General features: G+C 39.4%; 49 protein-coding genes (2 of these 49 running past the window's edge). 24 read left to right on the top strand and 25 right to left on the bottom strand.

Annotated features, from left to right (window positions below):
- The 4 genes from D0T08_RS03845 to D0T08_RS03820 all read left to right on the top strand — a co-directional run.
- A protein-coding gene (locus D0T08_RS03845) for an alpha/beta fold hydrolase (RefSeq protein WP_116981251.1) crosses the window boundary here: on the top strand, positions 1 to 722 show its 3' portion. The gene continues 43 nt to the left of window position 1, outside the view; only the last 722 of its 765 coding nucleotides appear in the window; its start codon lies off the left edge, out of view; its stop codon occupies positions 720 to 722.
- 34 nt (positions 723 to 756) lie between these two features.
- On the top strand, positions 757 to 1,269 hold the full coding sequence (locus D0T08_RS03840; protein ID WP_116981250.1) for a hypothetical protein: 513 nt from the start codon (positions 757 to 759) through the stop codon (positions 1,267 to 1,269).
- Positions 1,270 to 1,811: 542 nt separating this feature from the next.
- Entirely contained in the window at positions 1,812 to 2,171 is a 360-nt protein-coding gene (locus tag D0T08_RS03830) for a hypothetical protein (RefSeq protein ID WP_116981248.1), read from the top strand.
- 299 nt (positions 2,172 to 2,470) lie between these two features.
- Positions 2,471 to 3,019 carry a hypothetical protein gene (locus D0T08_RS03820; RefSeq protein WP_116981247.1) on the top strand — a complete coding sequence of 183 codons (549 nt, stop codon included), beginning with the start codon at positions 2,471 to 2,473 and terminating at the stop codon, positions 3,017 to 3,019.
- Here the strand turns inward: D0T08_RS03820 and crtD are convergent.
- Entirely contained in the window at positions 3,016 to 4,491 is a 1,476-nt protein-coding gene (gene crtD, locus D0T08_RS03815; RefSeq protein WP_116981246.1) for a 1-hydroxycarotenoid 3,4-desaturase CrtD, read from the bottom strand. The genes D0T08_RS03820 and crtD overlap by 4 nt on opposite strands.
- A 211-nt stretch (positions 4,492 to 4,702) precedes the next feature.
- Between crtD and D0T08_RS03810 the strand changes: the two genes are divergently transcribed.
- The 3 genes from D0T08_RS03810 (at position 4,703) to lpdA (ending at position 9,082) form a co-directional block, all read left to right on the top strand.
- Complete coding sequence (locus D0T08_RS03810) at positions 4,703 to 5,866, top strand: sigma-54 dependent transcriptional regulator (RefSeq protein WP_116981245.1); 1,164 nt, start codon at positions 4,703 to 4,705, stop codon at positions 5,864 to 5,866.
- Positions 5,867 to 5,960: 94 nt separating this feature from the next.
- Positions 5,961 to 7,646 (top strand): hypothetical protein, encoded by a 1,686-nt coding sequence (locus D0T08_RS03805; RefSeq protein ID WP_116981244.1) that lies wholly within the window; start codon positions 5,961 to 5,963, stop codon positions 7,644 to 7,646.
- A 35-nt stretch (positions 7,647 to 7,681) separates the two neighbouring features.
- Positions 7,682 to 9,082 (top strand): dihydrolipoyl dehydrogenase, encoded by a 1,401-nt coding sequence (gene lpdA / locus D0T08_RS03800; protein WP_116981243.1) that lies wholly within the window; start codon positions 7,682 to 7,684, stop codon positions 9,080 to 9,082.
- Between the two features lie 186 nt (positions 9,083 to 9,268).
- Here the strand turns inward: lpdA and D0T08_RS03795 are convergent, their stop codons facing one another.
- Both D0T08_RS03795 and D0T08_RS03790 read right to left on the bottom strand, forming a co-directional pair.
- Positions 9,269 to 9,985, bottom strand: a complete 717-nt coding sequence (locus D0T08_RS03795; protein ID WP_116981242.1) for a hypothetical protein — start codon at positions 9,983 to 9,985, stop codon at positions 9,269 to 9,271.
- Between the two features lie 57 nt (positions 9,986 to 10,042).
- The gene (locus D0T08_RS03790; RefSeq protein ID WP_116981241.1) at positions 10,043 to 11,770 is read right to left on the bottom strand and encodes an IlvD/Edd family dehydratase; all 1,728 of its coding nucleotides are present in this window, start codon (positions 11,768 to 11,770) and stop codon (positions 10,043 to 10,045) included.
- Between the two features lie 119 nt (positions 11,771 to 11,889).
- Here D0T08_RS03790 and D0T08_RS03785 point away from each other — a divergent pair, with 119 nt between their 5' ends.
- A complete protein-coding gene (locus D0T08_RS03785) occupies positions 11,890 to 13,203 on the top strand; it encodes a DUF937 domain-containing protein (protein ID WP_116981240.1) in 1,314 nt (437 codons plus the stop codon).
- Between the two features lie 74 nt (positions 13,204 to 13,277).
- Here the strand turns inward: D0T08_RS03785 and ffh are convergent, their stop codons facing one another.
- Positions 13,278 to 14,594, bottom strand: a complete 1,317-nt coding sequence (ffh, locus tag D0T08_RS03780; RefSeq protein WP_116981239.1) for a signal recognition particle protein — start codon at positions 14,592 to 14,594, stop codon at positions 13,278 to 13,280.
- Between the two features lie 425 nt (positions 14,595 to 15,019).
- Here ffh and D0T08_RS03775 point away from each other — a divergent pair, with 425 nt between their 5' ends.
- A complete protein-coding gene (locus D0T08_RS03775; RefSeq protein ID WP_116981238.1) occupies positions 15,020 to 15,589 on the top strand; it encodes an adenylate kinase in 570 nt (189 codons plus the stop codon).
- Here the strand turns inward: D0T08_RS03775 and D0T08_RS03770 are convergent.
- Entirely contained in the window at positions 15,540 to 15,914 is a 375-nt protein-coding gene (locus tag D0T08_RS03770; RefSeq protein WP_199538108.1) for a helix-turn-helix domain-containing protein, read from the bottom strand. The two genes, D0T08_RS03775 and D0T08_RS03770, sit on opposite strands and share 50 nt — an antisense overlap.
- 295 nt (positions 15,915 to 16,209) lie before the next feature.
- Here D0T08_RS03770 and D0T08_RS03765 point away from each other — a divergent pair, with 295 nt between their 5' ends.
- The gene (locus D0T08_RS03765) at positions 16,210 to 16,563 is read left to right on the top strand and encodes a DoxX family protein (RefSeq protein WP_116981237.1); all 354 of its coding nucleotides are present in this window, start codon (positions 16,210 to 16,212) and stop codon (positions 16,561 to 16,563) included.
- Between the two features lie 79 nt (positions 16,564 to 16,642).
- Here D0T08_RS03765 and D0T08_RS03760 read toward each other — a convergent pair whose 3' ends face one another.
- The 8 genes from D0T08_RS03760 to D0T08_RS03720 form a co-directional block, all read right to left on the bottom strand.
- Entirely contained in the window at positions 16,643 to 18,328 is a 1,686-nt protein-coding gene (locus D0T08_RS03760) for a RagB/SusD family nutrient uptake outer membrane protein (RefSeq protein ID WP_116981236.1), read from the bottom strand.
- A gap of 12 nt (positions 18,329 to 18,340) precedes the next feature.
- On the bottom strand, positions 18,341 to 21,394 hold the full coding sequence (locus tag D0T08_RS03755; protein ID WP_116981235.1) for a TonB-dependent receptor: 3,054 nt from the start codon (positions 21,392 to 21,394) through the stop codon (positions 18,341 to 18,343).
- Between the two features lie 948 nt (positions 21,395 to 22,342).
- Positions 22,343 to 24,673, bottom strand: coding sequence for a penicillin-binding protein 1A (locus D0T08_RS03745; protein WP_116981233.1), 2,331 nt, complete (start codon positions 24,671 to 24,673; stop codon positions 22,343 to 22,345).
- A gap of 335 nt (positions 24,674 to 25,008) precedes the next feature.
- Positions 25,009 to 26,307 carry a M20/M25/M40 family metallo-hydrolase gene (locus D0T08_RS03740; protein WP_116981232.1) on the bottom strand — a complete coding sequence of 433 codons (1,299 nt, stop codon included), beginning with the start codon at positions 26,305 to 26,307 and terminating at the stop codon, positions 25,009 to 25,011.
- 22 nt (positions 26,308 to 26,329) lie between these two features.
- Positions 26,330 to 27,295 (bottom strand): glycosyltransferase family 2 protein, encoded by a 966-nt coding sequence (locus tag D0T08_RS03735; RefSeq protein ID WP_116981231.1) that lies wholly within the window; start codon positions 27,293 to 27,295, stop codon positions 26,330 to 26,332.
- A 13-nt stretch (positions 27,296 to 27,308) separates the two neighbouring features.
- On the bottom strand, positions 27,309 to 27,974 hold the full coding sequence (locus D0T08_RS03730) for a tRNA1(Val) (adenine(37)-N6)-methyltransferase (RefSeq protein ID WP_116981230.1): 666 nt from the start codon (positions 27,972 to 27,974) through the stop codon (positions 27,309 to 27,311).
- Positions 27,975 to 28,076: 102 nt separating this feature from the next.
- Entirely contained in the window at positions 28,077 to 29,498 is a 1,422-nt protein-coding gene (locus tag D0T08_RS03725) for a pyridoxal-dependent decarboxylase (protein WP_116981229.1), read from the bottom strand.
- 22 nt (positions 29,499 to 29,520) lie between these two features.
- The gene (locus D0T08_RS03720) at positions 29,521 to 30,006 is read right to left on the bottom strand and encodes a GNAT family N-acetyltransferase (RefSeq protein WP_116981228.1); all 486 of its coding nucleotides are present in this window, start codon (positions 30,004 to 30,006) and stop codon (positions 29,521 to 29,523) included.
- Positions 30,007 to 30,123: 117 nt separating this feature from the next.
- Here D0T08_RS03720 and D0T08_RS03715 point away from each other — a divergent pair, with 117 nt between their 5' ends.
- Complete coding sequence (locus D0T08_RS03715) at positions 30,124 to 31,017, top strand: LysR family transcriptional regulator (protein WP_116981227.1); 894 nt, start codon at positions 30,124 to 30,126, stop codon at positions 31,015 to 31,017.
- Between the two features lie 79 nt (positions 31,018 to 31,096).
- The gene (locus D0T08_RS03710; protein ID WP_116981226.1) at positions 31,097 to 31,342 is read left to right on the top strand and encodes a hypothetical protein; all 246 of its coding nucleotides are present in this window, start codon (positions 31,097 to 31,099) and stop codon (positions 31,340 to 31,342) included.
- A 199-nt stretch (positions 31,343 to 31,541) separates the two neighbouring features.
- On the opposite strand, the gene D0T08_RS03705 is transcribed toward D0T08_RS03710, so the two are convergent.
- Positions 31,542 to 32,171 carry a hypothetical protein gene (locus D0T08_RS03705; RefSeq protein WP_116981225.1) on the bottom strand — a complete coding sequence of 210 codons (630 nt, stop codon included), beginning with the start codon at positions 32,169 to 32,171 and terminating at the stop codon, positions 31,542 to 31,544.
- A 224-nt stretch (positions 32,172 to 32,395) separates the two neighbouring features.
- On the opposite strand from D0T08_RS03705, the gene aspS reads away from it, so the two are divergent.
- The gene (gene aspS / locus D0T08_RS03700) at positions 32,396 to 34,147 is read left to right on the top strand and encodes an aspartate--tRNA ligase (protein WP_116981224.1); all 1,752 of its coding nucleotides are present in this window, start codon (positions 32,396 to 32,398) and stop codon (positions 34,145 to 34,147) included.
- 267 nt (positions 34,148 to 34,414) lie between these two features.
- Here aspS and D0T08_RS03695 read toward each other — a convergent pair whose 3' ends face one another.
- The 3 genes from D0T08_RS03695 to D0T08_RS27415 all read right to left on the bottom strand — a co-directional run bounded on the left by D0T08_RS03695 (position 34,415) and on the right by D0T08_RS27415 (position 37,655).
- Positions 34,415 to 35,962: a hypothetical protein gene (locus tag D0T08_RS03695; RefSeq protein ID WP_116981223.1), complete on the bottom strand. Its 1,548-nt coding sequence runs from the start codon at positions 35,960 to 35,962 to the stop codon at positions 34,415 to 34,417.
- Positions 35,963 to 36,088: 126 nt separating this feature from the next.
- Positions 36,089 to 37,225, bottom strand: coding sequence for a hypothetical protein (locus D0T08_RS03690; protein ID WP_116981222.1), 1,137 nt, complete (start codon positions 37,223 to 37,225; stop codon positions 36,089 to 36,091).
- Between the two features lie 187 nt (positions 37,226 to 37,412).
- On the bottom strand, positions 37,413 to 37,655 hold the full coding sequence (locus D0T08_RS27415) for a hypothetical protein (protein ID WP_147322697.1): 243 nt from the start codon (positions 37,653 to 37,655) through the stop codon (positions 37,413 to 37,415).
- Between the two features lie 275 nt (positions 37,656 to 37,930).
- Here D0T08_RS27415 and D0T08_RS03685 point away from each other — a divergent pair, with 275 nt between their 5' ends.
- Positions 37,931 to 38,476 carry a hypothetical protein gene (locus D0T08_RS03685; RefSeq protein ID WP_116981221.1) on the top strand — a complete coding sequence of 182 codons (546 nt, stop codon included), beginning with the start codon at positions 37,931 to 37,933 and terminating at the stop codon, positions 38,474 to 38,476.
- A 55-nt stretch (positions 38,477 to 38,531) separates the two neighbouring features.
- Here the strand turns inward: D0T08_RS03685 and D0T08_RS03680 are convergent, their stop codons facing one another.
- From D0T08_RS03680 to D0T08_RS03670, 3 genes are all read right to left on the bottom strand, one after another.
- Positions 38,532 to 39,575 carry an MlaD family protein gene (locus D0T08_RS03680; RefSeq protein ID WP_116981220.1) on the bottom strand — a complete coding sequence of 348 codons (1,044 nt, stop codon included), beginning with the start codon at positions 39,573 to 39,575 and terminating at the stop codon, positions 38,532 to 38,534.
- A gap of 4 nt (positions 39,576 to 39,579) precedes the next feature.
- The gene (locus tag D0T08_RS03675; protein WP_116981219.1) at positions 39,580 to 40,335 is read right to left on the bottom strand and encodes an ABC transporter ATP-binding protein; all 756 of its coding nucleotides are present in this window, start codon (positions 40,333 to 40,335) and stop codon (positions 39,580 to 39,582) included.
- Between the two features lie 116 nt (positions 40,336 to 40,451).
- Positions 40,452 to 41,237, bottom strand: a complete 786-nt coding sequence (locus D0T08_RS03670) for an ABC transporter permease (protein ID WP_116981493.1) — start codon at positions 41,235 to 41,237, stop codon at positions 40,452 to 40,454.
- A 252-nt stretch (positions 41,238 to 41,489) separates the two neighbouring features.
- On the opposite strand from D0T08_RS03670, the gene D0T08_RS03665 reads away from it, so the two are divergent.
- The 4 genes from D0T08_RS03665 to D0T08_RS03650 all read left to right on the top strand — a co-directional run bounded on the left by D0T08_RS03665 (position 41,490) and on the right by D0T08_RS03650 (position 46,661).
- Positions 41,490 to 41,954, top strand: coding sequence for a (2Fe-2S)-binding protein (locus D0T08_RS03665; RefSeq protein WP_116981218.1), 465 nt, complete (start codon positions 41,490 to 41,492; stop codon positions 41,952 to 41,954).
- Position 41,955: 1 nt separating this feature from the next.
- Entirely contained in the window at positions 41,956 to 44,109 is a 2,154-nt protein-coding gene (locus tag D0T08_RS03660) for a xanthine dehydrogenase family protein molybdopterin-binding subunit (RefSeq protein WP_116981217.1), read from the top strand.
- 554 nt (positions 44,110 to 44,663) lie between these two features.
- Entirely contained in the window at positions 44,664 to 45,725 is a 1,062-nt protein-coding gene (locus D0T08_RS03655) for a saccharopine dehydrogenase C-terminal domain-containing protein (protein WP_116981216.1), read from the top strand.
- A gap of 6 nt (positions 45,726 to 45,731) precedes the next feature.
- Positions 45,732 to 46,661, top strand: a complete 930-nt coding sequence (locus D0T08_RS03650) for a DUF1338 domain-containing protein (protein ID WP_116981215.1) — start codon at positions 45,732 to 45,734, stop codon at positions 46,659 to 46,661.
- Between the two features lie 195 nt (positions 46,662 to 46,856).
- Here D0T08_RS03650 and D0T08_RS03645 read toward each other — a convergent pair whose 3' ends face one another.
- The 4 genes from D0T08_RS03645 to D0T08_RS03630 form a co-directional block, all read right to left on the bottom strand.
- Entirely contained in the window at positions 46,857 to 47,858 is a 1,002-nt protein-coding gene (locus tag D0T08_RS03645) for a zinc dependent phospholipase C family protein (protein ID WP_116981214.1), read from the bottom strand.
- A gap of 9 nt (positions 47,859 to 47,867) precedes the next feature.
- A complete protein-coding gene (locus tag D0T08_RS03640) occupies positions 47,868 to 48,752 on the bottom strand; it encodes a Ppx/GppA phosphatase family protein (protein WP_116981213.1) in 885 nt (294 codons plus the stop codon).
- A gap of 62 nt (positions 48,753 to 48,814) precedes the next feature.
- Positions 48,815 to 49,510, bottom strand: a complete 696-nt coding sequence (locus D0T08_RS03635) for a LytTR family DNA-binding domain-containing protein (protein WP_116981212.1) — start codon at positions 49,508 to 49,510, stop codon at positions 48,815 to 48,817.
- Positions 49,497 to 50,558: a sensor histidine kinase gene (locus tag D0T08_RS03630; protein WP_116981211.1), complete on the bottom strand. Its 1,062-nt coding sequence runs from the start codon at positions 50,556 to 50,558 to the stop codon at positions 49,497 to 49,499. The genes D0T08_RS03635 and D0T08_RS03630 overlap by 14 nt, the downstream gene beginning before the upstream one ends.
- A 228-nt stretch (positions 50,559 to 50,786) precedes the next feature.
- Between D0T08_RS03630 and D0T08_RS03625 the strand changes: the two genes are divergently transcribed.
- The 3 genes from D0T08_RS03625 (at position 50,787) to msrA (ending at position 53,343) form a co-directional block, all read left to right on the top strand.
- Positions 50,787 to 51,755, top strand: a complete 969-nt coding sequence (locus D0T08_RS03625) for a PD40 domain-containing protein (protein WP_116981210.1) — start codon at positions 50,787 to 50,789, stop codon at positions 51,753 to 51,755.
- A gap of 29 nt (positions 51,756 to 51,784) precedes the next feature.
- The gene (locus D0T08_RS03620; protein ID WP_116981209.1) at positions 51,785 to 52,567 is read left to right on the top strand and encodes a hypothetical protein; all 783 of its coding nucleotides are present in this window, start codon (positions 51,785 to 51,787) and stop codon (positions 52,565 to 52,567) included.
- Between the two features lie 110 nt (positions 52,568 to 52,677).
- Positions 52,678 to 53,343 (top strand): peptide-methionine (S)-S-oxide reductase MsrA, encoded by a 666-nt coding sequence (gene msrA, locus D0T08_RS03615; protein ID WP_116981208.1) that lies wholly within the window; start codon positions 52,678 to 52,680, stop codon positions 53,341 to 53,343.
- Between the two features lie 77 nt (positions 53,344 to 53,420).
- On the opposite strand, the gene D0T08_RS03610 is transcribed toward msrA, so the two are convergent.
- Positions 53,421 to 55,043, bottom strand: a complete 1,623-nt coding sequence (locus D0T08_RS03610) for a sodium:solute symporter family transporter (RefSeq protein ID WP_116981207.1) — start codon at positions 55,041 to 55,043, stop codon at positions 53,421 to 53,423.
- A 219-nt stretch (positions 55,044 to 55,262) separates the two neighbouring features.
- Here D0T08_RS03610 and D0T08_RS03605 point away from each other — a divergent pair, with 219 nt between their 5' ends.
- The 3 genes from D0T08_RS03605 to D0T08_RS03595 form a co-directional block, all read left to right on the top strand.
- Positions 55,263 to 56,513 (top strand): sensor histidine kinase KdpD, encoded by a 1,251-nt coding sequence (locus D0T08_RS03605; RefSeq protein ID WP_229238888.1) that lies wholly within the window; start codon positions 55,263 to 55,265, stop codon positions 56,511 to 56,513.
- A gap of 37 nt (positions 56,514 to 56,550) precedes the next feature.
- Positions 56,551 to 57,234 (top strand): response regulator transcription factor, encoded by a 684-nt coding sequence (locus D0T08_RS03600; RefSeq protein ID WP_116981205.1) that lies wholly within the window; start codon positions 56,551 to 56,553, stop codon positions 57,232 to 57,234.
- Between the two features lie 126 nt (positions 57,235 to 57,360).
- Positions 57,361 to 57,671, top strand: partial view of a hypothetical protein gene (locus D0T08_RS03595; RefSeq protein WP_116981204.1) — the 5' portion only. 259 nt of this gene lie beyond the right edge of the window; only the first 311 of its 570 coding nucleotides appear in the window; the start codon lies at positions 57,361 to 57,363; its stop codon lies off the right edge, out of view.

The raw sequence follows: 57,671 nt of genomic DNA, 5'->3' as shown, positions 1-57,671 counted from the left end.
TAATTCTTCATGGCGTTTTTGGCTCTTCCGACAACTGGTTTACGATTAGTAAAATGATAGCCGACAAGGGCTTTGCTGTCTATGCTTTAGATGCCCGTAATCATGGACAGTCGCCGCGCAGTGAAGAATTCAGTTATGAACTCATGGCCGAAGATTTGAGCGAATTTATTGACGAACACCAACTGGATAAACCGATTATTATTGGTCATTCGATGGGAGGAAAGACGGTGATGCACTTTGCCATGAAACATGAAGGGAAGTTCAGTAAGTTAATAATTGTTGATATTGCTCCTAAATATTATCCATCCCACCACGGACACATCATTCAAGGATTGAACTCTATTGATTTAGATAAACTAACCAATAGAAAAGAAGCCGAACTGCAATTAGACCGCTACGTAACGAGCGTAGGCGAGCGTCAGTTTTTGTTAAAAAACCTCTATCGTAATGAATTAGGCAAATTCGATTGGCGAATAAATCTGCCAGTTCTAAGCCGGGAAATATATCAGATTGGAGGTGATTTTACTGATACCCGTGAAATATCAGAGCCTGTTTTGTTTCTAAGAGGCAGTGAGTCGGGTTATATTTATGATGAGGATATTCCAGCTATTAAAAAAATCTTCCCAAATGCTACTGTCGAAACCATTGAGGGGGCAGGGCATTGGATTCAGGCTGATAAACCTAATGAGTTTGTGGAGGTGGTGCTTGGGTTTATTGAGTGAAGGTTTGTGAAAGGACTAAAAGTAAATCAAGGAAATGGATAAACACAGGCCATTTGAGATTGCAAAAACACTAAATAGTTTTTCAAATGAGTATTTCGTCGAAATACTATTTGACGATAAAAGGAAAGAAAACTTAGGTCATGTTTTAACCATGACCAGTGTTATAGATATTGAAATGCTTTACAGCAAAATTTTTGCTTTTAAAGAAAGCGCCAATAAAATAGATTTTGCCAATAAACACTTTAATGGTTATTGGGAAGATCATCCTTTCCCTAATCCGATTGTTTTATATTGGGGTGGCATGGACACAACAAAAAACAATTTGGGAGTCTTGGTAAATTTAATTGCTTATGAATTTGGTCCTACTATCGTATATAGTATTACTTTAGATAAGGTATTTGTTGTAGAAGAGTTATGGCATATTATAAGTGAGATTAACAGAATACCAGAAATATTTGAAATGACATTGGATGAGCTTATTGAAATTCTGCAATGGTGGGCTAAGATTGTAGAAGAATTAAAAAATACTCCTGATATGTTGCTATAGGAATAGTATTCTATGTTCCATTTGTGTCACCTGACATTAGGAAGGGACACTAATGGCAAGAGTCTTAGTGATGGGGTATGCCTAAATCCTAGCCATCAGAGTCCCCTTGCTAAACTTTGGGCTTTCACACACGGGAGACTCTGATGGAACATAAAATGCTACTGTTGAAACCATTAATGGTGCGGGCCACTGGATTCAGACTGATAAGCCTAATGAGTTTGTGGAGGTTGTGGTTGGGTTTATTGGGTGAAATCTTAAAACGTATATCATTAAATGAGTTTAATTAGTTTTGAAATCACACCTTTATTTGGGCTTTTACTGATTTTTATAATATTGTTTATAGTAATTAGAATCATAAAAAGGAAGAATAATAAATGATTCTCGTTCTCCAAACTATATTTATCGTTAGCCGTTTTTAAAACGGCTGACGATATGACTGAATGAAATTCAACCAAACAGGGAAAACATAAAATCAAATTCAATTTTAGGAAATATAAAGCCTTAGCCATCTTTCTCTAATGTTTTAAGCAATAATATAAACGATGGAATTTGAGTTGAAAAAAGAAAATTATATTCTACATACTGGTAGAATAGATATTGTAAAGTATATAGAAACATTTACTCCAAATGAAAGAATTGGAGAAATCTTGACTACTTTTAATCGAATAGGATTAGAAGAAGACTTAGCTGATTTAGAAAAAGTTATTAATAACAAATTAAAACAATTCCAATGGTGGGGGTCAGAATTGCATTTTATTGTAACCGAAGATAAAATAACAAAACTGTACTTTGATATCCTTCTTAATCAATTTGATATGAAAGAATACATAGAAATACCAACTAGTGAAATATATCCGATAGTAAAAGCATATGTCGCGTTTTTACAAGAAGATGTGAATTGATTTCTGAAAGATACGATATTTGAAGTTCCATCAGTGTCTCCTGACGATAGGAGGGGACACTGATGGCAAGAGTCTTAGTGATGGGATAGCCTAAATTCTAGCCATCAGAGTCCCCTTGCTAAACTTTGGGCTTTCACACACGGGAGACTCTGATGGAACATAAAATGCTACGGTCGAAACTATTGAGGGGGCTGGGCATTGGATTCAGGCTGATAAGCCTAATGAGTTTGTTGAGGCTGTGGTTGGGTTTATTGGGTGATTATTTCGACTATAATATTTTATAGCTAAATTGAGAAATCATGAAAGAGTATACGCGAGATTACCAAATCGAAATGGATATTGATTGGTGTTTTTTGGGAGAAAATAGAACTATAGCTCAGTTTACTTCCGCGGGAGGAATATTGCCTGATATGATTGCAAGTAATGCGGAAGACAATATTATACTCAATGATTTTATTGATAATCTTGAGCCATTTACAGAGGCTATCATAAGCCCTCATCTGGCAAAATACTTTAAATTATCAAGTATTTCCTCTCTTGTTGGCTATAGTTCTTATGCTAAGAAGGGAATTTTAATTTTTGATAAGACATTTGCATGCCCAGGTGATTTTGATATAACCTATCATTTAATTGCTAGACCTGCCGAATTTCTAAACTTCGAAATGCTACCAGACAAGATTAAAGGCATTTTGTTAAAAACACAGCAAAAAATTAGATTTGATGATTTCGAAAAATTAGATGCTGGATATACTCCTTGGGCATCATTATTTACTGACTACTATGTTCCAACCTTATATGAAGAACCTAAGAAGAGTAAAAAATCATGGTTTAATAGTTTATTTCACTAAACCATCCCCCCAACAATCTTAGCAGAAGAAAGCGCTAAAGGTATTCCACCGCCCGGATGCACACTTCCCCCAACAAAATACAAATTCCTGATTCTTGATGAGAAATTTGCGTGGCGGAGAAATGCCGCAAACTTATTATTCGAGCTATTACCATATAAAGCTCCTTGAACTGAGGAAGTTTTCATTTCTATACTTCTTGGGTCAAGAATGCTTTCTGATTCTATTAAGGTAGCAATATCGGTTTTCAGATTTCTATTGAGTTTATCAATTACATTTTGTCGGGCTTCTGCAATGAGTTTGTCCCAATCCTGTCCGTCATTGGCAGGCGCATTCAGTAAGATAAACCAGTTTTCGCAGTCAGCCGGAGCATCATCTTTTTTGTATTTCGAAGTGATATTCAGATAAATCGTTGGGTCATTATAAATGGACTTCTTCTGAAACTGATGTTCAAATTCTACTTTATAATTGTCCGAAAAGAAAATATTGTGTAAGCCCAACTCTGGGAACTCTTTTTTGATTCCCCAATAAAAAATCAAACCTGAGCCGCTTTTGGGTTGATTGAGTAGCTTTTCAGGGTGTTTGGCATTTGGCAAGAGTTTTCTGTAAGTAGGGGTAATATCCATATTACTCACTACTATATCAAACGCCCGAAAATCTTCGGTTTTATCCTCTTCTGCCTTTGCAATTTTTAAACCCTTTACCTTTTTATTCTCCACAACTATTTCTTTCACCCGGGTATTGAAATGAAACTTCACTCCTAAATCCTTTGCCAATTCTACCAGGCTTTCAGTAATGCCAAACATACCATTTTTCGGAAAAAATGCCCCGATATTGTATTCCAGATGAGGGATGATATTCATGGTAGCCGGTGTCTGATAGGGGTCAGATCCGTTATATGTCGCATAACGGTTGAATAGTTGCACGGCTTTGGGCGTAGAAAAAAACTGTTCGTTAGCTGCATTCATAGTATTAAAAATACCTAATCTATGCAGATTCATGTATCCTTTCAATGCTTTGGCAGAAGTCCAGGTGGATAGTTTATGAAGGGAGTCTTCAAGAAATAGCCCGCTTAATATTTCATACTTAAAAGCGCTATCTTTTAGCATTTTCGTGGTTTTTTCAGCAGGCTCGCCCAATTGTTTTTCAGCTTCCTGCGCAAATTCTTGCGTATTGGCAGATACATTTAGCCTTGTACCGTCTTCCCAGAAGTATCGGCATATTTCTGGTAGTCTGATATATTCAAAATAATCGTTGACTAATTTGCCTGATAATTCAAACAGTTCTTCTACCAGCTGTGGCATGGTAAATAAAGAGGGCCCAGCATCGAAACGATAACTGCCCTGCTCGAAACTGCTTAGTTTCCCTCCCGGATAATTATTGGCTTCAAAAACTTCTACTTCATAACCTTTGTTGCGTAAGCGAATCGCCGTGGCAATGCCACCAATACCTGCACCAATAATTCCTGCATTCATAAAGTCCGGGTTCTTATCAAAATTGTCTGCAAACTATTAACAATATACGGGCCTCATTTGTTAATAGAAAGAGAACTGATTAAACGGCGTTAAGATAGAGTAAAATCTATTTTAAAAGAATTTTGTCAAGGTTTTTGTTATTTTTTCATTACTTTGCGTCTAAATAGACGAACCTTATTTACTTAATTATACACTCTCCTTAATAACCCAGATGGCTAAATTACTAATAGTTGATGATGAAAAAAGTATTCGGGATGCTTTGCGAGACATCTTAGAATATGAAGAATATGAAGTAGATGAGGCAAAGGACGGTGAAGAAGGTTTAGAAATGGTGCTGAAAACCCATTACGATGTAGCTTTGTGCGATATAAAAATGCCCAAATTAGACGGATTGGAAATGTTGCTGAAAGCGAAAGAAGAAGGTGTGATGACCCAATTTGTTATGATTTCTGCTTTCGGAAACGTTGAAAATGCGGTTGAAGCTACTAAACGTGGTGCCTTTGACTTCATTACTAAACCACCTGATTTGAACCGTTTGCTCGTGACCGTGCGCAATGCCATAGAAAAGAGCAAAGACGTAGAGGTAATCAAAACGCTGAAACGCAGAATCTATAAAATCAATGAGATTGTCGGGGAGTCAGACCTTATCAAGAAAGTAAAAGATACCATTGACCGCGTAGCGCCTACGGAAGCTCGTGTGCTGATTACAGGGCCAAACGGCTCGGGTAAAGAGATGGTTGCCAAACAGATTCATGAGAAAAGCAACCGTTGCAATCAACCTTCTGTTGAAGTAAACTGTGCGGCCATCCCATCAGAATTGATTGAAAGTGAGCTTTTTGGTCACGAAAAAGGTGCTTTCACCTCAGCTATCAAGCAAAGAATCGGTAAGTTCGAGCAGGCGGATGGTGGTACGCTATTCCTTGATGAGATTGGCGATATGAGCCTTTCGGCACAGGCTAAGGTGTTAAGAGCCTTGCAGGAAAGCAAAATTACACGTGTAGGTGGCGATAAAGAGATAAAAGTAAATGTGCGTGTAATTGCTGCTACCAATAAAGACCTGAAAAAAGAAATCGCCGAAGGAAACTTCCGTGAAGACTTATACCATCGTCTTAACGTAATTCCGATTCATGTACCGGCCTTGACCGACCGTAAATCGGATATTCCATTACTGGCAGATAAATTCCTGCACGATGTAGCCGATGAATATGGCGATGCTGTAAAAGAATTTGAACCTGAGGCAATGGAGTATATGAAAAGCTTGCCTTGGACGGGTAACGTACGTGAATTACGCAACGTAGTAGAGCGTCTGGTAATTATGTGCGGCCCGACTATTACGCTTGATGATGTAAAATTATACGCAGGTATAGGATTTTAATACTTCAATGAATAGTATGAATCCAGTAGATAAGAGTCAATATGATTTTTATCTACTGGATTTTATCTGTCTTCACGCTTATTGAAGATTTTGTATGACCCGATTTTTCACAATCCTTTCCCGATTTCAGAATTATGCCGTTTTGATTGGTTTTCTCCCAGTCTTGTTTTATGGCTACGTTATATTTCATTTTTCTTCAAACGTACCTTTTTACGATGATTTCTTCTGGGGCTTTGATTATCTGGAAACCTATTTTCAGAAAAACACCATCCTTGATAAAATCAAGATGCTATTGATGCAACACAACCAGCATCGTTTTATCTATTTCAGGGCAGTCTTATTAGGATTATTTCAATTAGAGGGGAATCTGAATTTCAAGCAATTGATACTTATCGGGAATATAAGCCTTTTCGGCATTTTTGCAGTGTATGGCTTTGCATTTAAACGCACAGCCCTTTCATGGTTATATTTCCTGCCGATACCGTTTTTGTTGTTTCAATACCAGTTCATGTATAATAGTATCGTAAGCTATGGTGTGCCAAATATGAGTATTATCTTTCTGGCTATTCTTACTTTCTATTTTGCCTGTTTTACTTCCCCAAAGCATAGTTATCTGATATGGATTGCTGGTTTCATTGCTACATTTTCTAACGGGAATGGCATTGTGGTATTCTTTGTGGCTATCGTTCTGTTATTACTCCAACAAAGATTTCGTCAGGCCATTTATACCGCTATTTTTTATGCCCTAAGTCTTGCTATTTATTTCAGTGGTTTTCACATGGAATCCAGTGAGGCTAAACTGAATGGCAATACTTTTATGTATGCTTTCAGGTTTTTAGGTGCCGCTTTCCAGACAGAGATTAATTCAATATCGGTTGCCTTTGGCATTATTGCCATAGCCGGGATATTCATCTATTTCTTGTATTTCTTCTTCAAACTGATAAAAGATAAATTCAAACGCGTTGAAAACAAAGTGCTATTGTTTTGCCTGGGTGTATTTTTATTTCTGGCCGCAACAGCCATGATGACCGCCATTGTGCGTGCCATTCATAAGGTTGAAATTCCCGATTGGTACAAAAATTATTCAATTCTATTCATTACCACTATTTACCTGTTTCTGATAAACTTTAAGGCAAATCAGTATTTAAGATGGGCTACTTTAGGCGTATTTGTTTTGTATAGCATCGGCATCTGGTATAGATCGGCAGAGAAAAATCTGGTAAGTTATCAGTACCTTAAATCGAATTTTGAAGCTGATGTGACAAACTTTCAAAACCATCAATTCTGGTCATTTCTGACTGCGCAAGAGGGAATAGAGTTTTATCTGAGGCATAATCAACAAACCCATCAGTTTATTAAGAAAGGTTGGTATCGATTACCTGAAACACCTTTAACAAATTTAGCCTTTGATAGTACTAAGGCTGAAAAAACGACTTTCACAATTGAGAAGTCTGCCGAGCATTTTGCCACGCTCATTCAGTATAACCCTGACAATCTGAATACTGATTATAGGGCTTATAAAGAACGTTATGGCTTTATTGTCAATGATTCAACTAAGCAGCTATATTTTTTTGGAATAGTTCCTACATTCAATGGCATTAAAGGACTGATTCAATACAAAAGTTTGTTCTTTGATAAAAGTTCATTCGGAGTAAATTATCAGTATTATAAAGAAGCTATTCCTGCCGGAAACTACCGTGTTGGCATGGTATTTATTGATGCCAATAAACAGGCTGAATGGAAAATTTCGGACCAGACTATCCGGGTTGATAATTATTAAGCATACATTTGACCAAAGAATAAAAATCTAATCTCATGCAATACGATGTTACAGTGATAGGCTCCGGCCCCGGTGGATACGTGGCGGCTATCAGAGCTGCCCAGTTAGGTATGAAAACCGCCATTATTGAAAAATACAATGTTTTAGGAGGAACCTGCCTGAACGTAGGCTGTATCCCATCAAAAGCCTTGCTTGATTCGTCAGAGCATTTTTATAATGCTACTCACCATTTTGCTGAACATGGTATTGAAATACCTGCGCCTAAAGTGAATCTGGCGCAAATGATGGCGCGCAAAAAAGGAGTAGTGGAGAAAATGAACGGAGGTATCAATTTCCTGATGAAAAAGAACAAAATCACGGTTTTTAATGGTTTTGGTTCTTTTGTTGATAAAAATACTATTAAAGTTAAAAAGGCCGATGGTTCAGAAGAGCAGATAAGCTCTGAAAAAGTAATTATCGCCACAGGTTCAAAACCAACGATTCTGCCTTTTATGAATTATGATAAAAAGAGAATCATCACCAGTACAGAGGCTTTAAATCTACCAGAGATTCCTAAGCACCTGATTGTGATAGGAGCAGGGGTAATCGGGGCTGAATTAGGCTCGGTATATGCTCGTTTAGGTGCGAAAGTAACCTTTGTTGAATTTGCCGATTCGATGATTCCGACGATGGATAAGACCATGGGCAAAGAATTGCAAAAGTCGGTGAAGAAATTGGGAACTGATTTTTATTTCAATACCAAAGTAACCAAAATTGAGAATTTGGGTGAAGAAGTATTGGTTACAGCCGATGGAGCAGATGGCAAACCGGTAGAAATCAAAGGCGATTACTGTCTGGTTTGTATCGGTAGAAGAGCATATGTGGATGGTCTGAACCTTGAAGCCGTAGGAATAGAAACCGATAGAGGCAAAGTAGTAGTTGACGACCATACGCTTGAAACCAATGTAAAAGGCATTTATGCCATTGGAGATGTGATACGCGGAGCAATGTTGGCCCATAAAGCGGAAGAAGAGGGTGTTTTGGTAGCTGAAACCATTAACGGACAAAAACCACATATCAACTACAATCTTATTCCAGGAGTCGTGTATACCTGGCCGGAAGTTGCCTCAGTCGGACAAACCGAAGAAGAACTGAAAGCCAAAGGTATTAACTATAAATCAGGACAATTCCCATTCAAAGCTTTAGGCCGTGCTACAGCTAGCGGAGATACTGATGGTTTGGTAAAGATTTTAGCCAATAAAGATACCGACGAGGTTTTGGGCGTACATATCATAGGCGCCAGAGCAGCAGATATGATTGCTGAGGCCGTGATGGCCATGGAATTCAGAGCGAGTGCCGAGGATATTTCCCGCACTTCTCATGCCCATCCAACCTATATGGAAGCCGTAAAAGAAGCTGCCTTAGCCGCTACTGATAACCGGCCGATACATACGTAGGAATTTAGTGAATGAGTGATTAAGTGAATGAGTGATTAATTGTGAATTAGTGAATATCAAATTAGCGAATAATTGTTTGGAATTCGTTGATTGGTGATTAAATTAATCACTCAATCACTCAATCACTCAATCACTCAATCACTCAATCACTCAATCACTCAATCACTCAATCACTCAATCACTCAATTAAGAAGACACCACCCCCTGCATCTGAGCGGTCTGTTTCGCTGCAAAATAATCAATCATACTCAATATCAGAATACATCTGGCTACAACTACTACTGTTCTTGGAATGAAGCCTATCCAGGGTAATTGCTCGATAAAGATGCCGTAAAAAACAAGGAAATTGGCAAAGGCCTTTAGGATGATTCCCCAGCTAATCCAGAATTTGTTAGAGTCGTTAATAGGTAAGAAAGTGGCTAACGTATTAGTATAAAGATAAATAACTGAATAGCTCAGAAGTAGTATTTTATCAGAAGTAGGAAGTACTGCGTGTAAAGAAAACAGATAAAACAAGATAGGTATTAATGCATAGATAGGAACAACCTTCATTACTTTATAAGGTGAAACCTTAAATTGTATTTTGGCCCCCATCAATTTGAAAATAACTGCCCATATACATAAAATGAAAGCATGTGTAATCAGATTAAAATCTTTGATGATAGGAGGGAAGATGATAACGCACAAAGAAATGAAAATAGGTAATATGAGAGTCAGGATAAAAAGCTTATCCATAAGTGTAGGAAGAGGCTTTCGATGTTGATAATACCAGGCAGAGAGTATAATAGCAGTCAGGATTCTTATAATCGCTATCCAGAAAACGCTTTCTTTTTCTGGTAAATCCAGTAGAAAAAATTCAGAAATCAGTAATAGTAAAGTAGCAGTCAGGTATTTTGTATTCATAGCAGTGATTAGGTGGAGCCTATATTTATCATATAGGCTCAATTATAATAGGTTTTATTAGTGCGATTCTCGATTTACTTCATGACCCGATCCACCTGTCAGGAAGTCTAAATCTGCGCCCTTGTCGGCCTGTGTAACCGTGTTGATGTATAGTTGTACATAGCCACGGTTATATCCTAAGTCGATTGGTTTCCAGTTTTTACGTCTTTCGGCCAGTTCTTCGTCAGATACATGCAGATGAATTTTACGGTTATGTACATCTACCTCTATCAAATCACCGTTTTGTACCAATCCAAGATTACCACCAACAGCCGATTCAGGTGAAGCATGAAGAAAAACGGTTCCATAAGCCGTACCACTCATGCGGGCATCCGAAATACGTACCATGTCTGTTATACCTTTCTCCAGTACTTTCTTCGGCAATTGCATATTGCCTACTTCCGGCATACCCGGATAACCTTTTGGCCCTACGTTTTTCAAAACCAGTACACAGTTTTCGTCAACTTCTAAATCAGGGTCATCTATGCGGGCGTGGTAATCTTCAATAGTTTCAAATACTACAGCTTTACCTGTATGTTGCATCAAGTGTGGAGAAGCAGCCGAAGGTTTAATTACCGCACCGTTTTCACAAAGATTTCCTTTTACAACGGCAATACCACCCTCACGCAGAATAGGGTTTTCGGCAGTAGCAATTACGTCTTCATTCCAGATTTTAGCACCTTTCGAATTATCTATCAGACTTTTACCATTTACAGTAACCGCCGTTTTATTCAAAAAGCCCGACATTTCTTTAATAACTGCCGGAAGCCCCCCTGCATAATAAAAATCTTCCATCAGATATTTGCCCGATGGCATCAGATTCAAAAGAAAAGGCATTTTGCTGCCAATTTTATCGAAATCTTCCAGATCAACATCAACGCCCATTCTACCAGCAATTGCTAGCAAATGTAATACCAAGTTTGTTGAGCCCCCTACGGCAGCATTCATCATGATGGCATTTTCAAAAGCTTCACGCGTAAGAACCGACGATAAAAGCATATTCTCTTTTACCATTTCTACTATTCTCATACCCGACATATGCGCTAATACCTTTTTACGCGAATCTGCCGCAGGAATAGCTGAGGCACCCGGAAGGGTAAGTCCCAGGGCTTCTACCATCACTGCCATTGTTGAGGCTGTCCCCATGGTGGAGCAATGGCCTATACTTCTGCTCATACAAGCTTCTGCGTCTTCAAACTCTTCCAATGTCATTTTGCCTGTCTTCACATCATCAGCAAAACGCCATACATCTGTTCCTGAACCAATAGCTTTGCCTTGAAAACGGCCGCTTAGCATCGGCCCACCCGGTACAACAATGGTTGGTAGATTAACACTTGCCGCACCCATCACGAGCGATGGTGTGGTTTTATCACAACCTGTTAATAAAACAACGGCATCAAAAGGATTACCTCTGATACTTTCTTCAACGGTCATGGCAGCCAGGTTTCTGTAAAGCATGGCTGTGGGGCGAATAAGGGTCTCACCCAATGACATCACTGGGAATTCTAAAGGGAAGCCGCCGGCTTCATAAACCCCATTTTTTACTGATTGTGCCAACTCGCGAAAGTGCCCGTTGCAGGGTGTTACCTCCGACCAGGTATTGCAAATTCCGATGACTGGTTTTCCTTTAAACTGATGTGCAGGGTAGCCCTGATTCTTGATCCAGCTTCTGTAGATGAAGCCATCTTTTCCTTCTTTTCCGAACCAATCCTGGCTACGTAATTTTGTGGTATTTTCAGAGGTCATAATTTAAGTTAGAGAAAAACGCAAAAAAATTTACCAATAATCCTTATTTTTGTGTTGTTTTGCAACCAAATTAAGAAATTTGTTGGAATTAATTGTGAATGACTTAAAAATTAAACATTATGAACTTATTTGATACGTTGAACGAGGCAATGACTGATGAAGTTGTATCAAAAATTGCCAAGTTGACCGACGAAGAGCCTACGAAAACTAAGAAAGCAATTGATGGAATATTCTGCACTTTGATTGCAGGATTAGTTAGACGAACCGGAAGTACCATGAGTGTAAACATGCTTTACAACCAGGTACAGAAGGGTAACCAAGGGGGAGAACTGATAGGGGACATAATGTCTTATTTAAGTAAGAAAGATAAATTAGATGGGATATTAAAGACTGGTGATGGATTGATAAGTCAGGTGTTCCCTGCTTATAAAAGTCCATTAATCAGTATGATTGGGACGTATGCCGGAATAAAGAAGAATTCATCAACGATGTATTCGAGCTTGGCCACTCCGGTTCTGATTGATGCCTTAAGCAGAGAAATCAGTAATAATAAAATGGATGTAGATGCTTTAACTACTTATTTAGCCGAGCACCACGAGCCATTGTTTAAAAGAACGCCTGAGGAACTGGTTGAAAAGATGATTCCGCAATTGGGTTTGCAGGAATTGCTTTCTCCTAAATTTACATCCAGTTCAAGCAACAAACGGGTGGTTGCCCCTAAGCCTGCTTCTGTAAGACCTAAGTCGGTAACTAGTACGCCTACCAGCACACCACAGGTAGTAGAAACCGAAGAGGAGGAATATTCAAGCGAGGGTTCAGCATTTCCAGTAAAATGGTTACTTATTTTCTTAGTTGTAATAGCCGCCGCGGCCGGAGGTTATTATTATTACGAAAACTATTACAAACCATCGCAGGCTGCTGCAACTCAGGAAGAAACCACCGTTATTGATTCAACCACTGTCAGCCCGGATAATTCAGCAACAGCGACCGTTGACTCTGTAGCTTTGAAAGATAGCGCTAAAGCAGCAACGCCAGTGGCTACCACGCCAGCATCAACTGCTGGTGCATCGACGGGTGCCGGATCTTTGACTCAGGAGATAGAACCATACCTGACTGATAAAACTAAACCTGTGGGACAAATATTTACGTTAAAGGATGTTTCTTTCGTAAAAGGTTCTCAGGCATTAGATGATAAATCAGCAACATCAATCAACGAATTGGCTGAATTGTTGAAGAAATATCCTAAAATGCAAATCAGAATCCAGGCACACTCGACTGATGCCGTTGGTCTTGATAATAAAGTGATGGCAACCAAAAGATCTTTTGCTATCAAGAAAAGATTATTGGTAGCAGGAATCACCGATACACGTATTGATGCTATTGGGATTCAGGGTAGTGGAGATAAAGCCGATATAAAAATTGTAACGAAATAAGATAAGTATCATAATTCCAACATAAAAAAATACCTCGTCGGCTGACGAGGTATTTTTTTATGTTATTTAACCAATTATTTAAATCCTTTCAATTTACCACCCGTTTGCATCTGATTCACTTTCTTCATCATGGAACGCATCTGGTCAAATTGTTTCAGTAGGTTGTTTACCTGCAAAATCTGAGTACCACTACCAGTAGCAATTCTTTTCTTGCGACTACCATCGATAATATCCGGTTTTTCACGCTCTTTTGGAGTCATAGAGCGAATAATGGCTTCAATTGGTTTGAATGAATCATTGCTGATATCGAGGTCTTTGATCTGAGACCCAACACCCGGAATCATCCCCATCAAATCTTTGATATTACCCATTTTCTTGATTTGTTCTAATTGCGTCAGAAAATCGTTCAGGTCGAACTTGTTCTCACGCATTTTCTTGTTCAGACGTTTGGCTTCGTCTTCATCAAAGGCCTGTTGTGCACGTTCTACTAACGAGATTACGTCACCCATACCTAAGATACGGCTCGCCATACGATCAGGGTAGAATACATCCAACGCTTCCATCTTTTCACCTGTCGAAATAAACTTGATTGGTTTATTTACTACAGTTTTGATAGAAAGCGCCGCACCACCACGGGCATCACCATCGAGTTTGGTTAATACTACCCCATCAAAATCCAGACGATCGTTGAAAGTTTTGGCCGTATTCACCGCATCCTGACCAGTCATGGAGTCAACCACAAACAGGATTTCACTTGGAGTTATGGCTTTTTTGATGTTTTCTACTTCTTGCATCATCACTTCGTCCACAGCCAAACGTCCGGCTGTATCTATGATGACTATATTTTTCCCTTTGCTTTTACCATACGCAACAGCATTTTTGGCAATTGAAACGGCATCTTTACTTTCGGGCTCGGCATATACTTCTACACCAATCTGCTCGCCTAATACTTGTAGCTGAGTAATCGCCGCAGGGCGGTAAATATCACAGGCTACTAATAGTATCTGACGCCCTTGTTTTTTCAGGTAATTGGCAAATTTGCCTGAGAAAGTAGTTTTACCCGAACCCTGCAAACCTGCAATGAGAACAATGGCAGGAGAGCCTTTCAGGTTGGCGCTCTGGGCTTGTCCACCCATTAGCTCCGTTAACTCTTCCTGAATGATTTTAACAAATAACTGACCTGGTTCTACGGCAATCATCACCTTGCGGTCGATAGCTTTTTCTCTTACACGGTCGGTTACATCTTTGGCAACTTTATAGTTTACGTCGGCATCCATTAAGGCTCGGCGCACTTCTTTTATCGTAGCAGCAATGTTAATATCAGAAATTCTACCTTGCCCCTTCAGGGTTTTAACGGCTTTATTGAGTTTATCGCTTAAATTTTCAAACATCTTTCGGATTGTTAATAAGTATTCCTTTGCGAAACATCGGATGCAAAAGGAACAGAATGCATAATAATCTGCAAAGTTAAGATTTTAGCAATAAAAGCGTAATAGTTTTTTTAGTGGTTTGGTTCAAAATTGAATTTATATTAATTAAGAGATTAATTGCCTTAAACTATTATCTTTGATATAATATATTATCCCTACGGGATATTGAATTTTGATACTATTAAATTTACTACCCATATATCGTCCCTACGGGACTAAACCTCTAAAATACTGTGTAAAATATCCCGTAGGGATAATATATTGGTAGTAAAAATAGTTAAGGTCATGCTTAAGTCCTGTAGGAACGATATATTTAACCTTTAAAGCTAATTTCCTTCAACCCTTGTTGTAATGTATATTAGTGTCCTGAACACATAACTTAACTGATGAAACTGCATATTCTCGGCGCATCCTGCAGCGGTGTCACAACTTTAGGACAGGTACTTGCTAATCACCTTCAAATCCCTTATTTCGATAGTGACGAATACTTCTGGGAAAAAGCAAATCCCCCTTTTACTACCAGACGAAATCCTGCTTTAAGGAATGAGATGCTCATGGCTGATATTAGTCAATATGATAGTTGGGTAATCGGTGGCTCATTGTTAAAATGGGATTTGGAATTACATTTCGACCTGATTGTATTCTTATACATTCCACATGAAATAAGAATGGAGCGGCTGAGAAAACGTGAGTTGGAACGCTATGGTGATGTTATATTTTCTGACCCTGTCAGGCACAAGCAGTACCTTGATTTTATGGAATGGGCCAGGGGATATGATGACAATACTACACAAGGCAGGACTTTAAGGGCGCATGAAAGCTGGCTATCTCGACAGACCTGTTCTGTTTTGGAGATTAGAGGGGATTATTCGGTAGAGGAGAGAATGAGGGTGATTTTGCAAACCCTCACTTCCCAAAAATCCGTTTCCGGTGCTCAGAACCCCATTGGGCGATAGAGCCTATTACTTCTTTTAAGGTATGTCCGTATTCGGTTAGTTCGTATTCAACCGTTACGGGTTTAGTGTCGTAGACCGTTCGTTTTACTAATTCGTTGTCTTCCAGGTCTTTTAGCTCTTTTGAGAGCATTTTTGCACCAATACCATTCACCTCGCGGATCAATTCCATGAAACGCTTTTTACCAAAGCTCAACGAGCCTATAATCATAATCTTCCACTTACCACTCAGAATATCCATGGCATCCTGCACGGCCATCATGTGTTGGCTACATTGCGCAGGATTATGCTCTACTGTCTCTATAGTTTCAGCAATTTTTTTTGTCATAATATTTTAAATCATCAAAACCTCATAGGGCAGTCTACCCCTATTCAATTTCACAATACGATAGAAAGATTAACAAATATACTCACAAAGTTCTAGCAAACGATACTATCCGACATATATCTGGTTTCGTCTCTGTAACCACCTTAACAAATTATTCTGAATCTTCTGCTTAAATAAATAGTTTCTTAAAGGAAACTACTTTCTAAAAGAAATTAACTTCCAAACGTAAACTTATTTTTTCTGCTAATTGTATTACCATAGACTTTATTTCTAAATTCTTAAAACATATAAAAACATGTCAAGTAAAACACAGAAAATTCTGGCCATTATCTTTATGGCAATTCCATCATTCATGTTGGTCATGAGTGGTATCATGAAAATTATTGGGAGTGAGCAAGTGGTAGCAGGTATGACTAAAGGGGGGTATGGCCCTTATATTACTATTTTTGGTATAGCCGAGATCGTTTTTGTGATTCTTTTCTGGATACCAAAGACTTATAAAATCGGGTTCTATCTTATTTTATCTTATTTGGGTGGTGCAGCCGCAGTTGAAGTTGGCGGAGGTGTTAATCCTGTTGCATTTGCACTGATAGCTTTAACCTGGATAGGGTTTTATCTGAAAGATAAGAGCAATTTTGTTGTGGGGTAATATGGTGAAACGATCATACACAAAAAAGCCCTGTCTCCATCTGGAAACAGGGCTGTGTAAAGAATAGGTAAGTAAGCGATTAATATCCGTCGTTTTGTTTTAAATAACCCGGGATATTAGAGGCTCCATCTATAGCTGTCTGCGGAATCGGGAAGATTCTTTTCTTAGGATCATTATTGGTTTTCTCTGTCCATGTTCCTTCGTATTTACCGAAGCGAATCATATCCGGACGACGAACCATTTCCCAATAGAATTCGAAACCACGCTCACGGAATAATAAATCTAATGTCATAGTTGCTAAAGCCGGAGGAGGCGTAGTAATATTTCTTGCTGCTCTCACGGTGTTTACGTCAGCCAATGCACTAGCAGCATCGTTGCTTTTACGCAATTTAGCTTCTGCACGCATCAGATAAATATCTGCCAGACGAGTGATTACAATATCAGCATCACCAAAGTTTCTACCACTGGCCGATTTCTTGCTGAACTGATATTTTTCAACGCGGTAACCAGTATTGTAGTTACTTCCTTCTACGGTAAAGTCAACTTTTTCTGAGAAGTTAACCGGTAAATCTGATCTGTTACGGGTATCGTAATTCAATTTGGCAACTTTGAAATTCCCATTCGAACATTTCACAAATACACCATTCTTTCTCACTAAACCATATTGTTGGCCGCGTAAGATACCACGATCAATATTAAAATCAGTTCCGACTACACAAGAGTCACCAGGATTAGTATAGATAGATATATTTTGTTTATAGAAACGTGGATCAACCTTCGGATCCTGATCTCCATAAGCAGCTACCCATGTACGATAATAATCAGAGGTAATGGCAGGGCCATCAGTACCATTGGCAGCAGGGAAGTTGTACAATGGGAACTGGTCGCCTGAGATTGAGAAATACGCCATACGGTTGTGGCCGTTCAACTCTGCTCTCTGGTCTACCGCAAAAATCAACTCTTTGTTATCATGATTATCATCATTGAAGATTGAGAAATAATCTCTTGATAACTGATACTGACCTGAAGAAATGATTTTATCGCAATACTCAATTACTTTATCCATGTCTTCAGGCTTAAAGTTGAATTGCGTTGCATATCTATCGCGATACACTGCTGCATTCAGATACAAACGAGCCAATAAAGACCATACGCCGCCTTTAGTTAAGCGGCCTGGGCCTACATTGGTTTCAAGGTTTGGTTCAACTGCCAGCAATTCACTTTTAATATACTCAAATGCCTCTTCGCCTCTGATGATTTTTGAGGTTTCGCCCACATCGTTTTTAACGAAAACCAAACCAAACAAATCAAGCGTAAGCATTGAGTAATAGGCTCTCATGCCTCTGGCCTCAGCTAAGAATGTTTTAGCTGTCGGGTCGTTCATAGTAGGCAGAGTATTGATAGCCGTAATAGACCTTGACATACCTTGTAGAATCAGGTTCCAGGTATTACGGATATTCGGGTCGTTGGCGCCATGTGTATGGGCGTGCATGGCCAGATAGATACCATTATCACCCCAATCGGTACCACCGCGGTATGGTAGGATAGCTTCGTCAGTCGAAATCTCCTGTAAGGCAAAATAGTTAGTGTGTAAAAAGATGTCGGGAAGGCGGGCATACACCGGTGCTATGATTCCCTCTACCGCTTGTTTATCAGTAAGGTTTGAGCCAAAGGTTTCATCCAGAATTATCTCATTCAGGTCTGTACAGCTGTTCAGAACCAACAAGCCTGAAAGTGCCAATATTGAATATATTTTCTTTTTCATATTTCTAAAATTTTATAATGTTACGTTCAGGCCGAATACTACCGAACGTGCTTTAGGATAACTTAAATAATCGATACCATAAGAAGTAATACCTCCGATAGTTCTATCAATGTTTACTTCAGGGTCGAAGCCATCATATTTAGTAATTACAAACAGGTTTTGTCCGGTTACTGACAATCTCAAACCATTCACCCACTTGCCAAGGCCGATAGCTTTGGTATTTACATTATACCCTAACGACAAGTTGTTCAAACGGAAGAATGCACCATCTTTCAGGAATCTGGTAGATACCGGAGCTGAGTTATTGATCGATTCGTTGGCATTAGCAATTGCCTCAGGAGTAGTGTTCAGGCTTTTCGATAATCTCAGTTTATAGAAGTTAGCATTAGCTGTATTATCATAGATTTTGTTACCAGATACACCATTGAAGTTCACCGCAAGATCGAAACCTTTGAAAGCGATATTACCATTGATATTGTATTGTCTGGTTGGTAAGGCGCTACCTGCTGCAATACGATCGTTATCACCTACTACACCGTCACCATTTACGTCTCTGTATGTACTGATACCTTTATCATCAAATCCTGTAAATTCTTTCAGGAAGAATGTACCGATTGGTTGTCCGCTTACATAACCATTGATGGTTGCAGAAGTCAAACCAGAACCGGAAGCATTACCTGATGGAATAACGGTATAAGGAGAGTTTTTAACGATATTTTTGATAAATGTAACGTTACCACCAATATCAAATCTTAATCCGTTACCTGCTGAATAGCGGTAGTTTAATTCGATCTCAAGACCTTTGTTAGAAATTTTCATATCTTCAACGTTAGTCCAGAAAGTACCTGCCGGCTGAACCGGATCAGCAGGAATTACTTCTAATAGAATATTGTTAGATACTTTATCGAAGTAATCAATCGCCCCTGTTAATGCACCACGGAACAATCCAAAATCCAAACCTACGTTTGTTTGTGTGGAAACCTCCCACTGAATATTCGGGTTAGCTAAACGCGTATAGGAAGTTCCGGCAGGGAATGCACCTGTTGGGTATAATGGATAACTTGTTGAAGCCGATACTTGCGAAGTAAACAAGGCCTGCGTAATTTTTGCCGGAATCTCCTGGTTACCGGTTTGTCCCCAACCTGCTCTCAGTTTCAAATCTGTGAAACCTGCATTTTTCATAAACTCTTCTTCCGAGATTCTCCAACCTAATGAGAACGATGGGAATACCCCATATTTATTGTTGGCACCGAATTTAGAAGAACCATCGGCACGTACGGTTGCAGTAGCCAGATACTTGTCTTTGTATTGGTAATTCACACGACCGAAGAACGATTGTAGCTCATTTACCAGGGCATAGCCACCCGGTTTATTATTGGCCAGAGTCAACTCCTGACCTAAACCCGGATTATAAATAGGCTCGATGTCTGTAATCGGGAATTTGTTGATACTTGTATTGCGACCTTGTACAAAGATTTTCTGGTATGAATGACCCACCAAAGCTGTCATGTTGTGCGCACCTGTGTTCAGGGTATAAGTCAGGTAGTTTTCTATCAACTTATTTCTGTTCCAGGTGTTATACGTTTCTAATCTCCCATCTTGTTGTGGTTCTACATTAGCCAATGATTGAATATCACGTACCCCTGTCGAGTTATCGATACCGAAGTTTAGTTTATATACTAAATCTTTAGTGATTTTGAACGATGGAGAGATATTACCAATGACACGGTTGATGGTCGAAGCATCTTTCTGTAAACGAAGCGTGATTAATGGATTAGTAAAGTTCGGATAATTCTTAGGTTTACCGGTAGTGGCATCATAGGCAGGATACGTTGGGTTTGCCGAGATAGCGCCACCAATCATGCTTTCGGTCGGAGGTCTTGAATTGGAAGTATAAGTAGCATTCAGATTTACATCAACTGTCAGACGGTCGTCCAGGAATTTTTGTGAAACGTTGATACGACCTGTATAACGATTCAGATTACTGTTTTTCAAAATCCCTTCCTGATTCTGAATGCCAAATGAACCGTAATAGGTCAATTTATCAGCACCACCACCAAAAGATAAGTTGTGGTTTTGAGTAACAGCTGTTTGTGTTACTTCTTTTTGCCAGTCGGTATTTCCGTTTAAGTCTTCTAATACACCACCTACAGCTTTTACCTGAGTTCTGAACTCATCAGCCGTAAAAACCGGTAAAGCTCTTGCGATTTTTGAGATACCCACGCTTCCTGAATAGGTAAGAGTTCCGAAACCTGCTTTGCCTTTTTTGGTAGTGATTAAAACTACGCCATTGGCCCCACGCGAACCGTAGATAGCGGTAGCAGAAGCATCTTTCAATACGTCTATCGACTCAATATCCTGTGGGTTCAGGAATGTCAATGGGTTGGTGGCGCCACCTGTGCTAGAGTTATCCAAAGCCATACCATCCAGGATAAATAAAGGTGTACTACCTGTACGAAGCCCTCCCGGACCACGGATAGTAATGCTTTGTGAAGCACCAGGCTCACCACTAGCCGAAGTAACGTTTACACCCGCTACTTTACCCTGTAATAATTGCTCAGGCGAGTTGATGATACCCTTGTTAAACTCGCTGCTTTTCAACGATTTTACGGCACCTGTCATATCTTTTTTAGCAGCGCTACCATAACCAATTACTACTACTTGTGCCAGATCAGCCGCTTCAGACTTCAACTGTACATCAAGTGTAGAGTTGTTGCCAACTGTAACCTCTTGTTTGGTATAGCCAATAAAACCAAATACTAATACTGATTTTTCGTCGGGTACTGTAATTGAGTAGCTACCGTTTACATCAGTAGTCGTACCTTTTTGTGTACCTTTCAGAATAACACTACAACCTACTAGAGGCTCGCCTGTTCCGGCATCTGTTACCTTGCCTTTTACGGTAAGTTCTACAATTTTACTATCAACGTTGCTTACGCTACGTGAGTCTTTCACACTGGCGAATATTGCTTTTTGCGCATATACCTGTGGCATACACACAGCAGCAAACAAAATTACTCCCAACAGGTACTTCAACGGTGGGGGAGAGGTAGAAAGGTGTTTCATGATGTAATGGTTAATTAAACAATTAATTGTTTTAGCAATTGACTTACAAAGGGTGAGGTATTTCGATAAATAATAGTGCATAAAGAAAAGAGAAACAATTCCGACCTGCAGAGTCAGCGACAGTAATGGCTGCTTCTGTTCAGGTAGCTATGAATCTTCAGATTATCGGTGTTTAGTTGCTAATTTCTTAAAATCTGTTGCATTTTAACAATAAAAAATATTATTATTCTTACGTTTTTTTATGCAAACGTTTTAAATCGTTCTGCAAACGTTTTAAATCTTTTGAGAAATCGGGCCAAAAAATGGAATAATAGATAATTAGAAGACTAGCACTATCAGTTGATGAAATTCCCTGCACTTTGTTCGGTAAAGCTTTGATTTTATTAATTTTCAAGCGCAAAAGTAGGCTTTTAGTATTCTGCGAATGTTACCGGTTTATTAAGCAATTGTTAAGTAGGGAGGGATTAAAGGAGTATTAAGGATAGAATTTTACTAAATCGGGGTCTTTGACTATGTGACTAATTCTCAGGCTATATTAGGTTAGCACTTGTTTAATATCTTGCCAATTGGCATAGATTTTGTCTTAATAGGATTATTAATGAGCCTGATATTTCTGCGATCATATATCAATAAACAAAAAGATGAGGATTATTTTCCTCACCTTTCTATTTCTATCCATATAATTCCTATGGCATAGAATTTTAGTTATTTATGGCAATACCATGAAACTAATATTTGTATGTCACACTTCTTTGTTATACTAATCCAAATTCCGTATATAATATTGAGTCTGGTCTGCGGAATAAGCGTTGTAATATCAAACTGGAATGAATTCGCAGCTAAGAGAAAACAACCTAAGACCGCTTATATGGTCGTTGAATCTACTGAAGTAGAAGCAGTACCAGATATGGACTTTGTACCAATGGCAGCTTAATAAACTTGTATTAACTATAATTGGTCATCATCAGCGGGTTTTGCAGTGGGCGGGGTATACTTTTGAGTCGAATCAATATGATACCCTTCTCCAGCGGCAAACACACAGTCACCGGATATTGAGACAGTAGAGGGCTTTAGGAATGAGCCCTTTTTGTATTCCAGATTCTTATCAGCATATACCCGTTGAAAGAACCCCCCCCAGGTAGGTAATGATACTCTCGCACCTTGCCCCAGGGCAATTGTCCGGAAGTGAATGGTCGGGTCATCTCCACCAGTCCAGCCACCTGCCACCAATGTAGGAGTAATGCCCATAAACCAACCGTCAGAATAGTTAGAAGTTGTACCTGTTTTGGCGGCAATTTCATTGCCCTCTAAAACCCCGTATCTTGATAGCCCACCATAGGCAGTACCACCCGGTTGGGTAGCCCCACGCATGAGGTGTATCATTTTATAAGCTGTCTCCTGACTGATTACCTCTTTGCTGTCAGAATAATATTCTTTTATTAACTCTCCGTTTTTATCTTCAATACGTGTTACAAATATAGGTTCGGTATATTTACCTGAGTTGGCAAAAACACAATAACCTGCCAGCATTTCATAGAGAGAAACATTACTGATGCCCAGACAAAGCGCGGGTACTTCATCGAGTTTACTCTTGATACCTAGTTTGTGGGCATAATTTATCACATTCCCTGCTTTAAACTGGTTAATCAGATAGGCGCTGACGGTATTAATAGACTGTCCTAATGCCTGTCGGAGAGTAAGAGACCTGTAGCTATAAACCCCATCAGAGTTTTTAGGTGTCCAACTGCCCCCCGGTACTGAAATTGTAATAGGTTGGTCAACTACGTGCTCACAGGTTGAGAAACCATTATCAATAGCTGTAACATACACAAATGGCTTGAATGTTGAGCCCGGTTGTCTTTTCCCCTGTTTTACGTGGTCATATTTAAAATATTTGTAGTTGATACCACCCACCCAAGCCTTAATCTGCCCGTTACGCGGATCCATCGCTAAGAAGCTTGAATGTAAGTAATACTTATAATATCTGATAGAATCCATCGACGACATCACTGTATCTCTTTCACCATTCCAGGAAAATACGCGCATCCTAGTCGGGCGATTCATCTCTTTCCATACTTTATCCATATCTCCATCATATTCCTCTCTTAATTCGCGATAGCGAGGGGTTGTCTTAGCAATGTTCTGGATGAAGTTTGGAATTTCGGTATAGACACCAGAAGTACCCGCTTTTTCAATCGTCCAAGGATTACGCCCTTTCCAGTGTTCGTAGAATTTCTTCTGCTGCTCTCTCATATTTTCCCGCAAGGCTTCTTCTGCATACACCTGCATCCGGGAGTCTATGGTTGTATAAATCTTAAAACCTTTAGTGTAAATGTCGTCAGGCTCGTAGCCCTCTTTGGCAATTTCTTCTTTTAGCCAACCTTTCAGAAACTCTCTGAAATAAGGTGCAGGGCCGGTATTATGGCTTTCAGGTTGATAATTTAAGGTAATAGCTACTTTCTTTAGAGATTCTGCTTTGGCTGGAGACAACTTATCATATTTTACCATCTGGTCGAAAACGATATTCCGACGGGCTTTTGAAGCCTGTGGATGAAACTTAGGATTAAAGCGCGACGGATTCTGAATCATACCTACCAATACAGCGGCTTCTTCCAGTGTTACTTCACTTGGTTCTTTTTTGAAATACGTTTTAGTAGCCGAACGAATACCGAAAGCACCACTACTGAATTCGATGGTGTTCAGGTATTTCTCCATAATCTCCTGCTTGGTATACCTTCTTTCCAATTTAATGGCGGTTATCCATTCTTTGGTCTTGATAATAATCTGTCTGATACCCAGTACTGAATATAAAGGGCCTTTATAGTAGTCAATTTCACGCAGCTTAAACAGGTTTTTTGCCAGCTGTTGTGAAATAGTACTACCACCCCCTTTTCTCTGACCGGTAAAAAGACCAGTTACCACACGAAGGGTACTGCGGGCATCGATACCCGAATGCACCGTGAAACGAACATCTTCGGTTGCTACCAGGGCATTAATAATATTGGGAGAGAGTTCACTGAACTCGATAGGACTACGGTTTTCGTACAGAAACTTACCAATTACTTTTCCATCAGCAGAGATAATTTCAGATGCCACATCACTTTTCGGATTTTCGATTTCTTCAGGGCTTGGCATTTTACCGAATAGCCAGAACAAGTTGAAACTTACGGCTATCAGATACACCACAAAGGCGAGCGCCGCAAATCCTGTAAACTTCCAGATCCTTGAAATTAATTTTTTAAATCTACCTGCTTCTAATTCCGGGAATGTAAACTTCATCTTGGTGAGGAAAGGGTGTTATATTAAAGCAAACGTAAGCATTTTTGTGTATTGTTGCAAAAGGTTAGCAGGTTAAAATATCATTTTATCTACCTTTCACCCTTGCAAATGATACCTAACATACGAAAGATTTGGTTGATTATTGTGTGGAAGGAATGATTGTATGGAACTATTACTATTAGTATCAGCGACTGAAGTCGCCGTCTAAGCAAACAAAGGTATTTTTCACACATCGCCGGACTTAAGCGGCCGCCGCGCGGTCCGGCTTACATATAAAATATTCCGTTGTTATCTTAGGCGGTGACTTCAGTCGCCGTTACTATAAAATGCCCCTATTATTTCACCGTACTCTTATCAATCCGAGTCGGCGTATCAGTCCCCGCCACAATTGTCTGAGAACTTAGGGCGATGGCTCTGATGGTAGCCACAATATTCTGAATATCTAATGATTCTACTTCGTCGTTCACGCTATGATACAATTTATCAGAATCAATCTGGTCGGTAGAGATAGTATGAGCAGGAACTCCCAGGCGCGCAAGAGTCGCGTTATCCGAACGATAGAAAAGGTTTTGTTGCGGATAAGGGTCCGGATTAAACGTAAAGGCTGTGCCTTTCAGGTTTTTCTGTAAGATAGTTCCGAAATCCGAGCGCTCAAAGCCTGTAATGAACGCTGAATTAATACCCCATTTAGACGCTTTACCTATCATTTCGATATTAAACATGGCCACTACTTTATCAGCATCTAATTGTTGCGAGAAATATTTTGAGCCAAAACCACCGATTTCTTCTGCCGTGAAAGCGGCAAATACGATAGTCCTCTCATTATTTTTTAGCTTTTTGAAATAGTTGGCTAGAGTGATAACTGCCGTTGTACCCGAAGCATCATCATCAGCACCATTGGCAATAGAGTCACCATCTACGGCTTTTTGAATCCCTAAATGATCATAGTGGCCTGAAAAGACAACCATTTCATCAGGTTTGCTTTTACCCGGCAATACACCCACTACATTAGTCATCATAAACGCTTCTTTGCGTTGTTTGATTTTTACCGAATAATTATCTACCGAACCGATACCTGATACAAATAGAATATTGCCTGCGATTTTTGGATAAGGCTTCGACAATAACCTTGCACGACCCATAAAACGTTTCAGACCTGCCAGTTTTGCTTCATGTGCGGCGTCAATCACCACGATTTTACTGGTAGAATCGCTCATGTATTGGTTGGGTGAAAAAGTATCTCCCGCACCTACAATTACCACAGGGATATTGGATGTCCAGTTGATTTCTTCATTATCCGACATAAAGATGTATTTATCTTTCGGAATCACCTGTCCGTTAATCATTACCTCCGCTCTTTCAAATCCATCTATCTTGGTAATTGGGAACTCCTGTCTGAAATCGTTTGCTCCTTTCAATGGCTGTAAACCGATTTTCTTAAATTCGTCAGCAATAAAAGCTGTAGCTTTTTCAATTTGCTGTGGATGCATGGAACTTCTACCCATCATATCGTCAGCAGCCAGGGTGCTGATGATACGTTTTACTTCATCTTCTTTAATGAGTTTATTGACCTTTTGAGCCTGAGAGACATACGTGATACAAAAGAGGATAAGGGACAGTCTGATGATTTTCATATAGTTTGCTGGGTTTGATGAGTTATTGCTCTGTTTTTTCTTCGATTAAATATTCGTCTTTTTTAAAGGTTTGTTTCACAAATAATTCGCCAATAAAGCCTGCCAGAAATAGCTGCGAACCGATGATAATAGCCACTAAGGCTAAAAAGAAAAACGGATTGTCAGTCACATTACGATAGCGAAGTCCCTGGCTGATGTTATAGAGTTTTTCAAAAAGCAGATATAAGGCCATTAAACTTCCTATTACGAACGATAGCACACCCATAGTACCAAAAAAATGCATGGGGCGGCGGCCGAATTTATTGACAAATGCTACGGTCAATAAATCAAGAAAACCAAAAATGAAGCGCTCTAAGCCAAATTTAGTGCTACCATATTTACGCGGGCGGTGTTGCACTACCTTTTCACCTATTTTCTTGAAACCATTCCATTTGGCGATAATGGGTATATTCCGATGCATTTCGCCATAAATCGTTATATTTTTTACAACTCGTGATTGATAGGCTTTCAGACCGCAATTAAAGTCATGTAAATATACACCTGATACCCAACGGGATACTGCATTAAACAACTTGGTAGGAAGCGTTTTAGTGATTGGGTCGTAGCGTTTCTTTTTCCAGCCTGATACCAGATCATACTTATCTTCGGTAATCATGCGGTATAGTTCCGGTATTTCGTCGGGGCTATCCTGTAAGTCAGCATCCATCGTAATCACTACATTGCCTTTGGCCTGTGCAAAGGCTGTTTGCAGGGCAGCTGTTTTACCGTAATTACGCACAAATTTAAAGCCCCTGACTTTGGTATTTTTATGGGCAAGATTCTGAATGACCTCCCATGAGCCATCATTACTGCCATCGTCAACAAAAAGAATTTCGTAAGTAAAGTTATTTTCCTGCATTACCCTCACAATCCAGTCATGAAGTTCGGGCAAAGATTCTGCTTCGTTATATAAAGGTATAACGACCGATATTTGAAGTGTTTGAGTCATTAGGAGCAAAGTTCTAAAAAATCGTGTAATAATCGCTCAACAGTTGCCGGAATTTATCCGAATACGCATTCGAATTTTCCGGATGAATCACTAACGTATCTTCTGTGTATTCTGATACAGGCATTCTGCCAAAGCTTAGGATATGCCTGAATACGGCTTTCTGTGGATTGTGTTGTATCGCCAATTTATCCCACAAATATAAACCTTTTTTCTGAGCTACGCCTGTTAACTGGTCTGCCTCAAAGGGTGGAAGTAATACAATAAACTTTCCGTCAACGCTTAATAGATTAATAACCGCATCAATTAATTCATCGAATGTCAGTGTTGTGGCATGCAAGGCTTTATTGGTTTGCAAATCAGGAGATTGCAGAGAATTCTGATAAAAAGGTGGGTTCGAAATGATTAAATCATAAGGAGTATTTTCTTGATATTGTCTACTGAAAATCTGTACAGACTGATGGTAAAGGCTGATTCTATCTATAAATGCGCTTTCGGCTATATTGACTTTTGCCTGTGCAAAGGCATCATCATCTATTTCAACCGCATCAATGGTAGATTTGCTTCTTTGTGCCAGCATTAACGAGAGAAGCCCTGTCCCGGTGCCAATATCCAATATTTTCTGAGTATTCGATACGTCAGCATACGCACCTAAAATACAGGCATCAGTGCATACTTTCATAGCACATTTGTCCTGATTTATGATGAATTGCTTGAACTGGAAATATGATTTAGGCACACCTTTTGGCTTTAAAAGGGGCGAAGATAAGGCTTTTTGAGTAAATTAAGAAGCTACAACCTTCCCAAGCCTCTCCACTTCATCCAACAAAGCTATCAAATCAGTTTCAGTCGTAAGCGGGTTCATTAGAGAGACTCTCAGATAAAGCTTATCACCCAAAGTAGTTTGCACAATATAGAATTTACCTTCTTCCAAAAGCCGTTTTCTGATATTAGCATTTAATTCATTCAATGTGCCGGATGTAGATTTCAGACGGAAGCAAACAATATTGCTTTCCGGCTCCAGGGCTAATTCAAAGTTTGGGCGGGCTTTCAAGAGTGTTGCAAATTGCTTTCCTAAATCGTAGAGGTATTCTACATTATCCGTAAAAATCTGTTCTCCGTGTGCTTTTAGTATCGCATATACTTTCACACTCATCATTAACTTCGTACATTCAAAAGTTCGTTTACCTGAATTGAACCAGTCTTTTGAATGCTGATTGGCCCATAGGTATTGGGCTTTCTGTTGGAAAGTTCTGAAGGCATCGTCATTTCTTTTAAATATTACAGCTGTTATCAAGGCGGGTGCCATTAACATTTTATGCCAGTCTATCACCACCGAATCTGCTTGATTAATGCCTTTTACCAGATATTTGTATTTATCAGAGAACACGACTGCGCCACCATGTGCCCCATCGGCATGAAACCACAGTTCATGCTTTTGCGCAAAAGCAGCAATGGCTTCCAGATCATCATAACTTCCGGTAGAGGTAGAGCAGGCGCTTCCAATAATAGCTATAACATGCAAGCCTTTGTCGGTGGCCTCCTGATAGTATTGTTCCAATAAATCGGTTCTTATTTGCAGTAGTTCATTGGTTGGTACTTTGATAATCCCCTCGTTGCCCATCCCCATAATGCGAGCGGCACGGTCGATACAATAATGGGCTTCTTCTGATACCATTACTGCCAATCGTTCGTTGGTGCCATCTTCCCAGACATCGGTTTTGGCAGCTCTTGCGGCTAATAATGCCGTTAGGTTAGCTAATGTACCACCTGAAGTAAGCAAACCACCGCCGTTTTTATCAAACCCAATTTTTTTGGCTAATAGTTCTGAAAGGATACGTTCCAGTGGATTCGAAACGAGACCCATTTCATAAACCGCCATGCCATTGTTGAGCATGCTGCTAAGCATACCTGCCAATGCCGAGATAGGGACAGGTGGTGTCACCTGATGCCCCATATACCGTGGATGATGCAGATGATTAGAATATTGAATAGTCTTGCTGAAAAATTCAGTTACATCACCTTGCCCTTGCTCATAATCTTCCTGCCAGAAAGCCAGGCTTTCTTCCGGGTCTTTGTAGGGGATAACCATTTCTAACGAGCCGCTTTGGGCTTGTTCAAGATAATCAGCCAATTGGTCAACTAAGTTGTGCGCTTGTTGACGAAAAAGGTCTGGGGAAAAGGCTTTTTGTAGGAGAGATTCCATGACGGTATTGTGGTTTGTTGTACTACGCCTGCCAGAAATAATAATAATTCTGCTCGCGCACCCAACCCAGACGCTCGTATAAACTCTGGGCTTTAGTATTATCGGGGGTAGTTTCTAATAATAGGCCTTTATGGCCCTGTTGTTGGATGAAATGCTGCGCAGTAGCTAAGAGAATCTTGCCTATGCCCTTACTTCTGAGCGTTTCTTTAACAAATAAATCATTGAGTGTCCATGAGCGACGCATGGAAACCGATGAAAACATCGGATATAATTGTGTGAATCCTAAAGGCTGATTATCTTCTAAAGCCAGAAAAATAACGGACTCCTTATTCGCTATTCGTTCTGCCAGAAACTGTTTGGCTCCCTCAATATCTGGTGCTTGTCCATAATGTTGACGGTAAGCATCAAATACCGCAGCCACGGCATCAACGTGCTGCAATTCGGCTTGTACAATCTGGATGTTTTCAGTTAAGGAAATAACGGGAATAATAGATAATAGCTCGCTCATGATTCATAAGATTAGTAGTGCAAAGCAAATATTTATTTATGATAACAAAAAATACTTAATTTTGATTAATTGATGCGTTTTAGGAATCAATTAATTTCTTGCTTGCATATTTATACTATGGATTTACGAACCTTAGAGAATTTTCTGAAACTGACCGAAAGGCTGAACTATCGAAAAACAGCCGAAGATATATACATTGCCCAACCTGCCCTGAGCCGCCAGATTATGCAATTGGAAGAAGAATTGGGCGTGCAATTATTCAATCGTCATAAAAGAAAGGTAGAGCTTACCGAAGCAGGTATGTATTTCAGAGATGAGGCCAAACGGATTTTAGAAGATTTTGAAAGAGTATGCCAACGGACGACACAGATACACAGGGGAGAGGGAGGTGAGATTCGCATAGCCCATTCAAGTTCATCAATGCAATTTTTATTACCTGCCATCTTAGCCAAGATTCAGAAAGAAATACCTTCTATGCAAACGGTGCTGATAGAATCGACAAATGTATATGAAATCAATGCCTTAATGAATCGAACGATAGATGTAGGTTTCGGGCCTAATATGATTGTACCCAAAGAAATCAATGCACGTACACTTTATGCCGAAAACTTTGTGATACTGTTGCCGCAAAATCATTGGCTGAACGACGAAAATTTTCATTCATTGGCACAATTAGCTGATGAGAATTTTATATTGCCCTCACGCAGTGAAAGCTCGGGGTATGTAGAAAGTATTGAAGCCTTATGCCAGAATTATGGCTTTATTCCGAAAGTTGCCTATCAATCTGGTAATACGAATACAGTACTACGTTTGGTAGAAGCGGGTGTCGGAGTATCTATAGAACCTAAATCAGCTTTGAGTGGACAAAGTATGAATGTGCGCCACATTGAGCTTACTGACCTCAGTATCAAGTCAGAAATGCGTATGGTATGGCTTCGGGGTAGAGAAAAAGAACTGAACCGCTTTTTTGATATTGTAGATGAAGTAATAAAGAATAATTGTTTAAAATAGTCAGAAATATTATTTATGTTTGTTAAACAATTGCGTAATTCCATGAGTTACGTATATACACTTTAAAGAATCCCAGATAATGCCAAGCCCCCATCAACAAAATGGAGGTGATGTACTTACATTACCTACCCAAAAACTGCTATTGAGCCTTTCTTTAGAAGATTTAGCGAGATTCGTAACTAGTTTAGATATGGATGAACTCATTGAACTTCTACATTTCTACGAATTTAAGGAGCGCTTTGAAGCCTGCATTGTGGTCAGAAATCATATGAAAGATGAACGTAAAAGAATGCAAGAGAAAGGTTCCTTGCTCGTTTACTCATAGATTTAATTCCTCCTTATAGTCACAAAAAAATAAAAGCCGCTCAATGAGCAGCCCTATTCCAAAATGTTTTGCTGTGACTAAAGTTCGCAATTTAGCAATTATATTTTTAACAGGCAACAAATCTGCCTGATGTGTCTACTTTCTGCCTAGATTCATGCGGATATTATTCCGATTTCAAGATTTTTCTGCAACTATAATGCTACAAATAGCTGTAAAACAAAATCACGTGTACCAAAGACATATCTTCAATTTTGCTCGACCATATCCCATTATCTGTTTGGTTGGGTACGGGTCTCGCCTGTAAATAATAGCTGAATTTAGCATAGTCAAAAACTTTTCCTACTTCTTTATCCAGACAACGATACTTAGCATCAGCGCCAGAAGAAGTGATGGTAGTTAGAGTCGTGGTGGTAAGCGCGGTAAGGCTGGGGTCGGGATATACTTCAAATAAGCTCACCTCCAGATTCGACAAAATATTGTCTTTAAAACAGACCCGCATTTTATTTATCTTTACGATATATGGTAAATACCCGGCCGGAGCTATCAGACGCATATTTGTACTCCCATTTCCGGCTATCTCTCCAATATTGAAATTGACTGGTCCCTGGTCATTGATACTTCTGAAATCGGCTGCCGGAATAGAAATGAATAATTCATCGCTTGAAGACTGGTTGATTAATACCCCATCAGGGTCTGAGAAAACGGGCCTTTTACCAACACCACTTAAAGTAGTTGCTTTGAGTGTACCAGGGAGTGCCTCTGAATGTTGGGCAATAGCGTAACTGCTTGCTATCAGGCAAGTAGCCAAAAGGGTAAAGATTTTTTTCATGGTAATAAAATCGATTTAGAAGAGTTTGAGAACGCTAAATAAATCAATTAGAAACCCCCAAGAAAGCATGAATGAGTATTTGGTAACCTGTGTGAGTAGTTGGTAGAATTGGGATGATATTTGGTATTTGAATAAAAGCCATAATTTTTGGATACGGTCTAAAACCTTTCCTTTAAAATGCTTACTTTTGCAAAAAAATTGCTCAACATAATTCTTTAAACGTAATGTTAAGAACTCATACCTGCGGACAATTGCGTATCGCAGATGTAAATCAGACAGTTACCTTATGCGGATGGGTACAAGTTGTTCGGGATAAAGGTGGTATTATTTATATTGACCTTCGCGACCGCTATGGTATTACACAACTAATATTAAATGAAAATAGCAGCGATGCCGACGTGATAGCTCTTGCTCGTACATTAAGCCGTGAATTTGTAATTCAAGCTACGGGTGAAGTGATTGAGCGTGTATCAAAAAATGATAAAATTCTGACAGGAGATGTTGAAATTAAAGTTTCTACTTTAGAGATATTGAACCCTGCTAAATTACCTCCATTCCTGATTCAGGATGAAACCGACGGTGGCGACGATATTCGTATGAAATACCGTTACCTTGATTTACGTCGTAACGCCGTTCGTCAGAACTTACAATTGCGCCATAAAATGGCTCAACAAACCCGAAATTTTCTTGATGGCCAGGATTTTATTGAGGTAGAAACTCCGGTTTTGATTAAGTCTACACCAGAGGGTGCGAGAGACTTTGTGGTGCCAAGCCGTATGAATCCGGGTGAGTTTTATGCTTTACCGCAATCACCACAGACCTTTAAGCAATTGTTGATGGTATCGGGTTTTGACCGATATTACCAGATTGTAAAATGTTTCCGTGATGAAGACTTACGTGCGGATCGCCAGCCTGAATTTACACAGATAGACTGCGAGATGTCTTTTGTGAAGCAGGAAGATATTCTGCAGATGTTTGAGGGCTTGATTCGTCATTTATTCAAGACTGTGAAAAACATTGATATGCCTGAAGTACCACGTATGACCTATGCTGATGCTATGCGATTATATGGTTCTGATAAGCCAGATACCCGCTTCGGAATGCAGTTTGTAGAATTGAACGACGTAGTAAAAGGTAAAGATTTCGTTGTGTTCGATTCTGCTGAATTAGTGGTAGGTATTAATGCAACAGGTTGTGCAGAATATACCCGTAAACAAATAGATGAAATAACGGAGTGGGTGAAACGCCCACAGGTAGGAGCGAAGGGATTAGCTTATATCAGATTCAATGCTGATGGCACTCTGAAATCATCATTCGATAAATTCTTTGATGAAGCAGCTTTGAAACAAATCGCTGAGAAATTTGATGCCAAAGCAGGTGACTTGATTTTGATTCTTGCCGGAGAAGCCAATAAAACACGTAAACAGTTAAACGAACTACGCCTGGAAATGGGTAGCCGTCTGGGTTTACGTAAGCCGGATGAATTCAAGGCGTTGTGGGTTTTAGACTTCCCATTATTAGAATATGGCGAAGAAGAAAACCGCTGGTTTGCTATGCACCACCCGTTCACTAGTCCTAAACCGGAAGACATTCCTTTATTGGAGACAGCAGATTTAGGTAACGTAAGAGCCAATGCCTATGATATGGTTATCAACGGAACTGAAGTAGGAGGGGGCTCGGTACGTATCTTCCAGAGACCATTGCAACAAAAGATGTTTGGTATCTTAGGTTTTACCGAAGAAGAAGCTAAAAAACAATTCGGCTTCCTGATGGATGCTTTTGAATTTGGTGCACCTCCACATGCAGGTATCGCCTTTGGTTTCGACCGTCTCTGTTCAATTTTCGGTGGCGCAGATTCAATTCGCGACTTTATTGCGTTCCCTAAAAACAATTCAGGCCGCGATATGATGATTGACTCGCCATCAACCATTGACCAGAAACAAATGGATGAATTGAAGATTAAGACGGTGTTGTAATAACATACGTGCCGACTTGAGTCGGCACCGCAATAAAAATCCTTTGTTATTTTAGCCAGCGAATTTATTCGCTGACACACTAACTGTCTTCGGGCAAAAATAAAACGAGAACCCATCAAAGTTCTCGTTTTATTTTTGCTATCTGTCTAATTCTCGGAAGTTCAGCGAATAAATTCGCCGGCTAAAATAACAAAGGAATATGTTGCTTGCATAGCCGGACTCAAGTCCGGCTTTCATATATAAAATTTCCTTTTTTAGGGTGCACCCTTACTTCTTCACACAGGCAGCCAGATAGGCTTCAAAAATATTAATATAATTCTGGCCTGTTACAGAGTTAAACTCACCTGTATCAATTCTTTTTTGCATAGCCGGACAATCAGCGAAGTATGATTTCAATGATTTTTTAGCGGTCAATGCCGGAATCTGATAGTATTTCTCTTCCTTTGGTTTTTTCAATGCCCAATCGCTTTGCGGAAAAACCTCGTTGTAAACAGATAGTCTTGGGTGAATTTTCACCTCTTCCATCAAGGCATAACGGTCGCTGTCCTGAAGTACATCACCTACTACACCTACTTTATAGGTTTTGCCATCTTTGGTTTTGATGTGAGCAATGTCGTCTATTTTTCTTTTCACGGGTTTTTTCTGGCCTTCAATTTCGATTTGTACAGAGGCATTATCAGTTTTGAAGGCGCTTAATACACCACCTAAAGTCAATGCACCACCCTCACTTCTTCTATAGTCTTTCACCGGAGGGTTATCATTCATCAACTTTATTTTACCTACAAATTTATCGCCTTTGTTATCCAGTAGTTCACCTTCTATCTGCACATATCTGAAAACATCGGCTGATTTTTTGTATTCAGGTAAAACAGGAGCTTCTGCGATAGGACTGATATTTTTGGCTTCTTTCGATTCGGTAGTATACTCTTTCACCGCCTTGATATTATCCATTAACATATTATGGTTAGAAGCCATACCTAAAAACTTACGATCGTTTTCTTTTACTATAGCTGCATATTTCTCAGTGGCTGGCATATTACCTAATAACAAGTTCGAAAAGGCAAGGTTGTAGGCAGCAGCCATTCTTACATCTTTTGTGTCGTCTTCATCTTTTACCTGATATTTCAACAATGTTTCCCAATATTTTTGTGCTTCACCAAATAGATTAGGCCATTGGTCGCGGCTTACACCTGAGATAGACGGAAATACCTGCGTAGAAAGGTTGAAATCTGTCAGATCAGTTTTCTTAGGCAATTTCAGATCAACATATTGTGCTTTTAATACAGGGCCATATAGGTAGTATAAAGTAAAGTCATTGATAAGCTCCTGATATGTAGTATACAAAACGCTATACATAACCTGATAAGGTCTTACGTCGCTATCCACGATAAAAGTATTTACTTTCGGCGCCTGAAAACGTTGGTAGATAATCTTGCCTTCTTTGTCTTTCACTTCTACATTGGCCTCAATTCCCATTACAAAGGCCGGAGAACGCGAAATACTTTTTGAATCAAGAAATTCAAATTTGCTGACATTATAGGTTATCTTGAAATCGCCGTCAATTTCATGTTTTAAACCATAAATAACCATATCTTCTGCCCATGATGAAGCGCTGTAAGCACCACCATTCCGACTAACCATCGCCTCAAAAGTAGTAGGGGCATTCAGTTTTAAAGTGTAGCTTTTATAATTAGCATAATTAAGGTCAACAGGAGCTACAGGCCCTCGCATATTGATACTTTTTGGGTCTCTTTTTTGAGAATAACCTACAACAGTAGTCAAAAGAAGTAGGATAAGCATTAAATGTTTTTTCATTGGAAATCTATTTAGTGATTGGTAGTATTGAGTGATTGAGTGAGTTAGTGATTGAGTGATTGAATAGATTAGATTAGATTAGAAGTTTAATCACTCATTCACTCAATCGCTCATTCACTCAATTATTTATTGTAAACTCGGGTTATGTCTGGTATTGGTTTTAGCTAGTTTCATCGCATCGGCCATTATATTGGCATATTCAGCCAGTTTCTCGCCATCTTTTTCGTCAAATTCATTCTTGATTAACCCTTCTGCCTCTTCTCTTGCTTTTTCAGGTTTATCCAAATAATAGTAGATAGTTGACAGGTTGTAATAAGCCGAGTAACGAAGTTTTCTATTACGTTTATCATCGCCTTTATACTTCGTTTTCAAAGACTGTAAGTAATCAATCAATGGAGCAAGGTTGTTTTCTAAATCAGTAATAGGCTGGTCGGCTTTCATGGTTTTGAACAACTCTTTCACTGCCTGAATAGCCTCTTGCTGAGTCTGGTATTCAGGATGATCTTTTGAGTTCAGTATCCACAAATAATCATCGGTTTCAATTGGGGTGAATCCATAGGTAAAATTCAGATTGTTATTTACTCTGTTGATTGAGCCATCAACAAAACTTCTTAATTTCTCTGAATAAATTGCTTCTTTTTGGCCTTCAAACTCTTTACTTACAGCTGCCGAACTGGTGTTTTTACCGGTCGTATAAGTTTCAGAAATGCCCAGACCAATATTGAAACCACCGGTTACTTCCGGTTCTTTGTTCACACTCACATTGGCTAAGAAACGATTGTTCGTTTTGGCTTCTTCTTTTTTCTTTAGCTCCTGTTGTTCCTTTTCTGTTAATGGTTTAGGAGTTACAGGGCCTTTTATACGTGCTATACCTCTTGCCTCATAACCGGCTTCAACCCAATAGTTGGTGGTTCTTGAAGTTACTTTGCCGTCTTTGTCTTTCTGTTCGCTCGTTTCTGATTTTGTGCTTGCACCTCTGTAAGCAAAATCGTCAAGATTCATTTCAATACCTACGGTTGGGCTGGCTTCTACTTTTTTCCAGCCATCGATTCTGATTTTGTCATAAACGATGTTTTCGTCAGTGTATGAACGTAAGGCACCGCCCACTACGACTCTGGCCCCGTAGGTGCGTTTTTCTAAGGGCACATATTCTTTTGGCAGGCGTTGGTAACTGACTTTGAAGTGAAATTTGTCTAAATCTACTTTCTGCGCATAGCTCGCTGAAAACGATGCTATTAAGGCAAGCGTAAGGAGTTTTCTCATAAGGTATTACATAAGTGTTTATGGTAAAAAATAAAATAGTCATAGCGCATCCTTAGTCATGAAATGCCTAAGGAGTATTAGTTTTAAATCTGGCTATTGGTAGAAGTTTGGCAGATTCAGACCTGAATCTTTACTTCTCTTGGTATAACAGTTTATAACACCGGAATTAAATCTGTAATGGGACAGATTAACGCAATGAAGCTAAACCGCCATTGGTTTTGAAAATGTGTGATGTATCAGCAGAAAAATACTGATAGAGATAAGATGATGTTAACTTTTTTAGAACAGCTAAGAAACCCTGATGAATGGATTTGCTGCCATTATTGGCGAATAGAATAGTTTCGCTTATTTTATTCAGTATCAAGATGGGCAATGGGATGGATATATGCCTGACTTGTGAGAACAACAAGTAAAATAATGTAAGAAACATAATACAATTCAGCAGTTTTTAACTTTTTTAGTCTTTCAGCGAAAAAGACAAATGACTTATCTAACCGCGAAATAAGTAAAAATTTTCTACTTTATAAAGTATGCAAGCTTAATTCTTAATTTTTTCTTAATTTCTTAATAATCCAATTGGTGAAAATGAGATTAGCATAAGTTTTTAGAATAATTGCAATGGAATTGCTTGATAGAATGTTTGTTTTTACGGTACTTTGATGCGAACATTATTTTTCAATTATATCAAACCAATTTTTAACAATTATGCGCAAAACAATTACAAAGCTGTTGGTAATTTTTACTGCTGGACTATTAACACTCAGTTGTGACAAAAAGAATGAAGAAATTTCACCTGCCAATCAGATGGGTTATGATGGTAAAACCTATGATATATCTCAAGGATTTACGCATTTAGAAGAAAATAATGACAAAGATAAAGAAGAAATTATCCTGACACTCTTAACCTCTTCTTTTAAAGTACAACATAAGGATGGAAAGATAGAATCGTTTAGCGGGACAATGACCGGAGTGTATTTATGGGTTTACACAAAAAAGGGTAGTAAAGGACTAGAACCTGGAGAATATATTGCCGATACCAACTACGAAGAGAAACCAAATACATTTTCAGGGGGCATTGAATTGAATGCTGACCCGAATGACCCAACAGATGATTTTGAAGCTTACCTGAATATTGGAAAATTAACCGTAAAAAAGAATAATTCTATTTATGAAGTGGCTTTAGAATGTGTTGATGAAAATGGCAAAAAGGTTAAACTTTTCTATAAAGGTGAGATAATAAATTTGCAATAATAGAAACACAAATGCCTTCATGATTCGAATCATGAAGGCATTTGTGTTTCTATTATCACTGCGGATTAGCCGTTTGCATCTTCTGTTCTTCTTTCTTTTTCTTCTCATTTTCCTCGGCCTGCTTTCTGAAATATCTTCTGAATAAGAAATTATGTTTTAAAGCCTCCAGATTCTGGTCTAGTTTTGCGCTGCTGCTTTCCAGATTACTGATGGTTTGTCTGATATTATTAGCCGCTTTCGGGTCGTGCAATAATACCCCAATTGTATTATTAGGATTATTCAACAACGCATTGGTTGTTTGCTCAAGGTTGCCCACTGTTTTCTGAGCCGAAGCCGTCGTTTCTTTCAAAGTCTGTGAGGTGCTTTGTAGCGAAGCAACTGTATTTTTGATAGATGGATAAATCTCTTTGTCAGTCGCTAATGAGTTGATAAAATTACCCTCAGCAGTTAATTTATCAGTGAGAGATGCTAGAGAAGCAGCGCCTTTTTTCAAATCTCTGGTGGCAGCTTCAACGGTCGACATACTTTTAGAGATACTGGCGTAAAGCGCCTCGTCTTTCATCAGTTTACCCAAAGAGCCTTGTCCTGCGCGAATATCAGCCGTTAATCCTTTTAAATCGCTGGTGATAGCCAGAATATTTTTATTGTTGGCCTGTAAAGTTGATAGCATTTCCTGTTGTGAAACATCATTCTCTACAACAAAATTATGGCCACTTTGTATCATTGGCGTATTAGCTGAACCACCAGAAATCAGGATGATTGGATTCCCAATCAAACCGTCAGAACTTACTCTTACTGTGGCATCTTTCTTGATAAAAGGCTGAGACTTGTCTTCAATACTGAATAATACCCGCACTTTAGAGTCGGGTGTAAAGGAGATTTCTTGTACTGTGCCTACTTTCACACCAGCAAACCATACATTATTACCTTTGGTAAGTCCATTGACACTACCGAACGTAGCCGTAGCATCAATACGTGTGATGAACGTTTTACGCATGGTTCCGAGTGTCAGAATGGCAGCAGCTAAGATTATCACACCTATTAAGATAAATAAACCAACTTTAGCCGCTACTCTCGATGAAGATTCTGGGTTCGCCATATACCTATTTCTTTTGATTTTCTATAAAATTGTAATCGTAAAAATTCTTGATTCTCGGATCAGGATTCGTAAACACTTCGTCAAATGTTCCCTGAAACTTAAAGTTGCCGTCAAACAATACTGCTACGCGGTCGCCTGTCTCTTTAGCACAGGTCAGGTCGTGTGTGATAATAATAGAACTTGTCTTATAATTTTCTTTTACTTCGTTAATTAACTGATTAATTTCCATACAGGTAATAGGGTCAAGACCAGCAGTAGGCTCATCATACAGCATAATCTTCGGATTCATGATAAGCGTACGGGCAATCCCTATCCGTTTCTTTTGTCCCCCTGATAACTCGGCCGGCATCTGGTCAATAGATTTCAATAAGCCTACTGAGTCTAATACCTTATTCACCGCTTTGTTTATTTCGCCTCTACTCATATTCCGCACATTTCTTACCAACGGAAACTCCAGATTTTCTCTCACGGTCATACTATCATATAAGGCACTATTCTGAAACGAAAAGCCTATTTTCAAGCGTAGTTCGTTCATGGCTTTTTTATCCAATTCTGTTACCTCTTGCCCTAGTACCTTTACATTTCCTTTGTCGGCAGGGAGTAATCCGGCAATGATTTTAATCAGAACCGATTTCCCTGTTCCTGATCTACCCAGAACCACCATGTTCTCGCTCTCATAGACATCCAGATTGGCATCTATTAAAACCTTTCTATCGCCAAATGCCTTATACAGATGTTCTATTTCTATTGCTTTGTTCATGTTGTCTATTGAGTGATTGAGTGATTGTGTGATTGAGTGATTAAATTTTATTATTTGAAGCGTATCAGATTTTATCTAATTACTAAATCAATCATTCACTAAATCACTCAATGATTCTATCTAAACCAGTTAGTTACCTGTACTATAAATACTTCTTCAATAAATATCAAAAACATCGACATGACAACCGATGCATTGGCGGCTTTACCTACACCTAAAGTACCATTGGTGGCATTGTATCCTTTATAACAACCTACTATACCAATTGTAAAACCATATGCCACCGATTTGATGACAGCTGTCCATAAATCCAGGTAAACAATACTATTAAATGCCTGCTCAAGAAAAGCCGGGAAACTAGTGTCTTCGTTGGTAGTTACATTCAGAAATACTCCTGTCATGGCCATCAATCCACAATAAAAAGACAGAATAGGGATAGTAATCGTTGTAGCCAGCACTCGTGTAACCACTAAAAACTTAATCGGATTAACGGCTGATACCTCCATCGCATCTACCTGCTCGGTAACTTTCATGGAGCCTAATTCTGCCCCAATGCTTGACCCTACTTTACCTGCACATATCAAAGACGTAACTAAAGGTGCAAGGGCTCTGATGATGGCAATAGTTACCAGTGAAGGAAGCCATGAGGTTGCTCCAAAACTCTCTAATGATGGACGTGATTGTTTGGTAAATACGAAACCTGTGACAAAACCCGTTAATGATATTAATAGCAATGAACTGTTACCGATACGATAACACTGATTGACAAACTCTTTAAATTCAAAATTTCCACTAAGTGTTTCTTTAAAGAATAACAGCAGGAAGTCGGCACCATCTTTAAATCCAATCAGCCAGTCGTCTATTTTCTCGGAGAACAAATTTTTCTTTGTATGTGAACTCATATTTTCATGCATTAGTGGAGATACGGCGCCTCAAAGTTATCAAAGTAAATTTAGTAAATTAGTAATCCATCTACGTTTTTCAGGAATTTATATACGTATGTGGAAAAAAATGCTCAAAATGTGGTTGGATTATTTAGGCAATTGGTCTACTTTTTCCATCTAACAAAATAAATACCATCAAAATTCTTTCCAATCTCTAAGTATTTTCTTTAATTTTGGTTAATCTATTGACAGTCAACTTAATAAATTACTATGGCAGTTTACAACCTTAACATTAACGGGAAAGTCTATAAAACAGACGTAGCCCCCGACACACCTCTGCTTTGGGTTTTACGTGATCATTTAGGACTTTTAGGTACAAAATATGGCTGCGGAATGGCCATGTGTGGTGCCTGTACGGTTCATATCAATGGCGAAGCAACCCGTACCTGTATCTTACCTGTTTCGTCGGTTAGCGCCGCTAAGATAACTACCATTGAAGGATTATCAGAGAAAGGAGACCATCCGGTGCAAACCGCGTGGAATGAGGTGGATGTTCCTCAATGTGGGTATTGCCAGGCCGGGCAAATCATGACTGCCGCGGCGTTTTTGAAAAGCAACCCTAAACCAACTACGGAAGAGATAGAGACTGCTATGTCAAATAACTTGTGCCGTTGTGGTACTTACCACCGCATCAGAGAAGCCGTTCAATTAGCCGCAACCAAAATGAAACAATAACATGCAAAAGACAGACAACAGCCGTAGAGATTTTTTGAAATCGGCCGCGCTTGCCGGTGGTGGTTTCATGTTGAGTTTTAACTGGTTCGGTAAGGAAGTATTGGCAGCGGACTCAGCAGTTGCTGCTACGACGGCAGCCGGGGATTTTGCTCCGAATGCGTATTTATCAATTAGCCCAGATGGAATTGTAAGTATATTTTCGCCAAACCCGGAAGTCGGTCAGGGTATCAAAACTGCCTTCCCGATTATTGTAGCAGAAGAATTAGATGTTGACTGGGCGAATGTAAAAGTTTTACAGGCCCCTTTAGATACCAAGAAATTTGAGCGTCAGGTGGCCGGAGGTAGTGGGTCGATTCCGCACTCATGGCAACGACTCCGCAAAGCCGGAGCAACTGCACGCCAGATGCTGATAGAAGCCGCCGCCAAAAAATGGAATGTGTCGGCTGCTGAATGTAAAACCGAAAAAGGTTATGTGATACATATCACCTCAAACAAAAGATTGAGTTATGGCGAGTTAGCTACTGATGCTGCTCAAATTACACCGCCAACGGATGTAAAGCTAAAAGACATCAAAGATTTTAAACTGATAGGCTCAACTGTTAAAAACGTGGATAATAAGCCTATCTTAACGGGGCAGCCACTTTTCGGGATAGACTTTTATCGGGAAGGAATGCTTTTCTCGATGATTCAGCGTCCACCTGCTTTTGGATTGAAACTGAAATCTTTTGATGCCACGGCGGCTAAAGCTATGCCGGGTATTGTAGATGTGGTATCGTTCAAAAACAAGGTGGCGGTAGTTGGTAAATCGACCTGGGAAGTGAAAAAGGCGAAAGATGTCCTGAAAATAGAATGGGAGAAAGAAGGGAATCTGGAAAGTACCGATGACCATAACAAACTTTTCAAGGAATTACTGGATTCGCCAAAGGCAGAAGTGAGAAGAAAAGAGGGGAACGTAGAAGAGGCGTTTAAGAATGCGGCCAAGATAATAGAATCAGAATACCAATGCCCGTTCCTGCCGCATAACCCGATGGAGCCGATGAACTTCTTTGCCCATGTGAGAGAAGATGGCGTAGAATTAGTTGGCCCAACACAGACACCAGCAAACGCACAAGGACAAACGGCAAAATTGCTGAATATTGCTCCTGAGAAAGTGACCGTAGAATTAACCCGTATGGGTGGAGGTTTTGGTCGCCGCTTAGGTACTGATTATGTGTTGGAGGCCGTAGAGGTTTCAAACTTAGTAAAAGCCCCGGTAAAAGTAATATGGACACGTGAGGACGACATGACTGGTGGTAGCTACCGTCCAGCTGTGCGTTACCGTTTCCGTGCGGCCTTGGATAAACAAGGTAATATGATAGGCTATACCCTACGTGGCGTAGGGATCAACGCCGGAAATCCTACACGTGAAAATAACTTCCCATCAGGTGCCGTACCTAATTTATTGATTGATTCAGTTGACCATAAATCGCCAATCACTACCGGCCCGTGGAGAGCTCCAATTACTAACTTCCTGGCCTTTGCGGAGCAGTCTTTCCTAGATGAAGTAGCTAGTGCCGCTGGTAAAGATGCGGTACAGTTCAGATTGGAACTATTGGAGAAAGCCAAAACAGCACCAGCCGGCCCTGTTCGTTATGATATTGACCGTATGAAAGCGGTGATTGAATTAGCCGCAGAAAAATCGGGCTGGAACAAAAAACGTAAAGGTGTGAGTCTTGGTTTCAGTGTCTATTTCTCTCATGCTTCTTATGTAGCACAGGTAGGAGAAGTGGTGATGAAAAAAGGCAAGCCTGTCTTGCAGAAAATCTATGCTGCTGTTGACTGCGGCGTAGTAATCAACCAGAGTGGTGCGAGAAATCAGATAATAGGCGGGATAGTAGACGGTATGGGGCACGCGATGTATGGTAACCTGACATTTAGTGAAGGGAAACCTAACCAAAGCAACTTCAATACCTTCCGCCTCATTAAGATGAACGAGATTCCGGCTGTTGATGTACACTTTGTTGATAATGGCATCGATCCAACAGGTTTAGGTGAACCTGCTTTGCCACCAACCGGAGGTTCAATTGCTAACGCTATCTTCAAAGCTACCGGTAAGCGTCTGAAAAATCAGCCGTTTATTGAGCAGGAGGAAAAACTCCTGGAAGGTATATCTTAATTGCCCATTACGATTCCTTACCCATACATGAGCCATCTTCTTCGGGGGATGGTTCTTTTTGTACTTTATAATTAAAAAATCTTCTCATAATCCTGTGTTCACCGAATGAATTCGGTGACTAAAGCAACAAAGGTCTTTTTGCATACAAAGCCGGACTTAAGTCCGGCGTATATATATAATTTGTTCCTTTGTTGCCTTAGCCGGTGAATTTATTCACCGTTATACTAATAAAAAAAACTTGTAAATTATTTTCAATTGTCTACATTTGTCAGAAAAATAAATCTTCCACTTGTTCAAAGACCTTAAATATCATTTAGCACGCCTCGCCTATCTTCGTAGTGCCTGCTCATTTGTTCCTGATATACGTCAGGGGTCTTAATCAATCTTTATCATTTATTGACAGATAATTCTACTAAATGATTTTCATGGTGTGTATATTGCTATTGAACTGATTTAACATTATTTCAGCATTATAGTTTATATTTCCATAGGAAAGAGTCTAGAGTATTGTTTGTTGTTTTTAGTTTCATCATAAACTTTATTTCAAACCAGACATGAAAAACGTACTTGTGATTGGTATGGGCAAAGTGGGTTCGTTGGTGGGCGTATTGCTCTCTAAACGCTTTGCCGTGATGGGTATGGATAAACGCCACCCAAATACCGACCTACCCTTTGACATCATCTTAGGTGATGTAAACGACATCAGCTTCTTAGAGAGAACCATCCCTAGTTTTGATGCTGTGGTATCGGCCATGCCGTATAATCTGAACCTGCCTATTGCACAGACTGCACATAAATTCGGTATCCATTATTTTGATTTGACAGAAGACGTACCTACGACTACGGCAATCAGAGAAATGGCTAAAACTGCCAAATCTGTCATGGCACCACAATGTGGACTTGCCCCGGGTCTGATTGGCATTGTAGGGTCAGATTTAGCCAAACGCTTCACCAAATTGCGTGATATAGAGCTTCGTGTAGGTGCACTACCTCGGTATCCAAATGGTCTGATGGGCTATTCATTTACCTGGTCTCCGGCTGGGGTAATCAACGAATATATTAATGATGCTGAAGTAATTCATAACGGAACCAAGAAGATGGTGCCTTCTTTAGATGGTATCGAGCATATCCAGATTGAGGGACAGGAATTTGAGGCATTCAGTACATCAGGTGGATTGGGTACCATGTGCGAAACGTATGAAGGCAAAGTAGATACACTCAATTATAAAACTATCCGCTATCCGGGTCATGCTAAACTGATGAAGTTTTTGTTGTATGAATTAATTCTGAAAGATAAACGTGAATTAGTTGAACAAATACTTACAGAAGCCAAACCGCCGGTACAGGACGATGTAGTATATGTATATGCCGTAGTAGAAGGCTGGAAAGGAGAAGAACTGGCACGTGAAGAATTTTACGAAGCCTATCACCCGATAGAAATTGATGGTAAACACTGGCGGGCTATTTCGTGGACAACAGCAGCATCCATAGCAGCCGTAGTTGAGATGGTAGCCGATGGCAAACTGCCACAAAAAGGATTTATTAAACAAGAAGACATTCCGTTAGATGCTTATCTGGAAACTACTAACGGGCAATTTTTTAAAGTAGAAGAATAATAAATAATGGAAAATAAAAAAGCAACTTTAGAGTACGTATTAAATGGCTTAATGCGCCGATACCGTGAGCGTGTGCCTGATGTACAAAAAGTATCAGACGCCATGATTGCCGAGGATATTATTGCCAACGCCAGCGAAATTGAAAACGACCACATAGCTTTCCGTACGATGGGTGTGCCGCAATTGGGGATAAAATCATTCGAGAAGATTTTTCTTCATTTAGGATATGAAAAGCGCGATTACTTTTATTTTGAGGGCAAGAAACTGGATGCCTACTGGTTTTCGCCACCTAAGCCCGAATACCCTCGAATATTTGTAAGTGAATTGCGGGTAAATGATTTGCCACAAAATATTCAGGACATTATCAGAAGCTATACAGATGAAGTAAAATCAGACCCTGTTGATAGGCTGGATTTGAATGATGGGGCTGCTGTGGATGAGTTTTTGCACAGACCTCTCTGGAGCATGCCAACATGGGAAGATTATTCGGCCTTGTTGAAAGAAAGTGAATATGCTGCATGGGTAATCTATAACCGCTACTACCTGAATCATTATACGATTAGCGTGCATAACCTGAAAGAGGGCTATAATTCGATTCAGGAATTTAATGATTTTCTTGAAAAAACAGGGATTAAGCTCAATGATGCAGGTGGAAAAATCAAGATTAGTCCGGATGGGGGTTTGTTGCAAAGCTCAACAGTGGCCGAAATTATTGATGCTGAATTTGCCGGAGGAGAAGTGCATCCGATTTCTGGTAGCTATGTTGAATTTGCCGAACGCAAGGTCTTGCCACAATTTCAGCATCTGAAACCTGCTGAAATCAAAAGAGAGCATCGTCGTGAAGGTTTTGAAACAGGTAATGCTGATAAGATTTTTGAAAGTACGTTTACCAGCCAGACTGTAAAGCGGAAGTCGAAGGTGGAGATAGAGAAATGATTAGCACAGCATGATATTAAATAAATCCCGTAGGGATGGTATATCGATAAAAAACATAAAAAGCAAATTTAAAGTCCCGTTGGGACGATATATTAATTCAATATACCGTCCCAACGGGACTCAATTTCTAAAGCTTTCTTATTTCTACCGATATACCATCCCTACGGGATTTATTATATTGAAATAATTCTCTTTTTAAAACTCCGGTTCAACTTTCAATACCGTCAGTTTTCCTTTTTCCCAGGCTTTGATGTCTTTTTTGTAGTTAGACTTGTTTCTTTTGGTCAGTCCCTCGTCATCTAATGATTTCAAATCAGGTTTTCCTGCATTAACCCAGGCAGTATACCAGAAATTGGCCGTGGCTGAAATAGCACCTCTTAACTGATTTTCAATCATGCCATTTAAGGCTTTATGATACAAATCTGCGTATTCTCTTGTATAAACCGGCTGATTGAATTTATTTCTGGCTATTTTGCCATTCGCATCTTTCTGAAAGATTTTATCTGCCGGAAAAGTCTTTCTTAATTCTCTTTCTTTAGCTAGTAATGTATCTGCCAATGCATGAGAATGTCTGATAATTCGCCAGGTTTCTTTCGTTACATCATCAATATAATGGGCTTTACCTGTATGCACGTTGTAAGCCTCACCATAGAGTTCCGGCATTTGTGCTTCCCAGAACGCATGAATACCTGCCTGATTGGTCAATTGTCCATTGTGATTGCTTGAGGTATGTAAAGGCATGTGGGCATCAGCCAGATAATGTCCTAAATCGGCAGCCAGAAACAAAGCTTCTGTTTTTCTCAGGCCCTGCATTGATTTAGTCAGTTTCTCCATTACATCCAGAATATACCAGGGTAATATTCCGTTTGTCTGCAAAACCTTGGCATCATATTTAGCATTAGCCTGTTTGCTAGTTAGTGGCAAGCTATCAATGCTGCCAAAATCTTCAATATCAATATAGTGGCGAGGGTTTTCGGCCTTGTCGCTTAGCGTATATTTTCTTAGATCAGGTACATTTGATTCTTCTACCACAAAATCGAGATGATTATAGAAGAAAATTCTTAGCTCTTCCGGCAAAGCAAAAATCGCTGATTTATTGATATGCTGATGACCCCACATACCCCATGAAGAGAGCATCAATAGAAGACTAAAACTTGTAACAATAAGGGCTGTATAGGTAAAAATTCTCTTTTTCATATTTGTATTTTAATCTTCTTCGCTCATCAGAGTTTCGTAAACCAACAACAATATACCGTCTTTCAGACCTAAATCTGGTACAATGATTTCGTTGGCACCGGCCCATTTCATGACAGATATATAAATATCAGACGCCGGAACAATCACATCGGCACGGTCGGCATTGAGTTGTAGTTTGTTAATACGGTCTTCTAAGCTGAATTGGCTGATATAATTGCGTTTTTTCTCTAATTCCTCCAGAGTCGCTTTACCGTCAACTTTATGCTCAATCAGATTGAATAATTTAGAGATATTACCTCCTGTACCAACGGCAATTACATTTTCATGTGTTGGAATGGTTTCGTCTACCCAGGCTTTCATTTTATTCCAAACATCAGGTGCTTCTTTATGCTCAAGCAGACGAACAGAACCAATTTTGAAAGACTTAGCAGCTATTTTGGTTCGGCCTTTATAAATGTTCAGCTCGGTGCTACCACCGCCCACATCAATGTGCAGATAGGTTTTATCATCTTCTAAAACCACTTTTATCACATCATTGATGAGTTCGGCTTCCTTATCACCCTCTATCAGGTGGATTTCCATGCCCAACTCATTTCTGATTCTTTCTACAATATTGGCGCCGTTTTCGGCTTCACGCATGGCCGAGGTAGCACAAATCATGTAGGCATCTACTTCGTGGAGTTCCATTAATAAGCGGTAAGCCATCAGCAGTTTTTTAATGCGGGCTTCGCTTTCGTAAGATATTTTTCCGGTATTGAATACGTCCATCCCCAAGCGCAGGGCAAAGCGCACGTATTCTACTTTCTTGAAATTGATTTTGTTTTTATCATGCAATACCGACGAAATCTGCATTCGGGCTGCATTTGAACCTATGTCAATGGCGGCAATTTTCATTAAAACTTTGTTCAGTATTTAGTGGATTTGCAAAAGTACGTTTTTTATGAAAAAATTGTCGGCTAATTCGACAAAACGTCCCAAATTGCCTCTTTATAACCTCTTCCTATCGGAATTTGTTTTCCGGCTATATCCACATCAGTAGCTGAATACGCTTCAATTTTATTTTTTGCCACAATAAATGAGCGATGCACTCGCAGAAAGTTTTCATTTGGTAGCAACGCTTCTATTTCACTCAAAGGGAGCTTAGTTAGTATAGTTTGTGTTTTGGAAGTGATTTTTACATATTCTCTCTGACTTTCGATGTACAGAATTTCATCAAAAAACACCTTTACCATTTTCTTATTCACATTAAAGAAATGGTATTTTCTGTCTTCTGTGGCAATAGGCGAGGTAACAACCGTTGGGAAAGTCAGTTTATTGACAGCTTTGAGAAAACGACTGAACTCGATTGGTTTCAGCAGATAATCTAATACATTGTGCTCATAACCTTGCAATGCATATTCGTGGTACGCAGTGGTAAGAATGATGCAAGGTGGATTTTGTAAGGTTTTAATGAAGTCTAATCCTTTGAGTTTGGGGAGATTAATATCAAGGAAAATCAGATCTATTGAGTGGCTTCTTAAGATTTCCGTGGCTAGAATGGCATTGTCACAAACCGCTTTTAATTGCAAAAAGGGAATCTGCATCACATAGTCCTGCAGAATTTCTGCGGCTAATGGCTCATCTTCTACAATAATGCAGTTAAATTTTTGCATGGCTGTTCAGGTTTAATTCCAGTACAATTTTAAACGTAGAAACGTGGTTTTCGATAGTTAATTGGTGTTCGGGGTACATTAACTCTAATTGTCGTCTTACATTGCTCAAACCTATTTTTTCTGTAATTTCTGATTGGTTATCTTCTGATTTAGAGTTTTCTACACTAAAATGCAGATGGCCTTTTTGTAATTGAATTTTGATGGTAATATAAGATTCATTAATAGTTTCACCTGCGCCATGTTTAAAGGCATTTTCTATAAAGGGTAATAAAATCAGAGGACCTATCGGCTCATGCTGGTTATCGATAAACTTGATGAAATCAATTTTCAGCCGTTGGTTGTAGCGTATTTTTTCCAACTCAATATAGTCTTCCATTACCCTCAGTTCCTCTTCAATCGCTATGTATGGTTTGTTGGTTTCATAAAGCATAAACCGCAATAGCTTTGAAAGTTTCATCACTACTTCTGCTGTATCGTCCGATTTTTTACGAGCCAATCCATAGATATTATTAAGCGTGTTGAATAAGAAGTGGGGATTGGTCTGTGCTTTCAGGAAGCGAAGTTCAGTTTCCAGTCGTTTTTTAGTCAATTCCTGTTCAATTTCTTTTGCCAGAAGATTTTGCCTGATAAGTTTAATAGCCAGCGCCACCCCACACAGAAAACACAGCAAGAAAAATGCATAGAAAATACTGGCAAGCGTATAATAGCTCGCATCAGTCATAGAGGTATGTTTTAAAATATACTTCTGTGCGATATGGGTGATAAACAAGAAAACAGGGATAGCCAGTACAAATACCAGAATAGTGCTGACAAGCGATTTTATAATACTCCATTTTTTGGACAGAAACTGGTCGGTAATATGAAATATGGTATATACCAAGGGTATCTTAACAATCAGATAAGTAGACTGAATACCAATTGCCAGAAAGAACAGATAGAAGACATTCTCCTTAGGCTTGTTATAAGCCAATGACTCAAAATTGAGATAGGCTTTAAACAGTACATAGGCTATCCAGAAAGCTATATGATGAATAATTCGTTTTTGCATTAAAAAGATAATGGACTGACTTTAAAAGTATAAAATTAAGAGAAAATATCCTGATAAAAAGACTTTGGTCTACCAACAGCCTTTTCCTCCCTACAAGTAACAGTTTCTGTGTTGAATCTGCCAAAATACGATAAAAACTGCTTTTTATGAGTAGATGCTGGTTGTCTATGCTTATGAATAGATTTATATAAACAAAGCCTGTACTTTTATGCTATAAACTCAACGGCTATGTTTCTGAACCTAAAACTTCTATCAACATTTATAGTATATTTCTGGACTTTGACATTGATAGCCCAAAAACCTTTTGCTCTGACAAACCCACCTGCACAGGCAGAAATATTCGGTATCAGCACCGGATTCAGCGAAAGAGATTTTGCTATTTCGCCTGATGGTAATGAGATTTTTTATACGCTACAATCCCCACAAGGCATTTTTCAGACCATTGTTTATTGCAGAAAAGCACCCAATGGTACCTGGAGCAAACCCGAAATTGCCCCCTTTGCCGGAAAGTTCAGTGATTTAGAACCTGCTTTTTCAGCTGATGGTCAAAAACTTTACTTTGCTTCAAACCGACCTATGCAAGGTACAACCCCAAAAGACTTTGATATATGGGTTGTGAGTAGAGAAAATGGCCAGTGGAGAGAAGCACAAAACCTGGGTTCACCCATCAATACCCCGGAAGATGAATTTTATCCGGCTATTGCCAGAAATGGGAATTTATATTTTACGGCGGCCTATCAAATGGCCGTAGGTAAAGAAGATATTTTTGTGTCAAGGTTTGAACAGGGTAAATACACACAACCTACGCCTTTAGATACGGCCATTAACTCTAAAACCTATGAATTCAATGCCTTTGTGTCACCTGATGAAGACTATATCATTTTTACTTCTTATGGCCGGAAAGATGATAAAGGTAGGGGAGATTTATATATGAGTATCAGAGATGCCACCGGTAAATGGTTACCTGCGCAGCATTTAAGCATGCTTAATTCTAATCGATTAGACTATTGTCCGTATGTAAGTCCGGATAAAAAGATGCTTTTCTTTACCAGCGAAAGAATAAATATACCGAATGCTTATGCAAGTGCTGCGGTTAAAATAGATGATTTATTTAAAACTTTTACATCCCCTCAAAATGGCACCGGGGATATTTATTGGGTGAGTTTTGATAAGGTAATAGAGGGCTTTAAAAAGTAACAATAACATCTTTTCTTATACAAATTATTATGAAGCTATTACTAACTAAACTGCTCTATGCCCTGATAGGGCTTTGCTTTTCTTTTGCATCTTATGCTCAGGATACCGTGTGGGTAGACGCCACTAAAGTAAACACCAAATTCTTGAAAGAAGGCACTAACCGCTACTTGGTCTATTTCAAAATGAACAAAGATGCCGGAAGGTCAAGGCCGCAATTCTGGACGAGAAATGTATCATTTGAAAACTACAATGGCAAAGAAGCCATTGTGGTAAAACAGGAATGGGAAGATAGAGACAGCGTGGTACATACCGTAAAGTCGGTTTGCGATAAAAAGACTTTTGCGCCATTGTATCACCAAAGTTGGTGGAAGGCTCGGGGAACTGGCGAGTTTGATTTTGTGAACAAAACTGCCAAAGTCAATAATTCACCGATTACTGAGGCCGATACCACAAAAAACAAAAAGTTTGTCTGGCAGGCATTTGAGAAAGCTTTGAACCAATATACTTTAAACTGGCATCTCGACCTTGAAGTATTTCCTTTGATGCCTTATAAAGCCAATACTACTTATATGATTCCTTTTTATGAGCCGGGGTCTCTGGCACCCAAATTTGAATCTTATACAGTAACAGGTTCAGGGGAATTAGCCGGATATGATAACCAGAAAGTAGATTGCTGGTTGCTCACCCATGAATCGAAGGGGTATAGAGAAGTATTCTGGATAAGTAAGAAAACGCATGAAGTGCTCAAACTGGAAAATGAAATAGGCAAAGACCGCTGGCGCTATAAAGTGAAACTGGGTTTTAGTGTGTAGGTATGAATGAGGTGCTTTTTAAGAGATTTTAAGAGTAAAGAGAGCAAACCAAAATCAGCAGAATTACGTTTATATTAGTAGAGAATGATTCAATTTAACTATTAATACAAATGAATAAAGCAATTGCTCTTATAATCACTATTGGTGCATTTATCGGCGTTTTCTCCTGTAGTTCTACTACAGACGCGAATGGTGACAAAAAAGAAAAATATAAAGTTCCGGCAGTAGATAATACCAATTATGGTAAATTAGAAACCGCCTATTTTGCTTCGGGTTGTTTCTGGGCTGTAGAGGGGATTTTCGATAGTCTTAAAGGCGTAAAAGAAGCCGAGTCAGGTTATAGTGGCGGAAATACCAAGAACCCGACTTATCGGGAAGTAAGTAATGAAACCACAGGTCATGCTGAAACAGTAGCGGTACATTATGATCCTGCGATTATCAGTTATGCTACTTTACTGGAGGTTTATTTTGCCTCACAAGACCCAACACAGGTAAACGGACAAGGCCCCGACCACGGAGATTCGTATCGTTCGGTTATTTTTTATACTAATGCAGAAGAGCAAAAATTAGCCAATGATTATAAGAATAACCTAACAGCATCTGGCAAATACAAAAAGCCTATCGTTGTGCAGATTGTGCCATTTAAAGCCTTTTATAAAGCAGAAGATTATCATCAGAACTATGACCAGCACCATGCCGACGAGCCTTATGTAGCTTCGGTTTCAATCCCACGAATTGAGAGAGCACAGGCTATGTTTCCGAAATTGTTGAAATAATTTTGTAGCCACGATATAAAACGTAGAAAGGCCCGGGAACTCCCGGGCCTTTCTACGTTTTATATGGTTTCGTTGTCTTACCAGAAATACCAGTATAAGAAAGTAAGAATCAATACAACTGAAACTGCACCAACGGCAAATACGCCTTTTACTCTGAACATGCTTGCATCAATTTCAAGCCCTTTGCCTTCATCTGGTAATACATAGCCTAAAACAAACATTACCGCCACACAAATCAGGAATACAATACCCATACGATCAAGGAATGGTACGGTTGTCCAGTCGGCAAATGGCAGCCAGTTATTGTGCATTGAAAGCGCGATTAAGAAGCCACCCACAATGGCAAACAAAGCACCTGCCGAGTTAGTACGTTTCCAGAAAAAGCCCATTACAAATGCCGCAAAAATACCCGGAGATAATAAACCAGTCATTTCCTGAATAAACTGGAAACCACCTTTTTTATCGATACCCATATAAGGAGAAATCACAATCGCCAGAATCATGGATACCACGATGGTCACGCGACCTATCCAAACCAGATGTTTTTCAGTCGCATTTTTGCCTATATAGTTTTTGAAAACATCAAGCGTAAAGATAGTTGAAATACTATTGGCTTTACCTGCTAATGAGGCTACGATAGCGGCTGTCAAGGCGGCAAATGATAGACCTTTCAAACCGATAGGTAATAGATTCAACAATACCGGATAGGCATTATCCTGATTCAATGTGCCATCAGCGCCTAACATTTCCTGTTGGAATAAGCCTTTCTGATAAAGTGTATAAGCCGCAATACCCGGAAGTGTTACAATCACCGGCATTAATAATTTCAGGAATGCCGCAAACAAAATCCCTTTACGGGCTGTATCAAGATCGGCTCCCAAAGCACGTTGGGTTATATATTGGTTACAGCCCCAGTAATTCAGATTCACAATCCACATACCACCAATCAATACCGTTAAACCCGGCAATGCCATATAATGCGGATCTCCTTTTTTGAAAATCATATGAAAGTGGTCTTCCGATTTTTCAGTCATCAATTTCAAACCATTGGTTAAACTTTCTATGCCATCATACTGGCTTGAAACCAACATTACCGCCAGATAAGTAGTAGCTAAACCACCTATAATCAGGAAGAACACCTGAATAACATCGGTAAAACCGATTACTTTCATACCCCCAATCGTAATAATAATGGCGAAAATCGCCAGTCCAATCATACAGACAGTGAAGTCAATCCCAGAAATACCCGATACTGCCAAAGCTCCTAAATACAAAATAGAAGTAAGGTTTACGAGAATATATAAAGCCAGCCAGAAGATTGCCATAATCAAGCTCACAGTAGAGTTGTAGCGTTGATTAAGGAATTGTGGCATCGTAAAGATCTTGTTTTTCAAGTAAATAGGCATAAAAACAATACCTACTACGATAAGCGTGGCTGCTGCCATCCACTCATAGGTAGAAATCGCCAAACCCATAGAGAAACCATTACCCGACATACCAATCATCTGTTCAGCCGAGATGTTCGAAGCAATCAACGAGGCCCCAATTGCCCACCAGGTAAGCGAGCCCTCAGCAAGGAAAAAGTCTGTAGTAGAAGTTTGTTTGGCTTGTTTTTTCTTATAAATCCAATAGCCGTAACCTGACACTAGAATAAAATAGAAGAGGAATACAAAGTAATCGAGGGTTTGTAATTTTTGCATAGTGCTTAGGGAAATGGGAAATAGAATTTTGTTTTAGAATAAGATTCTTTGAGTAGAGCAAATTAAGGTAGAAAATTTGCTTTTTCAAAGGGCAGACGATTAAATTAAAAGAATATTCAGATTTTACATAACTTTTTTAATAACCACTCACTAAACTTATGATTAAAATTTTGTCATTAAATCTTTTCTTATATAATTTTACGAAAAAACTATCCCGTTTTGAACAGAAATACCATCCGACTTCTGATTATACTGGGCACGCTTTCTATTACGGGAATTATTGCAGTACAGGCCTATTGGGTAAAGCGCGCTTTCGATTTAAAAGAACAGCAGTTTCGGCAAACTGTCATGATCTCTTTACGAAACGTCGCGAACAAAATCTCTTCCCTCTACAAACTTTCCAGTATCGAAAACCCCGTTAGTCAGCTTTCTTCCGATTACTACGTAGCCAATTTAAGAATCCCGCTCGATGCCGATGTGCTGGAGCATTACCTCAAAGAAGAATTCAAGAAACAAAACCTGCAGACCGATTTTGAGTATGGTATTTACGATTGTAATACCGACAAAATCGTAGACGGGGCACACATCAATTCTGATTTTGAAAGTTCGGCATTGAAAAAGACTTTGCCAAAAACCGATAAGTATCTCAATTATTTCGGTGTCCGATTCCCCAGCAAAACAAGCTTTCTGGCTGCCCGTTTGGACATCTGGGTGATTTCGTCGCTCATAACCCTGGTTGTAACAGCCTTTTTCGGTTATTCCATGTTTGTCATTCTACGGCAAAAGCGGCTCAGCGAAGTACAGCGCGATTTTATCAATAATATGACCCATGAGTTTCAGACGCCTATTTCAACTATCAGAGTGGCCACAGATGTTTTGAGCCAGACTAAAATAATGGAACAACCCGAGCGTTTGAAGAAATATGTGCACATCATCAGGCAGGAAAACAATCGGCTGAAAAATCAGGTAGAATCGGTGCTGAATACGGCGCGCATGGAGCGAGGTAAAATGCAGTTAGATATTCAGTTGCAGGAATTGCACAGCATCATTGACGATGTAACAGAAGGCATAAAAGCCGAACTGGAAGACTCGCTGAGTATAGAACTGAATGCCTCCCGCACCAGTATTTATGCCGACCGTACACAATTAATAAGTCTGATAAGAAACCTTCTGGAAAATGCCATTAAATACTCAGGTAAAAAGCCCTGTATCAGAATAAAAACCGAGAATACTGAGGATAGTCTGGTGCTTTCTATCAGCGATAACGGGATTGGCATCGCCAAGGAACACCAGAGCAAGATTTTCAATAAGTTTTATCGGGTACCCACAGGCAATACGCATAATGTAAAAGGTTTTGGTCTGGGACTCAGCTATGTGAGAGAAATTGTGCGAGCGCATAAGTGGGAGATTAAAGTGGATAGCGAGCCGGGCAAGGGGAGTACGTTTACTATTGTGATGAAACAAGAATAAGAAACGGAGCATCGTTTCTACTACCATAAACTAAAATATGCCTAAAATTTTGTACGTCGAAGACGACCCCAACCTGAGCTATGTGACCAAAGATAATCTTGAAATGGAAGGATATGAGGTGACACATTTTCCGGATGGAAAAGAAGCCTGGAAGAGCTTTACCAAAGAAAAATATGACCTTTGCCTGCTGGATGTCATGCTACCTGAATTGGACGGGTTTTCATTGGCCGAAAAAATCAGAAAACAGAACCAACAGATACCGATTATTTTCCTGACCGCCAAAGGGATGCAGGAAGACCGCATTACCGGACTAAAGGTGGGCGGAGACGACTACGTAACCAAGCCATTCAGCATAGAAGAACTCAACCTTCGTATTAAGGTCTTTCTTAAACGAAAAGAAGTAAGCAAAGAAGTAACCGAAGGCAATGGCAAATGGAAATTGGGTGATTACGAATTTAACTACAACCAACTCTCACTCAAATCAGATGATAAGGCCGAGCAACTGACTCACCGTGAGGCAGAGGTATTAAAGTTTCTCTGTGAAAGGAAGCATCAGGTTATCAAACGTGAAGAGATACTAACGGCCATTTGGGGCAGAGACGATTATTTCTTAGGCCGAAGTCTGGACGTATTCATTACTCGCCTGAGAAAAATGCTCTCCGACGATCCGAAAATCAAGATTGAAAACGTGCATGGAATAGGGTTTAGGTTTACTTGTTGAGTATTAGAAATAGATTTATATTGAATCCTGCTGGCTTTGTTAGTGGGATTTTTTGTTGTATATTATTACTATTAGTAATTATTTATTTGAAAGATATAAATTTGCATAAGAATAAAATTGATAGTAATGACAACAATTGATATAATAATAGACTTTTCTTCTAAAGTTAGTATTTGGAATTTAATAACTTTACTTGTTGCTATAATTGCTGCTTTATCTGCATTTAGAAGTAGTATTATGGCTGGTAGGTCAGCAACTATAGCAAGACAAACATATAATGATAGACAAGCCAACTTTAATCTTTATTTGATTGATAGTTATCTTTTAAAATTAGATAAAGAGAATAAACAACATTTTTTCTTATTTAATATGACAATTATAAACAGTTCGGATAGTAAAAGTTCTTTTAGAGCGGAACTTGAAATCGAATGTATAAA

Origin of the sequence: Emticicia sp. C21, assembly GCF_003418935.1 — a bacterium.
Taxonomy (GTDB): domain Bacteria; phylum Bacteroidota; class Bacteroidia; order Cytophagales; family Spirosomataceae; genus Emticicia.
This window is presented reverse-complemented; position numbering and strand designations above follow the sequence as displayed.

Bases quoted from the DNA above. Each gene is read 5' to 3' on its own strand.
- ffh (WP_116981239.1), bottom strand. From the start codon at position 14,594: ATGTTTGAAAATTTAAGCGATAAACTCAATAAAGCCGTTAAAACCCTG.
- D0T08_RS03625 (WP_116981210.1), top strand. From the start codon at position 50,787: ATGTTTCTGAACCTAAAACTTCTATCAACATTTATAGTATATTTCTGG.
- D0T08_RS03805 (WP_116981244.1), top strand. From the start codon at position 5,961: ATGACCCGATTTTTCACAATCCTTTCCCGATTTCAGAATTATGCCGTT.
- D0T08_RS03620 (WP_116981209.1), top strand. From the start codon at position 51,785: ATGAAGCTATTACTAACTAAACTGCTCTATGCCCTGATAGGGCTTTGC.
- D0T08_RS03725 (WP_116981229.1), bottom strand. From the start codon at position 29,498: ATGGAATCTCTCCTACAAAAAGCCTTTTCCCCAGACCTTTTTCGTCAA.
- D0T08_RS03630 (WP_116981211.1), bottom strand. From the start codon at position 50,558: ATGCAAAAACGAATTATTCATCATATAGCTTTCTGGATAGCCTATGTA.
- D0T08_RS03690 (WP_116981222.1), bottom strand. From the start codon at position 37,225: ATGAGAAAACTCCTTACGCTTGCCTTAATAGCATCGTTTTCAGCGAGC.
- D0T08_RS03720 (WP_116981228.1), bottom strand. From the start codon at position 30,006: ATGAGCGAGCTATTATCTATTATTCCCGTTATTTCCTTAACTGAAAAC.
- D0T08_RS03610 (WP_116981207.1), bottom strand. From the start codon at position 55,043: ATGCAAAAATTACAAACCCTCGATTACTTTGTATTCCTCTTCTATTTT.
- D0T08_RS03830 (WP_116981248.1), top strand. From the start codon at position 1,812: ATGGAATTTGAGTTGAAAAAAGAAAATTATATTCTACATACTGGTAGA.
- D0T08_RS03600 (WP_116981205.1), top strand. From the start codon at position 56,551: ATGCCTAAAATTTTGTACGTCGAAGACGACCCCAACCTGAGCTATGTG.
- D0T08_RS03655 (WP_116981216.1), top strand. From the start codon at position 44,664: ATGAAAAACGTACTTGTGATTGGTATGGGCAAAGTGGGTTCGTTGGTG.
- D0T08_RS03660 (WP_116981217.1), top strand. From the start codon at position 41,956: ATGCAAAAGACAGACAACAGCCGTAGAGATTTTTTGAAATCGGCCGCG.
- D0T08_RS03810 (WP_116981245.1), top strand. From the start codon at position 4,703: ATGGCTAAATTACTAATAGTTGATGATGAAAAAAGTATTCGGGATGCT.
- D0T08_RS03710 (WP_116981226.1), top strand. From the start codon at position 31,097: ATGCCAAGCCCCCATCAACAAAATGGAGGTGATGTACTTACATTACCT.
- D0T08_RS03820 (WP_116981247.1), top strand. From the start codon at position 2,471: ATGAAAGAGTATACGCGAGATTACCAAATCGAAATGGATATTGATTGG.
- D0T08_RS03705 (WP_116981225.1), bottom strand. From the start codon at position 32,171: ATGAAAAAAATCTTTACCCTTTTGGCTACTTGCCTGATAGCAAGCAGT.
- msrA (WP_116981208.1), top strand. From the start codon at position 52,678: ATGAATAAAGCAATTGCTCTTATAATCACTATTGGTGCATTTATCGGC.
- D0T08_RS03675 (WP_116981219.1), bottom strand. From the start codon at position 40,335: ATGAACAAAGCAATAGAAATAGAACATCTGTATAAGGCATTTGGCGAT.
- D0T08_RS03665 (WP_116981218.1), top strand. From the start codon at position 41,490: ATGGCAGTTTACAACCTTAACATTAACGGGAAAGTCTATAAAACAGAC.
- D0T08_RS03670 (WP_116981493.1), bottom strand. From the start codon at position 41,237: ATGAGTTCACATACAAAGAAAAATTTGTTCTCCGAGAAAATAGACGAC.
- D0T08_RS03635 (WP_116981212.1), bottom strand. From the start codon at position 49,510: ATGCAAAAATTTAACTGCATTATTGTAGAAGATGAGCCATTAGCCGCA.
- D0T08_RS03680 (WP_116981220.1), bottom strand. From the start codon at position 39,575: ATGGCGAACCCAGAATCTTCATCGAGAGTAGCGGCTAAAGTTGGTTTA.
- D0T08_RS03760 (WP_116981236.1), bottom strand. From the start codon at position 18,328: ATGAAAAAGAAAATATATTCAATATTGGCACTTTCAGGCTTGTTGGTT.
- D0T08_RS03755 (WP_116981235.1), bottom strand. From the start codon at position 21,394: ATGAAACACCTTTCTACCTCTCCCCCACCGTTGAAGTACCTGTTGGGA.
- D0T08_RS03650 (WP_116981215.1), top strand. From the start codon at position 45,732: ATGGAAAATAAAAAAGCAACTTTAGAGTACGTATTAAATGGCTTAATG.
- D0T08_RS03775 (WP_116981238.1), top strand. From the start codon at position 15,020: ATGAAACTGCATATTCTCGGCGCATCCTGCAGCGGTGTCACAACTTTA.
- D0T08_RS03790 (WP_116981241.1), bottom strand. From the start codon at position 11,770: ATGACCTCTGAAAATACCACAAAATTACGTAGCCAGGATTGGTTCGGA.
- D0T08_RS03695 (WP_116981223.1), bottom strand. From the start codon at position 35,962: ATGAAAAAACATTTAATGCTTATCCTACTTCTTTTGACTACTGTTGTA.
- aspS (WP_116981224.1), top strand. From the start codon at position 32,396: ATGTTAAGAACTCATACCTGCGGACAATTGCGTATCGCAGATGTAAAT.
- D0T08_RS03770 (WP_199538108.1), bottom strand. From the start codon at position 15,914: ATGACAAAAAAAATTGCTGAAACTATAGAGACAGTAGAGCATAATCCT.
- crtD (WP_116981246.1), bottom strand. From the start codon at position 4,491: ATGAATGCAGGAATTATTGGTGCAGGTATTGGTGGCATTGCCACGGCG.
- D0T08_RS03745 (WP_116981233.1), bottom strand. From the start codon at position 24,673: ATGAAGTTTACATTCCCGGAATTAGAAGCAGGTAGATTTAAAAAATTA.
- D0T08_RS03640 (WP_116981213.1), bottom strand. From the start codon at position 48,752: ATGAAAATTGCCGCCATTGACATAGGTTCAAATGCAGCCCGAATGCAG.
- D0T08_RS03785 (WP_116981240.1), top strand. From the start codon at position 11,890: ATGAACTTATTTGATACGTTGAACGAGGCAATGACTGATGAAGTTGTA.
- D0T08_RS03840 (WP_116981250.1), top strand. From the start codon at position 757: ATGGATAAACACAGGCCATTTGAGATTGCAAAAACACTAAATAGTTTT.
- D0T08_RS03645 (WP_116981214.1), bottom strand. From the start codon at position 47,858: ATGAAAAAGAGAATTTTTACCTATACAGCCCTTATTGTTACAAGTTTT.
- D0T08_RS03735 (WP_116981231.1), bottom strand. From the start codon at position 27,295: ATGACTCAAACACTTCAAATATCGGTCGTTATACCTTTATATAACGAA.
- D0T08_RS03795 (WP_116981242.1), bottom strand. From the start codon at position 9,985: ATGAATACAAAATACCTGACTGCTACTTTACTATTACTGATTTCTGAA.
- D0T08_RS03765 (WP_116981237.1), top strand. From the start codon at position 16,210: ATGTCAAGTAAAACACAGAAAATTCTGGCCATTATCTTTATGGCAATT.
- lpdA (WP_116981243.1), top strand. From the start codon at position 7,682: ATGCAATACGATGTTACAGTGATAGGCTCCGGCCCCGGTGGATACGTG.
- D0T08_RS03730 (WP_116981230.1), bottom strand. From the start codon at position 27,974: ATGAAAGTATGCACTGATGCCTGTATTTTAGGTGCGTATGCTGACGTA.
- D0T08_RS03715 (WP_116981227.1), top strand. From the start codon at position 30,124: ATGGATTTACGAACCTTAGAGAATTTTCTGAAACTGACCGAAAGGCTG.
- D0T08_RS27415 (WP_147322697.1), bottom strand. From the start codon at position 37,655: ATGTTTCTTACATTATTTTACTTGTTGTTCTCACAAGTCAGGCATATA.
- D0T08_RS03685 (WP_116981221.1), top strand. From the start codon at position 37,931: ATGCGCAAAACAATTACAAAGCTGTTGGTAATTTTTACTGCTGGACTA.
- D0T08_RS03740 (WP_116981232.1), bottom strand. From the start codon at position 26,307: ATGAAAATCATCAGACTGTCCCTTATCCTCTTTTGTATCACGTATGTC.